The 55,657-nt window shown below is 54.6% G+C and carries 57 protein-coding genes and 3 pseudogenes (2 of these 60 cut by a window edge); 30 read left to right on the top strand and 30 right to left on the bottom strand.

Annotated elements, in window-relative coordinates; all coding sequences use genetic code 11:
- Nucleotides 1–104: the beginning of a transcriptional regulator CynR gene (gene cynR / locus EH164_RS13390; protein ID WP_124968574.1), read on the bottom strand. 784 nt of this gene lie to the left of the window's left edge; only the first 104 of its 888 coding nucleotides appear in the window; its start codon is at nucleotides 102–104; its stop codon lies off the left edge, out of view.
- 108 nt (nucleotides 105–212) lie between these two features.
- On the opposite strand from cynR, the gene EH164_RS13395 reads away from it, so the two are divergent.
- On the top strand, nucleotides 213–866 hold the full coding sequence (locus tag EH164_RS13395) for a carbonic anhydrase (RefSeq protein WP_124968575.1): 654 nt from the start codon (nucleotides 213–215) through the stop codon (nucleotides 864–866).
- Nucleotides 867–892: 26 nt separating this feature from the next.
- Complete coding sequence (cynS, locus tag EH164_RS13400) at nucleotides 893–1,363, top strand: cyanase (protein WP_124968576.1); 471 nt, start codon at nucleotides 893–895, stop codon at nucleotides 1,361–1,363.
- Between the two features lie 66 nt (nucleotides 1,364–1,429).
- On the opposite strand, the gene EH164_RS13405 is transcribed toward cynS, so the two are convergent.
- Together EH164_RS13405 and EH164_RS13410 are read right to left on the bottom strand one after the other, a co-directional pair.
- Complete coding sequence (locus tag EH164_RS13405) at nucleotides 1,430–1,906, bottom strand: nuclear transport factor 2 family protein (protein WP_124968577.1); 477 nt, start codon at nucleotides 1,904–1,906, stop codon at nucleotides 1,430–1,432.
- Nucleotides 1,907–1,966: 60 nt separating this feature from the next.
- Complete coding sequence (locus EH164_RS13410; protein WP_124971448.1) at nucleotides 1,967–2,533, bottom strand: TetR/AcrR family transcriptional regulator; 567 nt, start codon at nucleotides 2,531–2,533, stop codon at nucleotides 1,967–1,969.
- A gap of 282 nt (nucleotides 2,534–2,815) precedes the next feature.
- Here EH164_RS13410 and EH164_RS13415 point away from each other — a divergent pair, with 282 nt between their 5' ends.
- Nucleotides 2,816–3,076 (top strand): hypothetical protein, encoded by a 261-nt coding sequence (locus tag EH164_RS13415; protein WP_023481617.1) that lies wholly within the window; start codon nucleotides 2,816–2,818, stop codon nucleotides 3,074–3,076.
- A gap of 158 nt (nucleotides 3,077–3,234) precedes the next feature.
- On the opposite strand, the gene EH164_RS13420 is transcribed toward EH164_RS13415, so the two are convergent.
- From EH164_RS13420 to EH164_RS13430, 3 genes are all read right to left on the bottom strand, one after another.
- Complete coding sequence (locus EH164_RS13420; RefSeq protein WP_124968578.1) at nucleotides 3,235–5,133, bottom strand: methyl-accepting chemotaxis protein; 1,899 nt, start codon at nucleotides 5,131–5,133, stop codon at nucleotides 3,235–3,237.
- 169 nt (nucleotides 5,134–5,302) lie between these two features.
- Nucleotides 5,303–5,824, bottom strand: coding sequence for a GNAT family N-acetyltransferase (locus EH164_RS13425; RefSeq protein WP_124968579.1), 522 nt, complete (start codon nucleotides 5,822–5,824; stop codon nucleotides 5,303–5,305).
- Between the two features lie 114 nt (nucleotides 5,825–5,938).
- Nucleotides 5,939–6,487: a GNAT family N-acetyltransferase gene (locus EH164_RS13430; RefSeq protein WP_124968580.1), complete on the bottom strand. Its 549-nt coding sequence runs from the start codon at nucleotides 6,485–6,487 to the stop codon at nucleotides 5,939–5,941.
- Between the two features lie 97 nt (nucleotides 6,488–6,584).
- Here EH164_RS13430 and EH164_RS13435 point away from each other — a divergent pair, with 97 nt between their 5' ends.
- Nucleotides 6,585–7,490, top strand: a complete 906-nt coding sequence (locus tag EH164_RS13435; protein WP_124968581.1) for a LysR family transcriptional regulator — start codon at nucleotides 6,585–6,587, stop codon at nucleotides 7,488–7,490.
- Between the two features lie 64 nt (nucleotides 7,491–7,554).
- On the opposite strand, the gene EH164_RS13440 is transcribed toward EH164_RS13435, so the two are convergent.
- From EH164_RS13440 to EH164_RS13455, 4 genes are all read right to left on the bottom strand, one after another.
- Entirely contained in the window at nucleotides 7,555–7,977 is a 423-nt protein-coding gene (locus tag EH164_RS13440; RefSeq protein ID WP_241174963.1) for a hypothetical protein, read from the bottom strand.
- 79 nt (nucleotides 7,978–8,056) lie between these two features.
- Nucleotides 8,057–8,920: an HlyD family secretion protein gene (locus tag EH164_RS13445; RefSeq protein ID WP_124968583.1), complete on the bottom strand. Its 864-nt coding sequence runs from the start codon at nucleotides 8,918–8,920 to the stop codon at nucleotides 8,057–8,059.
- On the bottom strand, nucleotides 8,917–9,132 hold the full coding sequence (locus EH164_RS13450) for a DUF1656 domain-containing protein (protein ID WP_124968584.1): 216 nt from the start codon (nucleotides 9,130–9,132) through the stop codon (nucleotides 8,917–8,919). The genes EH164_RS13445 and EH164_RS13450 overlap by 4 nt, the downstream gene beginning before the upstream one ends.
- Complete coding sequence (locus EH164_RS13455; RefSeq protein ID WP_124968585.1) at nucleotides 9,125–11,149, bottom strand: FUSC family protein; 2,025 nt, start codon at nucleotides 11,147–11,149, stop codon at nucleotides 9,125–9,127. The genes EH164_RS13450 and EH164_RS13455 overlap by 8 nt, the downstream gene beginning before the upstream one ends.
- A gap of 77 nt (nucleotides 11,150–11,226) precedes the next feature.
- On the opposite strand from EH164_RS13455, the gene EH164_RS13460 reads away from it, so the two are divergent.
- A complete protein-coding gene (locus EH164_RS13460) occupies nucleotides 11,227–12,033 on the top strand; it encodes a helix-turn-helix domain-containing protein (protein WP_124968586.1) in 807 nt (268 codons plus the stop codon).
- Nucleotides 12,034–12,142: 109 nt separating this feature from the next.
- Here EH164_RS13460 and EH164_RS13465 read toward each other — a convergent pair whose 3' ends face one another.
- Complete coding sequence (locus EH164_RS13465) at nucleotides 12,143–12,436, bottom strand: DUF1330 domain-containing protein (RefSeq protein ID WP_124968587.1); 294 nt, start codon at nucleotides 12,434–12,436, stop codon at nucleotides 12,143–12,145.
- Nucleotides 12,437–12,564: 128 nt separating this feature from the next.
- Here EH164_RS13465 and EH164_RS13470 point away from each other — a divergent pair, with 128 nt between their 5' ends.
- Nucleotides 12,565–13,470, top strand: coding sequence for a LysR family transcriptional regulator (locus tag EH164_RS13470; RefSeq protein WP_124968588.1), 906 nt, complete (start codon nucleotides 12,565–12,567; stop codon nucleotides 13,468–13,470).
- 146 nt (nucleotides 13,471–13,616) lie between these two features.
- Here the strand turns inward: EH164_RS13470 and EH164_RS13475 are convergent, their stop codons facing one another.
- Entirely contained in the window at nucleotides 13,617–14,567 is a 951-nt protein-coding gene (locus EH164_RS13475; RefSeq protein ID WP_124971451.1) for a LysR family transcriptional regulator, read from the bottom strand.
- Between the two features lie 70 nt (nucleotides 14,568–14,637).
- Here EH164_RS13475 and EH164_RS13480 point away from each other — a divergent pair, with 70 nt between their 5' ends.
- The 3 genes from EH164_RS13480 to EH164_RS13490 all read left to right on the top strand — a co-directional run bounded on the left by EH164_RS13480 (nucleotide 14,638) and on the right by EH164_RS13490 (nucleotide 19,672).
- On the top strand, nucleotides 14,638–15,585 hold the full coding sequence (locus EH164_RS13480; protein WP_124968590.1) for an alpha/beta hydrolase: 948 nt from the start codon (nucleotides 14,638–14,640) through the stop codon (nucleotides 15,583–15,585).
- Nucleotides 15,586–15,993: 408 nt separating this feature from the next.
- Complete coding sequence (locus tag EH164_RS13485) at nucleotides 15,994–17,544, top strand: methyl-accepting chemotaxis protein (RefSeq protein WP_124968592.1); 1,551 nt, start codon at nucleotides 15,994–15,996, stop codon at nucleotides 17,542–17,544.
- 469 nt (nucleotides 17,545–18,013) lie between these two features.
- Nucleotides 18,014–19,672 (top strand): methyl-accepting chemotaxis protein, encoded by a 1,659-nt coding sequence (locus tag EH164_RS13490; RefSeq protein ID WP_124968594.1) that lies wholly within the window; start codon nucleotides 18,014–18,016, stop codon nucleotides 19,670–19,672.
- 155 nt (nucleotides 19,673–19,827) lie between these two features.
- Here EH164_RS13490 and EH164_RS13495 read toward each other — a convergent pair whose 3' ends face one another.
- Nucleotides 19,828–20,445 carry a LysE family translocator gene (locus EH164_RS13495; RefSeq protein WP_124968596.1) on the bottom strand — a complete coding sequence of 206 codons (618 nt, stop codon included), beginning with the start codon at nucleotides 20,443–20,445 and terminating at the stop codon, nucleotides 19,828–19,830.
- A gap of 189 nt (nucleotides 20,446–20,634) precedes the next feature.
- Between EH164_RS13495 and EH164_RS13500 the strand changes: the two genes are divergently transcribed.
- From EH164_RS13500 to EH164_RS22775, 4 genes and pseudogenes are all read left to right on the top strand, one after another.
- Nucleotides 20,635–21,075, top strand: a complete 441-nt coding sequence (locus EH164_RS13500) for a GNAT family N-acetyltransferase (protein ID WP_124968598.1) — start codon at nucleotides 20,635–20,637, stop codon at nucleotides 21,073–21,075.
- 243 nt (nucleotides 21,076–21,318) lie between these two features.
- Nucleotides 21,319–21,570 (top strand): hypothetical protein, encoded by a 252-nt coding sequence (locus EH164_RS13505; RefSeq protein ID WP_124968600.1) that lies wholly within the window; start codon nucleotides 21,319–21,321, stop codon nucleotides 21,568–21,570.
- Nucleotides 21,542–21,883, top strand: coding sequence for a low molecular weight protein tyrosine phosphatase family protein (locus EH164_RS13510; protein WP_124971454.1), 342 nt, complete (start codon nucleotides 21,542–21,544; stop codon nucleotides 21,881–21,883). Before EH164_RS13505 ends, EH164_RS13510 begins: the two co-directional genes overlap by 29 nt.
- A gap of 1 nt (nucleotide 21,884) precedes the next feature.
- Nucleotides 21,885–22,168, top strand: a pseudogene (locus EH164_RS22775) (integrase); the annotation flags it as partial.
- A gap of 298 nt (nucleotides 22,169–22,466) precedes the next feature.
- Here EH164_RS22775 and EH164_RS13515 read toward each other — a convergent pair.
- From EH164_RS13515 to EH164_RS13520, 3 genes and pseudogenes are all read right to left on the bottom strand, one after another.
- A complete protein-coding gene (locus tag EH164_RS13515; protein ID WP_124968602.1) occupies nucleotides 22,467–23,156 on the bottom strand; it encodes a hypothetical protein in 690 nt (229 codons plus the stop codon).
- A 263-nt stretch (nucleotides 23,157–23,419) separates the two neighbouring features.
- The gene (locus EH164_RS22595) at nucleotides 23,420–23,584 is read right to left on the bottom strand and encodes a hypothetical protein (protein WP_164483588.1); all 165 of its coding nucleotides are present in this window, start codon (nucleotides 23,582–23,584) and stop codon (nucleotides 23,420–23,422) included.
- A pseudogene (locus tag EH164_RS13520) lies at nucleotides 23,512–24,212 on the bottom strand (DUF4113 domain-containing protein); the annotation flags it as partial. The pseudogene EH164_RS13520 and the gene EH164_RS22595, both read right to left, overlap by 73 nt.
- On the opposite strand from EH164_RS13520, the pseudogene EH164_RS13525 reads away from it, so the two are divergent.
- From EH164_RS13525 to EH164_RS13535, 3 genes and pseudogenes are all read left to right on the top strand, one after another.
- Nucleotides 24,213–24,857, top strand: a pseudogene (locus EH164_RS13525) (tyrosine-type recombinase/integrase); the annotation flags it as partial.
- Nucleotides 24,858–24,998: 141 nt separating this feature from the next.
- Nucleotides 24,999–25,733: a protein kinase family protein gene (locus EH164_RS13530; RefSeq protein ID WP_124968604.1), complete on the top strand. Its 735-nt coding sequence runs from the start codon at nucleotides 24,999–25,001 to the stop codon at nucleotides 25,731–25,733.
- Complete coding sequence (locus EH164_RS13535; protein ID WP_124968606.1) at nucleotides 25,730–26,476, top strand: PP2C family serine/threonine-protein phosphatase; 747 nt, start codon at nucleotides 25,730–25,732, stop codon at nucleotides 26,474–26,476. Before EH164_RS13530 ends, EH164_RS13535 begins: the two co-directional genes overlap by 4 nt.
- A 104-nt stretch (nucleotides 26,477–26,580) precedes the next feature.
- On the opposite strand, the gene icd is transcribed toward EH164_RS13535, so the two are convergent.
- Entirely contained in the window at nucleotides 26,581–27,831 is a 1,251-nt protein-coding gene (gene icd, locus EH164_RS13540; protein WP_023481567.1) for an NADP-dependent isocitrate dehydrogenase, read from the bottom strand.
- 187 nt (nucleotides 27,832–28,018) lie between these two features.
- On the opposite strand from icd, the gene rluE reads away from it, so the two are divergent.
- The 8 genes from rluE to EH164_RS13580 all read left to right on the top strand — a co-directional run bounded on the left by rluE (nucleotide 28,019) and on the right by EH164_RS13580 (nucleotide 35,846).
- The gene (rluE, locus tag EH164_RS13545; RefSeq protein WP_124968608.1) at nucleotides 28,019–28,666 is read left to right on the top strand and encodes a 23S rRNA pseudouridine(2457) synthase RluE; all 648 of its coding nucleotides are present in this window, start codon (nucleotides 28,019–28,021) and stop codon (nucleotides 28,664–28,666) included.
- Nucleotides 28,667–28,683: 17 nt separating this feature from the next.
- Nucleotides 28,684–29,142, top strand: a complete 459-nt coding sequence (locus EH164_RS13550; protein WP_124968610.1) for an NUDIX hydrolase — start codon at nucleotides 28,684–28,686, stop codon at nucleotides 29,140–29,142.
- 55 nt (nucleotides 29,143–29,197) lie between these two features.
- A complete protein-coding gene (mnmA, locus tag EH164_RS13555; protein ID WP_042717548.1) occupies nucleotides 29,198–30,304 on the top strand; it encodes a tRNA 2-thiouridine(34) synthase MnmA in 1,107 nt (368 codons plus the stop codon).
- A 74-nt stretch (nucleotides 30,305–30,378) separates the two neighbouring features.
- Nucleotides 30,379–31,008, top strand: coding sequence for a high frequency lysogenization protein HflD (hflD, locus tag EH164_RS13560; RefSeq protein WP_023481656.1), 630 nt, complete (start codon nucleotides 30,379–30,381; stop codon nucleotides 31,006–31,008).
- Nucleotides 31,009–31,027: 19 nt separating this feature from the next.
- Entirely contained in the window at nucleotides 31,028–32,398 is a 1,371-nt protein-coding gene (purB, locus tag EH164_RS13565; protein ID WP_124968612.1) for an adenylosuccinate lyase, read from the top strand.
- A 135-nt stretch (nucleotides 32,399–32,533) separates the two neighbouring features.
- Nucleotides 32,534–33,208 carry a two-component system response regulator PhoP gene (phoP, locus tag EH164_RS13570; protein WP_023481368.1) on the top strand — a complete coding sequence of 225 codons (675 nt, stop codon included), beginning with the start codon at nucleotides 32,534–32,536 and terminating at the stop codon, nucleotides 33,206–33,208.
- Entirely contained in the window at nucleotides 33,205–34,665 is a 1,461-nt protein-coding gene (gene phoQ, locus EH164_RS13575; protein WP_023481557.1) for a two-component system sensor histidine kinase PhoQ, read from the top strand. The genes phoP and phoQ overlap by 4 nt, the downstream gene beginning before the upstream one ends.
- 59 nt (nucleotides 34,666–34,724) lie before the next feature.
- Nucleotides 34,725–35,846, top strand: coding sequence for a cupin domain-containing protein (locus EH164_RS13580; protein ID WP_042717553.1), 1,122 nt, complete (start codon nucleotides 34,725–34,727; stop codon nucleotides 35,844–35,846).
- Nucleotides 35,847–36,018: 172 nt separating this feature from the next.
- Here EH164_RS13580 and EH164_RS13585 read toward each other — a convergent pair whose 3' ends face one another.
- On the bottom strand, nucleotides 36,019–36,510 hold the full coding sequence (locus EH164_RS13585) for a transposase (RefSeq protein WP_124971457.1): 492 nt from the start codon (nucleotides 36,508–36,510) through the stop codon (nucleotides 36,019–36,021).
- 220 nt (nucleotides 36,511–36,730) lie between these two features.
- Nucleotides 36,731–37,963: a peptidase T gene (gene pepT / locus EH164_RS13590; RefSeq protein WP_124968614.1), complete on the bottom strand. Its 1,233-nt coding sequence runs from the start codon at nucleotides 37,961–37,963 to the stop codon at nucleotides 36,731–36,733.
- A gap of 284 nt (nucleotides 37,964–38,247) precedes the next feature.
- On the opposite strand from pepT, the gene potA reads away from it, so the two are divergent.
- The 5 genes from potA to EH164_RS13615 all read left to right on the top strand — a co-directional run bounded on the left by potA (nucleotide 38,248) and on the right by EH164_RS13615 (nucleotide 42,715).
- Nucleotides 38,248–39,366 (top strand): spermidine/putrescine ABC transporter ATP-binding protein PotA, encoded by a 1,119-nt coding sequence (gene potA, locus EH164_RS13595; RefSeq protein WP_042717563.1) that lies wholly within the window; start codon nucleotides 38,248–38,250, stop codon nucleotides 39,364–39,366.
- Nucleotides 39,350–40,207: a spermidine/putrescine ABC transporter permease PotB gene (gene potB / locus EH164_RS13600; protein ID WP_023481604.1), complete on the top strand. Its 858-nt coding sequence runs from the start codon at nucleotides 39,350–39,352 to the stop codon at nucleotides 40,205–40,207. Before potA ends, potB begins: the two co-directional genes overlap by 17 nt.
- Nucleotides 40,204–40,992 (top strand): spermidine/putrescine ABC transporter permease PotC, encoded by a 789-nt coding sequence (potC, locus tag EH164_RS13605; protein ID WP_023481287.1) that lies wholly within the window; start codon nucleotides 40,204–40,206, stop codon nucleotides 40,990–40,992. Before potB ends, potC begins: the two co-directional genes overlap by 4 nt.
- On the top strand, nucleotides 40,992–42,038 hold the full coding sequence (gene potD, locus EH164_RS13610) for a spermidine/putrescine ABC transporter substrate-binding protein PotD (protein ID WP_124968616.1): 1,047 nt from the start codon (nucleotides 40,992–40,994) through the stop codon (nucleotides 42,036–42,038). The genes potC and potD overlap by 1 nt, the downstream gene beginning before the upstream one ends.
- 125 nt (nucleotides 42,039–42,163) lie before the next feature.
- Complete coding sequence (locus EH164_RS13615; protein WP_124968618.1) at nucleotides 42,164–42,715, top strand: sterol desaturase family protein; 552 nt, start codon at nucleotides 42,164–42,166, stop codon at nucleotides 42,713–42,715.
- On the opposite strand, the gene crtB is transcribed toward EH164_RS13615, so the two are convergent.
- The 11 genes from crtB to lolC form a co-directional block, all read right to left on the bottom strand.
- Nucleotides 42,648–43,580, bottom strand: coding sequence for a 15-cis-phytoene synthase CrtB (gene crtB, locus EH164_RS13620; RefSeq protein ID WP_124968620.1), 933 nt, complete (start codon nucleotides 43,578–43,580; stop codon nucleotides 42,648–42,650). The genes EH164_RS13615 and crtB overlap by 68 nt on opposite strands.
- On the bottom strand, nucleotides 43,577–45,058 hold the full coding sequence (locus tag EH164_RS13625; RefSeq protein WP_124968622.1) for a phytoene desaturase: 1,482 nt from the start codon (nucleotides 45,056–45,058) through the stop codon (nucleotides 43,577–43,579). Before EH164_RS13625 ends, crtB begins: the two co-directional genes overlap by 4 nt.
- Nucleotides 45,051–46,226: a lycopene beta-cyclase CrtY gene (gene crtY, locus EH164_RS13630; protein WP_124968624.1), complete on the bottom strand. Its 1,176-nt coding sequence runs from the start codon at nucleotides 46,224–46,226 to the stop codon at nucleotides 45,051–45,053. The genes EH164_RS13625 and crtY overlap by 8 nt, the downstream gene beginning before the upstream one ends.
- Nucleotides 46,223–47,488: a glycosyltransferase gene (locus EH164_RS13635; protein ID WP_124968626.1), complete on the bottom strand. Its 1,266-nt coding sequence runs from the start codon at nucleotides 47,486–47,488 to the stop codon at nucleotides 46,223–46,225. Before EH164_RS13635 ends, crtY begins: the two co-directional genes overlap by 4 nt.
- Entirely contained in the window at nucleotides 47,485–48,513 is a 1,029-nt protein-coding gene (fni, locus tag EH164_RS13640; protein ID WP_124968628.1) for a type 2 isopentenyl-diphosphate Delta-isomerase, read from the bottom strand. Before fni ends, EH164_RS13635 begins: the two co-directional genes overlap by 4 nt.
- A 3-nt stretch (nucleotides 48,514–48,516) precedes the next feature.
- Nucleotides 48,517–49,434 (bottom strand): polyprenyl synthetase family protein, encoded by a 918-nt coding sequence (locus tag EH164_RS13645; RefSeq protein ID WP_124968630.1) that lies wholly within the window; start codon nucleotides 49,432–49,434, stop codon nucleotides 48,517–48,519.
- Between the two features lie 253 nt (nucleotides 49,435–49,687).
- Entirely contained in the window at nucleotides 49,688–50,509 is an 822-nt protein-coding gene (gene cobB / locus EH164_RS13650; protein ID WP_124968631.1) for a Sir2 family NAD+-dependent deacetylase, read from the bottom strand.
- A 10-nt stretch (nucleotides 50,510–50,519) separates the two neighbouring features.
- Nucleotides 50,520–51,437 carry an N-acetylglucosamine kinase gene (gene nagK, locus EH164_RS13655; RefSeq protein ID WP_124968633.1) on the bottom strand — a complete coding sequence of 306 codons (918 nt, stop codon included), beginning with the start codon at nucleotides 51,435–51,437 and terminating at the stop codon, nucleotides 50,520–50,522.
- Nucleotides 51,438–51,473: 36 nt separating this feature from the next.
- Nucleotides 51,474–52,718: a lipoprotein-releasing ABC transporter permease subunit LolE gene (lolE, locus tag EH164_RS13660; RefSeq protein WP_124968635.1), complete on the bottom strand. Its 1,245-nt coding sequence runs from the start codon at nucleotides 52,716–52,718 to the stop codon at nucleotides 51,474–51,476.
- Complete coding sequence (gene lolD / locus EH164_RS13665) at nucleotides 52,718–53,419, bottom strand: lipoprotein-releasing ABC transporter ATP-binding protein LolD (RefSeq protein ID WP_023481855.1); 702 nt, start codon at nucleotides 53,417–53,419, stop codon at nucleotides 52,718–52,720. The genes lolE and lolD overlap by 1 nt, the downstream gene beginning before the upstream one ends.
- The gene (lolC, locus tag EH164_RS13670) at nucleotides 53,412–54,611 is read right to left on the bottom strand and encodes a lipoprotein-releasing ABC transporter permease subunit LolC (protein ID WP_124968637.1); all 1,200 of its coding nucleotides are present in this window, start codon (nucleotides 54,609–54,611) and stop codon (nucleotides 53,412–53,414) included. The genes lolD and lolC overlap by 8 nt, the downstream gene beginning before the upstream one ends.
- Before the next feature lie 289 nt (nucleotides 54,612–54,900).
- On the opposite strand from lolC, the gene EH164_RS13675 reads away from it, so the two are divergent.
- Nucleotides 54,901–55,657, top strand: the 5' portion of a protein-coding gene (locus EH164_RS13675) for an acyltransferase family protein (RefSeq protein WP_124968639.1). 317 nt of this gene lie beyond the right edge of the window; the window shows 757 of its 1,074 coding nt (coding positions 1–757); it begins with the start codon at nucleotides 54,901–54,903; its stop codon lies off the right edge, out of view.

The following is a 55,657-nucleotide window of genomic DNA, read 5'->3' on the forward strand; positions in this document are numbered from 1 at the left end:
TGCTGCGAAAGTGCAGGCTGAGATACGTGCAGCTCCGCTGCCGCTTTCGTAAAGCTAAGGTGCTCTGCAACTGCAAGAAAATAGTGAATATGCCGGGCGAGCATAACCCCTCCATTAGATTATCTAATAAACTTCATAATAAATGAGACTTTTACCTTATACAAAGCGGAGCTTAATCTTTGTCCCACACCCAGCGACAGTGAGAAAGCACGATGAAAGCGATCATTGACGGTTTTTTGAAATTCCAGCAGGAGGCATTTCCTGAGAGGAGCACGCTATTCAGGGAGCTGGCTACACAGCAGAGCCCGAGGGCGCTGTTTATTTCCTGCTCCGACAGCCGGCTGGTGCCGGAGCTGGTCACTCAGCGCGAGCCAGGCGATCTGTTCGTGATCCGCAACGCCGGCAACATTGTGCCGTCGTATGGCCCGGAGCCAGGCGGTGTTACCGCCTCCGTGGAGTACGCCGTTTCCGCCCTCAGGGTCGCCGACATTGTGATCTGCGGTCACTCCGACTGCGGCGCAATGACGGCGATTGCCACCTGTCAATGTCTGGATCATATGCCCGCCGTCGCCAGCTGGCTGCGATACGCTGATTCAGCGAAGGTGGTGAATGAGTCGAGGCAGCATGCGGATCGGCCGACGAAAGTCGCGGCGATGGTGCGTGAAAATGTGACTGCGCAGCTTGCCAATATTCAGACGCACCCCTCTGTCCGCCTGGCGCTTGAAGAGGGCCGCGTCACGCTGCATGGCTGGGTATATGACATCGGCAGCGGACGCATTGACGCCTTCAATGGCCGGGAATTCGTCTCCCTTGCGGAGAACCCGGATGTGCATGCTGTTTCCCAACATACCAGGCGTGTTGCCTGACATACCTATCAACAGGAGATGAAATAATGATCCAGACTCAAGTTACCCAGAGTGCCCGCCAGGTGCTTACTGAAACCATCATTCTGGCGAAGGCGCGCAAAAACCTCTCCTATGCGGAGATCGTTGACGGCACGGAACTCTCTGAAGCCTTTGTTGTTGCCGCGTTGCTCGGCCAGCACCCTCTTCCGGAGAGTGCTGCGCGCGTGGTGGGCGAGAAGCTCGATCTTAATGCGGATGAGATCGCGTTGTTACAGACGGTGCCGATTCGCGGAAGCTTTAGGGGCGAAGTGCCTGGCGATCCGACCCTCTACCGTTTCTATGAAATGATGTCGGTCTACGGGCCGACTCTTAAGGCTTTGGTTCATGAGAAATTTGGCGATGGTGTGATCAGCGCGATCAACTTCAAGCTGGATATCAAAAAAGTCGACGATCCGGATGGCGGCCATCGCGCCGTGATCACCCTCGATGGTAAGTATCTTCCTACCAAACCTTTCTGACCCTCCAGGCCTGCGGCTTCTGCCAGCCGATAACGGACGGGCATCCGGTAAGGGATGCCCGGACACTTACAGCCCCAGCTCGGATAATCCCGGATGATCGTCCGGACGACGTCCCAGCGGCCAGTGGAACTTGCGCTCGCTCTCTTTGATCGGCATGTCATTAATACAGGCGTAGCGATGATGCATCAGCCCGTCTTCACCAAACTCCCAGTTCTCATTGCCATAGGAGCGGAACCAGTTACCGGAGTCATCACACCACTCATAGGCGTAGCGAACAGCGATGCGGTCACCGTCAAATGCCCACAGCTCCTTGATCAGACGGTACTCCAGCTCTTTTTTCCACTTACGCTCAAGAAACGCCTTCGCCTCTTCACGGTTATTGGCAAACTCCGCCCGGTTGCGCCATTTGGTATCCAGAGAGTAAGCAAGCGACACTTTTTCGGCGTCGCGGCTGTTCCAGCCATCTTCAGCAAGCCTTACTTTTTCAAGCGCTGACTCACGGGTGAACGGCGGCAGTGGCGGACGGATAGGTGAATCGGACATGGTGGAGCCTCCAGCATAAGTGGACAGGTGAGTGTTTGATTTTTGGAACCACGATCCCGGCTACGGGATCTGCTTTAGTAATAGCTGAGCGACATCTCTTGCCTCATCGGCGGCGCGGTAATCGCCCATGACGCGCGACAGGGTGATGGCACCTTCAATGAGTATCAGTAACTGCCTCGCCAGCGGTAATGGCTGATCCGTATTTAACTGCCCGGTAAGCTCAAGCAGGTAGTCGAGCAGTTTCTGTTTGTGCAGCCTGGCGATTTGACGAACCGGATCGTCCGGGTTCCCCACTTCTCCTGCGGTGTTGATAAACGCGCAGCCACGATAACCTTCCGACTCGAACCAGCTTTTAAGCACGGTAAAGATATTCAGGATGCGCTCGCGCGGCGTCTCCGCTTTGTCGCACTCACGCCTGAACCACGCCATCCAGCGCACATCACGCGCATTAAGCGCCGCGGCAGCCACCTCATCCTTGTTGGTGAAATGGTGATAAATACTTTTGCGCGCCACGCCGGACGTCTTCACCAGCAAATTCATCCCGGTGGCATGAATACCGTTCTGATAGATAAGCTCTTCAGCGGTTGCGAGAATTTTCTCGCGTGTATTGGGTATGTTTTTGTTCATGGGCTGATGGTAGAACGATCGTTCTACTTTGGTCAAGCGAAAACGCACAGGCTTTTTGCCGATGGTGAGAAGGGAGGTCACGACAGAACTGAGCGCAGAGCGAACATTCACGTAACCTTGCTGCGTCACCGTGCGTACGTTCACAAAACTGCTGAAAACAGCATGAATAATAACTGAATGAAATGATTAGTTATGTTATTTCACAATAAATAGCGCGCATAATAGAGCGTGTATGTATTAATTTAGAATTAAGCCTGCTCCAGTAAATGTAAGGGATACAAAATGAAAGCTTATGTATTTTATTACAATGAATCAGATGCCAGAGTCTTTACTAAAGAGAGTGTAAATCAGGAAGCTGCTGCTCTTCTTAAAAGAAAAGGCTATAAAAAACATCATTTCGAGGTCGATGCTGCAAGCGCTAAAGAGGCTATTGCAAAACTGAAAAAAAACGATGATGACTATCTGAAGGAGTTGAAAGATTATTCTGATGATCTACTTTTTGTCGGCCTTACAGGGCTGACAACATTTTTTAAGGTTTTATGAAAAAGCTTTTCATATGCCAAAGTATTAGAGTTATTTAACTATTTATTAAAAACAGCAGCGCAAAGGGATATTTGCAACCAGGGTAATGCGATGCAGGCATTTAAACGATAGACGCAAGAGAAAAAAAGCCGACCCAACAGAGTCGGCTTTTTTGTCGATCAGAGCTTAAAGCTGCCAACCACGTTTTCGAGCTGGACGGTCTGCTCTTCCATCGATTGCGCGGCGGCTGCAACCTCTTCCACCAGCGCCGCATTCTGCTGCGTGGCGCTGTCGAGCTGGTTGATGGCGATATTGATCTGGGCAATCCCGCGACTCTGTTCATCGCTGGAAGAGCTGATTTCAGAGATCAGCACGCCCACGCTTTCCACTTTCTCCATCAGGCCATCCATTGTTGCCCCGGCCAGACGAACCTGCCCGCTACCCTGCTCAATGCTGCTCACCGACTCTTCAATCAGTTTTTTGATCTCCTGAGCCGAGCGGGCGCTGCGCTGCGCCAGGGAACGAACTTCACCGGCCACCACCGCGAACCCTCGGCCGTGCTCGCCCGCCCTTGCTGCTTCTACAGCGGCGTTAAGCGCCAGGATATTGGTCTGGAAGGCGATACCATCAATCACACTGATGATATCCACCACTTTAGCGGAGGAGTCATTGATGTTATTCATCGTGGAGACAACTTTGTTGACCACGCTGGCCCCCTGTTTTGCCGCCGCCGAAACCTCTTCCGCCAGTTTGTTGGCCTGCAACGCGTTCTCTGCGTTAAGGCGCACGGTGCTGGTCAACTCTTCCATCGACGCTGCCGTTTCCACGATCGAGGCCGATTGATCTTCGGTGCGCGAAGAGAGGTTCAGGTTACCACTGGCAATCTGGCGCGAAGCGGATGAGATCGCCAGCGTGCTACTGCCTACCTGCTGCATCAGCTCATTCAGGAAGGTAATAAACTTATTGAAGTTGTTGATAATGGCGTTAAATTCCGGGCTCTTGCTCTGCGCAAGACGCTGCGTTAAATCCGCGCCGCCGCTGGAAAGTGCTTCAATATTACGGTTGAGCAACGTCACGTTATGGAAAATATTGCGCACAATAATCATCATGATCACGACGATAAGTAGTCCGATAATCGCCTGGACGATGGTGAGTTTGGTCATAATCGCGTCGGAGATACTTACCAGCTGGCTGCTCGGAATATCCACCGCCATAAACCACGGGCTGCCGCTAATGGGCAGAACGAACAGGGAATGCGCGCCGTCTTCACCGTCATAGCTTCCGCGCACTTCCGTTGTTTTACCCTGCCCTAACAGGCTCATTAACGGCGCTGCCGCCGGAATACCGAGATCGCGGACGTTTGAGAGCGCGGGTTTATCCTGCACGGAAGAGCCGTTGCCGACGATTTTGCCGTCCGCCTCAACAATCAGGACGCTGCCATTGACCGCTTTGCCCATATCAACCGCCAGCTGGTTAAAGAAGCCCAGCGTCACGTCGATGGTCGCCACGCCCCAGACTTTGCCATCTTTCCAGATCGCCATGGCACAGTTAGTACGGGGCTGTGGGCTGGCCGCATCCTGGTAGGCTTTCGCCCACGCACACTCTCCTTTTGGCGCATTCATGCCGTCTTTATACCAGGGTTGCTCCCAATATTTTGCCGATTCCGGCTGGTTCCAGACAGTGTTGACTTGCAGGTTGCCGCCGCTGTCGCGGGCATAGAAAGTACTGAATTTGTCCCGCGCCGGATCGCGCTGCCCAGGCAGAGGCCAAATCCCACCGCCGAATACGTTGAGATCACCATACTGGTTAACCAGATGCGGTAATAATGTGTCGATTTGCTCGCTTTGCAGACCGACAACCAGTTCAGTGATTGAGCGCTGCTGAGCCTTAACCCGGTTCATCTGCTCTTTAATGGCGTTACTTTGTAGTTGAACCGTTGCCTGAATATTTTTGGTTTCGGTTTCAATAATCTGGGGGGAGACGAAAAGTTTGATAACAATATAGGTAACGATCAATAAGATAACGAAAAAGCTTACAAGCATCAGGCCTATTCGGCCCTGGGTATTTTTCCATGTCATATTAGCGGCACTCGTTGGGGTTGTTATTCGATCTAATATCGACATTTCGTTGAAATGCTTTAACTCACCCTGCGCCACTATTTCATTTCGAAGCACATTTAATTTGAAAAACTATTTTTTGAGAAAAAAACGTTATGTCGATCACGTTCTATAAATGCGCCTTAAGAATTTACTTACGTACAAGCAGCCGTACCTGTTTACCGCGATAACTGACATAATTTTGTAACTCGAAGCCAAAACGCTCGGCTAAATAATTCGAGCGTTTATTCTCTTCAGCAATAATGCAGCAGACAGGAGAAGCGAAGGTGTTGTCGGCCCATAATAAAATTGCCGCCAGCGCTTCAGAGGCATAGCCTTTGCCACGCACTTCCGGAATCAGTGTCCATCCCGCTTCGGGGTATTCCAGCTTCGGCGTGGTATCGCGATGCGCATCCTGAAAGCCAAAGGCACCGGCATACTGGTTCGTTGCTTTTTCAAACACGGCCCAGTAGCCATAACCTAATGCCTGCCAGTGCCCGATATAACGTAATAAGCGCGCCCAGACCGCCTCTGCCGTCGGGATCTCGCCACCGCTTATTTTTGCCATCTCCGGGGTCGACCAGCACGCCTTGAGCGCCGGAAAATCATCGAGGGTAAACTGCTTTAAAATCAGGCGTTCTGTTTCAATGCGCGGTGCTTGCTGGAGAGCCATTATTGCCTCTTATCCGGGTTTTATCGTTTGGCTACGTTATCACCAAAGACGAAACACCCACAATGAATTAACATATCAGCAACAACACCCGCTTTTGATCTCCAGCCGACTGCATCAGTACACAGAATGTCCGGATTTTTCAGTCATCTCCGGCAGTGTGCTCTCCCCCTGTCCGAGGGTGCGTTGCATCATGACGGTATCGAGCCAGCGCCCGTGCTTAAATCCTACCGATTTGAGCGTGCCGGTCAGCGTGAAGCCCGCCGAGCGATGAAGAGCCAGTGAAGCCGCGTTTTCGCTGTTCCCCACCACGGCCACGAGCTGGCGAAAACCGCTCGCTTCGGCCCATGCCAGCGCACGGGAGAGCAGTTTTTTGCCGATGCCCTGCCCCTGACAATTAGCATCGATATAGACCGAATCTTCGAGGGTAAACCGGTAGGCATGCCTTTCGCGGTAGCGCGCCAGATAGCAGTAACCGCGCACGTTGCCATCCACAATAGCGACAAACCAGGGCAGCCCTGCTGCCTGCAACCTCTTCAGGCGGAATGCCATCTCTGCTTCGTCGGGCGGTTGGGTTTCAAACGTGGCGCAGCCGTGTAATACGTGGTATGCATAAATTTGTTGTATAGCCGGGATATGTCGTTCTTCTGCCTCAATTATTTCCATCAGTACGGCTCCTTATTGCGTCTGTACCGAGACTATCCCCTCACGATTATTTCAGACAGGCTGCCGGGCTTATTCACGGCATAAGGAAAACTTTGGCATGACAAACCTCAACCTCGACCATCTGGCCACCTTCAGACTGGTCATCAGCCGGGGCAGCTTCTCCAGAGCGGCGGAGGAGCTTGGCCTGTCGCAGCCCGCTGTCAGCCTGCAAATAAGACAGCTCGAGCAAGCGCTGCAGGTGCGGCTTATTGAGCGAACCGGCCGGGGAATCAAGCCCACTGCGGCTGGCATAACGCTTTGCGAGCACTGCCAGAAAATAGAGGCCGTGGTAACAACCGCGGTGGAAGCGATCTCGCTACATTCAGATGAGATCACCGGCACCGTGACCGTCGGCACAGGCGCAACGGCCTGCATCCATCTTTTGCCGCCGATATTGCAGCAGTTGCGCCAGACGCATCCGCTGCTGAAAGTGAATGTACGCACCGGCAACACCTCAGAGATTGTGCGCAGCGTGGAGGAGAACCGGATCGATATCGGCCTGGTGACTCTCCCCGCCGCGGGCAAAAGCGTGAGCGTTAATCCACTCTACAGGGATGAGTTTGTGGTCATCATGGAGGAGGATTTATCCGCGCGATCGATGAAAGCGCTTTCTCCTGACGATCTCTTATCGCTGCCGCTGATTATTTTTGAATCTGGAAGCGGAACGCGCGCGCTGATTGATGAGTGGTTCCGGCACGCAGGCCAGCTTGCCAGCCCGGTGATGGAGCTCGGCAGTATTGAAGCAATTAAAAGGATGGTGCGATCGGGGCTGGGTTACAGCATCGTTCCCCGCATTTCCGTTGCCCGCACTGAAGAGTGTGAGGGACTCAGCGTATACCCGCTGACGCCGCCGCTTCAGCGGACACTTGGAACCGTTATGCGTGAAGACAGGATCGTCAGCAGGGGGATGAACGAAGTGCTGAAAAAGCTCGATGAAACCCTGCTTAAAGAGGAGAGCAGATAAACATCTGGCTGATTAACGCGCCCTTGTCCGCTTGCTGGCATACGGCAGAGATAATGAGGGGATTTTACGAGGAGACTATGACTGGCGAATGCACCGCGTTGAAAATAAAACAGCCCTCGTACTGATCTTTGGCTGTCACGGTTTCACGCTCAAAGGCATGGTGCCATGCGATGCAGGTATCCGGTATTTCTGCCGCGGTAAGCAGAGTGCAGGCAGAATCACCGCACAGAGACTCTGCGGAGTGTGGGTCGGTAATGTGAAAACGAAAGGGGGAAAGATCATTGTGTAAGGCGCTGCCACTGCGGGCAAGCTGAGCCACAGAGTGGCTTTGCCCGGGAAAAACCTCTTCGAAATATTCTCGTATAGATTTCAGCTCTAACGCTGCCCGCTCACGGCACCCCTCTCGTTTTATATGCAGGTTGTGCAGCATGATCAGCATCCGCTGCCGGGGATAGGCTGAGGTTAAGGCAATTAACTTTTCAGCCATGGCTGCGTCACGCCAGGCAAACAGCGTACCCGCTGATTTGGCGTCGTTCTTCAGCCCGCATCGAGCATGCAAACGCCATTTAAGGCGCGATGGCGACGCTGGCGGATAACCCGGCCACTAACACTACGCCCTCTGGGATCCTGTCTAACTTGATACGCACCGGTACCCGCTGCGCAAGCCGCACCCAGTTAAAGGTCGGGTTAACCTCCGGCAGCCCCAGCCCGCCGGTTTCGTCATTGCTGTCGCCGATCCCGCGCCCAATACTCTCCACGTGTCCGCTAATCATCGCGTCATACCCCATCAGCGAAACCTGCGCACGATTGCCAACCTGGATATGTCGCAGCCGGGTCTCTTCAAAATAACCGACCACCCAGAAACTGTGCGCATCGACAATGGCGACTTTTGTCTCCCCCGCCGTGGCATAGTCGCCAGGACGGAGCCGCAGATGCGTGACATAACCTGCCACCGGCGAGCGAACGGTGGCATGGGATAGATTCAGCTGCGCCAGCTCCAACGCAGCCAGCGCGCCCTGATAATTAGCCACCGCGACACTTGCCGCACTGCGTGTTTGCTGAATATCCTCGCCGGAAATGACCTCTTTGATCTGCGCACGTCGGCGCGCCGCATCCTGGCGCATCAGCATCTCATGACGTTTTGCCTCAACGTCAGCCTGCGCGCTGAGCACACTCAGCTTCAGCCAGTGCGGATCGATAACATAGAGCGTATCGCCCCGGTTAACCCACTGATTATCGCGCACCATCACACTGCTTACCGGCCCGGAGACATCCGGCGCAATCTGCACCACATCTGCACGTACCCGCCCGTCGCGCGTCCATGGCGTCTGTGCGTAATGTTTCCATAGGATAAACGCCACAAGCGTCGCCACCGCGACAGCACTGAGCGTCAGCGCGTAGCGACCCAGCAAAGAGAGTAAAGATTTCATACGTGTAACCCCAGGGTGGTCAGGCCCTGCAACAGCAGGAAAAAGGTAACGATATAGCTTGAAAGATCGAGCAACGGGCGAAACGGCAAGCGGCGATAAAGCCTGCTGCACGAGAGAAGCGGCACAATGAGTAACGTGCAGACCAGCGCGATAAGCGCAGTTACCAACAATCCGGGGATAAAAACGCCCCCGATATTGATGTCATTAATCATTGGCGGACTCCTCGTCCTGCGCCCGTAACGCGCAGTGCAGATCAACCAGCTTGTCGACAAACTGGCGCGATGGCTCATCTGTTGCAGGCAAGCAGCGGCCTGCGATCGCGACGATGCGCTCACGCAAGGCTTCGGTTTCAGTTGTGCGGGTAAGGCGATAAAGCACTTCGTTGATCTCACCCCTCACGGGCGAATCGCCGCAGCGCAGGTGACGGACAGAAAGACCGATGCGCAGAAAGTGAAACAGATGATCGAGCGCCCGTGCCGATGACGCCCCGCTGCGCGGCAGGCGCGGGATCAACAGCGCGGCCCGATCAATCATCAGGTTGGTCCAGTGCGTCTCATCACTGGTCATCACCCCGCTCACGCTGCGGCGAATATCGCGCTGGCAGAGCTTCAGCAAACGACTTATCGCGGCGTCTGCCTGCACGGTTTGCAGCAGGCTCATGCTGATAAATGCAAAGCCGGTCGCTATAAAGAGCGCGATTGCGGTATTCGCCGCGACAGCGAAATCAGCGCTGTAGTGCGCCCCCAGTTCGCATAACACCGGCAGCGTCAGCGTGATGCCCATTGCCATAAAGGTGGTAGGTGGCCGCGCCTGCAGTGACCCGGCCAGCAGATAGACCGGCGCAAACACCGCAACCAGCACGGCGAAATCACTGATTTGGGGAAGCAGGAGAAAGCTATAGACCAGGCTTATCAAAACGCCCCAGACGGAGCCGATAATGTATTTCACAAGATGGGGTGCTGGCGTGTCGAAACTGCCAAACAGCGTGCAGCACACCCCAAGAATCGAGACCGCCGTACCGCCCTCCGGCCAGGCCGAGTAAATCCATACCAGACAGCCGATCAGGATGATGGCAAAAGCGCCCAGCGCCGTGCGGGCGGCCGTAAGCGGATCGCGATGAAAAACATACCCTTTCAGCGCGTGGTTTTCTGTTGGCGCAGGCACTGGCCTGGCGTGATGGATGGCGGTAGAAAGATGCTCACACTCGTGTATAAGGGTTATCGACTCCGTGGTATAGCGGATCATATTCACCACCAGCGCGTCCTCAAACGACTTTATCTGCGCCGCGCGCCTCTGCGCCAACCGGGCGCTGCGTTTTCGTAGCGCCTCTGCCGTGCTTTTACGCTGCCCGGCAGCGTCGCAGATAAGCCAGGCCTGAACGTCATCCAGCAGCAACTGAATATCGGCTGGCATATCGGCAATCATCTGCACGCGATCGCGTAATTCACCGTTAACGATGACCAGCCGCGCCAGCCTGTCATGCAGGGCTTTCCTTGCCTGGCGCACCGGCACCGAAAGGGCAAAATCATAGGGAATATGGTGGCTGATGCCCTGCAGAAATTGCAGGCCCAGCGCCAGATGCAGCGGCCCTGACTGCGCATCGGGCTTGCCTGACAAGGTGTCGGCGATACGCTGGCGCGCCGAGTGCAGGGTCTGCGCTAATGTCGTGTTGAACAGCCCGGAGATCCGGCGCGGAAAAACGTATCGGTGGATCAGCGCGGCGCAAAGAATGCCGATGGTGATCTCCTGCACCCGAATGATGGCGATGTTAAACACCGAGCCAGGATCGGAGACGGCAGGGAAACCAATCAGGCTTGCAGTGTAGCCGGCCAGCACAAAGGCATAGGCTCGGGGCGTGCGTTCCAGCAGGGATAAACAGAGGCAGAAGGTGATCCAGCCGGTCAGCATCACGCTAAATACAATTGGCATGTTCACAAACGTCGGCACGATCAAGATCGTCGCCCCTGCCCCCACAACGGTGCCTGCCAGGCGATAGAGGCTGCGGCTTAGCGACGCGCCGACTGACGTTTGCGAAACAATATAGACGGTGATGATCGCCCAGGAGGGTCGCTCAAGGCCAATCGACAGGGCAACGTAATAAGCCAGCATCGCCGCGGCAAAGCTCCTGACGGAATAGAGCATGGCATGGGCATCGCTCAGCAGCGTCGATGGAAGCCTGCGGCTTATCAGATTCACGGGACGTATGTGACGAAATGTTATTTTGCTCATACCGGAGATTATTTCCGGTTTGCGCACGTCACTAAATACCCTATTCTGTCAAAAAATACCTAAATGTTGCCAATGTGATGACAAGCCGACTTGCCCATACTTTGTTTGATCCAGACAGCACCTCCGGCCCGGCGGTTGCACGCCATATCGACTTCGTTGAATACGCAGCAGAAGTGCCGGTTCATACGCATCGCAAGGGGCAACTGATCATTGCCTTGTACGGCGCGGTGATTTGCCAGGCGGAAAATGATCTCTGGATCGTGCCGCCAGATTGCGCGATGTGGATCCCCGGCGGGATCGCGCATAGTGCCAAAGCCACCTGGAATGCGCATCTCAACTATCTGTTTATTGAACCGGGTGCCGCCGCGCTGCCAGAGAGATGCTGCACGCTGGCGATTTCACCACTGATTAAAGCGCTGGTGGAGCGCTTAACCCATGAAGAGGCGGATTGCGCAGTACAGAGCCATGCTGGCAGGCTGACCCGCGTGACGCTTGATGAGCTCGCCACCATGCCGCAGCAGAAACTGAGCCTGCCGGTGTCATCGCATCCCAAAATCCGCGCCATGGCCGATGTGCTGGTCAGTCATCCGGAAGATCGGAGCACCTTTAAAAGCTGGGCAAAGCGGCTGGCGCTCAGCGAGCGCTCTTTAGCCCGTTTGATGCTGCGCGAAACGGGCCTGACCTTCGGGCGATGGCGTCAACAACTGCATCTGATCGTTGCCCTGCGGGAGCTGGCAAGCGGAGTTTCGGTACAAAACGTGGCAGCTAACCTCGGCTATGAGTCGGTTAACGCCTTTATCACCATGTTCAAGAAAAGCATGGGCAGCACGCCAGCGCACTATTTTGCCGTACGGAAAACGGGACTCAATAACAGAGCGGTTTAACGTTAAAATCTCTGCTCCATAGCTGGATGATGCTTTACAGGGCACTCCTTGTCCCTGTTGCAACGTTACGATTCAGGCACGCGCAAGAAGCGGACACGCTAATGCATATTTAGAGGCTGCTGCCTTCAACCAGAACAAACGTGCCGGTCGCCGCACCTGCGCGGAGCGTTTTTGCCGCCTGATACGCAGGGCTCTCATAGAAGCGCTTAGCCTCGTCAAAGGAAGCAAACTCAAAAATGACATGCCGTTGATGCGACTCGCCCTCAAGGTTTTCATACTGCCCGGACCAGGCAACGATCTTTGGCGCGAAGGGCTGCATGGCCTCCCCCGCTGCCCGGGCATATTCGGCATAGGCGTCGGGGTCTTTGACGGTCACATGACCAATTAAATAACCTTTATTCATTTCTGTTTACTCCTCATTTGCCTTCAGAAAACGTGATGCGAAATACACGCTGTGAAAGTACTCTATTGAGTTTTAATACCTGCATAAACAGCGCCAGAAAATACGCACTGTTACCCTGAGGATGAACAATGAAGAATCTTGAGCCGCTGGTTATTTTTGCTCGCGTGGCAGAACTGAAGAGCTTTACCCAGGCAGCGGAAAGTCTGGGGATCCAGAAAGGGCGGGCGTCTATGGTGGTGCGCGAACTTGAGCAGGAACTGGGCGCTACGCTTCTTCACCGCACAACACGAAGCGTGCAGCTGACGGAAGACGGGCGGGCTTTTTATGCCCGCGCGCGGGATCTTCTCGCTGAAGCCGACGATCTGCGCTCAATGTTCACTACATCCGGCATGCCGCTAAAGGGGAAATTGCGCGTCGATATGCCTGCGATCCTGGCGCAAAGCGTGGTGATCCCTGCCCTGCCCCAGTTTCTGGAAGCACACCCTGAACTGGAGATAGAGCTTTCAAGCACCGACCGCCGCGTCGATCTGGTTCAGGAGGGGTTCGACTGCGTGGTGCGGCTGGGCCCCATTGTCGATGAAACGCTTATCGCCAGGCCATTGGGCCATTTGCGCATGATAAATGCCGCCAGCCCGCGCTATCTCAGCCGCTTCGGTAGACCAGAGACTCTCGAGGATCTTCTCAATCAAAGGCACAGGATGGTGCACTACATCCGCAATTTTGGTTCCAGACCTGACGGATGGGAGTATCCGTCGGACGAGGGTTATAAGTCGCTGATGCTGCCCGGTGCAGTCACGGTTAACAGCGTTCCGGCTTATCATGATGCGGGACTGGCGGGCCTTGGATTGATTCAGGGTGGCTACCCTTCACTGTTAACGCATATCCAGCGCGGCGCGCTAATAGAGATCCTGCCTGATCTGCGCCCTGAGCCAATCACCGCCTCTTTTGTTGTCGCACACCGGCGCAATTTATCGCCGCGTGTCAGAGCGTTTATGCAGTGGACGGAGGAAGTTTTAAGGCCTTATTTTGCGTGATGATGCTTTTTGGGAATTTAATCCGGGTGCGGAGCTGTTCAAATAGCAGCGCGTGCACGGGCGATGGTTTTAAAAACCAGGTGCCGGGATGGGCAGGAATGAAAACGTCCCCTTCTGGCACCGTAGGGCTGCTGAAAACTATAGCGTCATGTGCTGCTGCTTAATCTGTTACTCAGGGAAGATTTAAAGCTATCAATAAAAGCCCGCACCCTGACAGGAAGATGGCGGCGGTTAGGGTAGATAGCATGGATTGCGACCTCTTCGCCTTGCGTGTCGGGCAGCACCTGCACCAGGCGTCCTTCCTGAATATCCTTCTCAACCATAAATGTTGGTAGAAATCCGATACCCAGCCCGGCTATAGCCGCTGTGCGAATGGCATCCCCGCTGTCAAACCTGACGTGATTGCGGCCGTTCACTGTTATCTGCCCCTGCGCCTTATCAATAAGAGCCCATGCGGTGGAAGCCGCGCCGAGACCATAAACGAGTCGACGATGATTTTTAATCTCAGCGAGCGATGCCGGCACGCCTGCCTGACGGAGATATTCAGGTGAAGCCCAAAGTTGGGGCCTTGTTCTGTCGATCACCTGGGTGATGTATTGATAACTGGTGGTTGCGTTGCCTACGCGTATTGCAAGATCGAATCCCTCCTCTACGAGGTCGACAACCCGATCGCTGAAGCTGATTTCAATACTTATATCTGGCGAGGCCCGCAAAAATTCACTGATAAAGGGCAGAACGATCATTTTGCCGTAGCCTTCTGACACGGTCAGTCTGAGGATGCCTTTTGGTAGCGGCAGGTTCTGACGAATACTGGATTCAGCTTCGTCTAAATCCTCCAGGATCTGGCTGCAACGATGATAAAATTCGTGCCCCTCTGTCGTAAGCGACAAACGGCGGGTTGTACGCTGAAAAAGCCGCGTCTCAAGATAAGCTTCTAAACGCGCAATGGCTTTGCCCGCGGCAGAGCGCGTCATCCCCATTGCCTTACCGCCAGCAACAAAACTGCCCGCCTCTGCCACAGCAACAAAGATACGTAATGCGTTAATTTCCAGAGCTGAGCCAGCACTCTCTGGCGACGCGATTTTCCTGCCCGTCATTGGGGAACCTATTTCGCCAATCATTTAAATATACTCATATTGTAGAATTTCAATCAGTGAGGATTCAATAATGTTGTCGAAAAACGCTCAACAAAATCTGGATGGCTGGATAAGTGCAGCAGGCCCGGTTGTCGAGAAGCTATACGGTACGTCAGAAGCCAGCTGGCCTGAGGTCCGCGCCCGCTATATGCGGGGGCTCGAAAAAATCTTCCCTGCGATCGAAGGGGTCACCTACACGACAAGCGCGTTAGGCAATACGCCCACGATGATCAGTGAGGGAGATGAACATACCGGCAACAGAGTGGTGCTTTACATTCATGGCGGCGGCTATGTCCACGGTGGTGTCGAAGCATACCGCGGCCTTACTGGACGTATCGCTAAGGCATTAAAAGCCCGGGTGTACACGCCAGATTACCGGCAGGCGCCTGAATTCCCCTTTCCAACGCCAATAGATGATGTGTTTTCAGCTTATCGTGCCCTTCTCGATAGCGGCGTCCAGCCGGAAAATCTTGTGCTGACAGGTGATTCAGCCGGTGGCGCGATGGTGGTGACGATAATGCGCAAGGCCCGTGACGCGGGTATTCCGCTCCCGGCCGCGGGAGTGGCTATCTCGCCCTGGGCTAATCTTACCCATAGCGGTTCATCTGCGACGACCCGTGACGGGATTGATCCCCTTTGTAGGGTCGACTTTCTTAACCGGCTGGCAAGATGCTTTCTTGCAGAAGAGCTTGCCACACACCCTGATGCCTCCCCGGTTTATGCGAATGTCCAGGGGCTTGCGCCCATCCTCATCCAGATAGGTGAGAATGAGGTTATGCTGAGCGATGCTATCAAGCTGGCTGCAAATTTAGGCGAAGCGCGCGTACGAACAACACTCGAAGTGTGGCCTGGGATGTTTCATGTATGGCACCTTCTGGCCGGTACTCTGCCGGAAGCCGACCAGGCGTTAAATAACGCGATTTATTTTCTGGAACAGGCTTTAATAAAAGAGCAGGAATCAGCGAACTTATATCCATGAAGAAAGCCACTCTTTATCAGTAAATAACCACAACGCCGTGGTCTGAGTCACTAAGCCCTTATTACGGGCAGATAGTCTCATTCTTATAGCGCGTCAGGGAAAGGTAATATGGGGAAATCCTGTGTGTAAGACACAGGATTTCTGCCTGATTTTGCTGGCTGACACAGTTCTGCACTGCCCTGCTTGCGCCACACCACCAATGCAAACGATATATCCTGCTTCACCGCTGGCGTTTGTAGTGAGCTATTTCCTTAAAATCAGGCGTATAGGAAAAAACCAGAATGGATATATTCTTCGTTGTCCATAGTTCGACGAGTTTTAGTTAAAGACAGATTAATCGATGCCGATAACTTATCTGTTTTAGAACTCATGGAGCTGCTCTGTCTTTCTCTGTAGAACGAGGTTGAAATGTTCAGAAATTTACCGATTAAAAAGAAGTTCTCTTTTGCCTTTGGTGCCGTTTTAATTTTGCTGCTATTACTCTGCGCCACTTTCTACAATAACTTTTCCAGAATTGTCAGTACCAACGAATGGAATATACATAGCTGGCGCGTCATTGATAAAAGCCGAGCCTTAACCCAAAGTCTGGTAAATATGGAAACCGGTCTACGCGGTTATGCGATTAACGGCAAAGAGGAAATGCTGGCTCCGTGGAGCTCAGGCAAAGAGGAGTTCGTTAAAGTTTTGCAGGAAACGAAAAGCTTAACTTCTGATAACCCTACTCAGCAGGATCGCCTGAATAATTTGCTGCAGCAGGAGCAAGAGTGGGGAAATAAATTTGTTACTGAGTTACTGAATAATCGTCGTGCACTCAATGCCGGGTCAATGACACAGGCCGATTTCACCGCCGCCTTCGAAGCTAACACAGGCAAGCCGCAGATGGATCAAATGCGCGCAACCATTGATGAAATCGTCAAAGATGAAAAAAATCTGCTCGGCGAGCGCCAGGGTTCTGTCGACTCCGTTGAAACGCAGACCCGGCTGGCGTTGTTTATCGGCGCGCTGTTAGGTGTACTTATCGCTTCAGGTTTGGGCTATGCCCTTGCCCGTTCCATCACTCTTCCGCTTGGGGAAGCGGTAAACGCAGCGAAGGCGATTGCCTCCGGCGATCTCTCCACCCGCCTGGTTGCACGTTCAAAAGATGAAGCCGGGGTTCTGATCGTCACCCTGACCGCCATGCAGGAGCAGCTCAAAAAAGTGGTCTCTGATATCCAGACCGCCGCAACCTCTATCGACAGCGCCTCGAAAGAAGTGGCGATGGGCAATACCGATCTCTCTTCACGAACGGAACAGCAGGCCGCCTCGCTGGAGGAAACCTCGGCCAGCATGGAGCAACTGACGGCGACAGTAAGGCAAAATGCCTCTAACGCGCAAAACGCCAGCAGCCTTGCGTCTGATGCGTCCGACGTCGCGCAGCAGGGAGGCAAAGTTGTGGATAAAGTGGTCACCACCATGGCGGCAATTTTTGACAGCTCGAAAAGCGTCGGCGATATCATCAGCACCATTGAAAGCATCGCTTTCCAGACCAATATCCTGGCGCTTAATGCTGCGGTGGAAGCAGCCCGTGCCGGTGAGCAAGGCCGTGGATTTGCCGTGGTAGCAAGCGAAGTGCGCGCACTTGCCCAGCGCAGCGCGACGGCGGCAAAAGAGATTAAGGCACTGATTGAAGCCTCAAATAGCCGCATATCGGAAGGCACCGACCTGGTCGCGCAAGCGGGCAAAACCATGACCGGGGTAGTCACGGCAATCAACAACGTCTCTGCAATCATGGCCGAAATCTACACCGCCTCCGGCGAGCAGGTGAACGGTATCGAGCATGTCAGCATTGCTATCACCCAAATGGATGAAGTGACCCAACAAAACGCCGCACTGGTTCAACAGGCCGCCGCTGCTGCCGCATCGCTGGAAGATCAGGCTGCGCATCTGAACCGCTCGGCTGCGGTTTTCAAACTTGCCTGATAAAAGTGGCCCCGATGGCCGCATTCGACCCGCTGCTGCTGGGTAAAGCCAGCAGCCAGCCGCTACCATTGAGACTAACTGTAGCGATAGCAACCGCGGGCGCATCCACCGGCCTGGCTGCCGGACGAAGTGTTTACCTTGCGCGCATTTTGTCTCCGGGCTGAACGGGATTATTGCCCAGCTTAATAACCATGAAAGCCGTCTGGTTAAATTTTATCGCGGCTATGTTCAGTTTATTTTATTTAAAAATTCGCATATATATCAGCCGCTTTCGCAATAGTAATTATTTAAGTTATTTAACATGAAAGAGAATAATGAAATTAATTTCGGTGAAAAAAAGCTGGCTAGCATAAATTCACGAACTATCCATTTTTTCAAAAAAAATATATTTGTTAAATATCGTTAAAGCCTTTAAAAGCGGCGTCGATAACCCCTTTTTGCTTCATTTACTAATAACACCAGGGTTCTTATGACTATCACACAGCGTTTGTCGCTGGCATTTTCTTTGCTCGCTCTGTCACTTTTCGCGGTTGTTGCCGTCTCTCTTTCGGTGATTTCGGGCTTCCAGTCGCGCTTTGAGTACATACAGGTCAATGCCATACCCAGCATCAAGGATTTGAATAAATCAATCAGCACCACCAGCCAGCTGGGCATCGCGTTTTATCGTCACCAGACGGCGTTGGACAGTGCTGGCCAGGCTGCGGCTGAAGAGAGAATAAACAACCTGCTGAACAAGCTGAAATCGCTCACGGATTATTATATGGCAAATGATATTTCCAACGATGAAGATAAAGCGATGACTGAGCAGGCATACCGTAATATCGAAGCCGTTCGTGCGGCGTTACCCGCTTTTTTAGCTGCCTCAAGAAATCACGACAATGCGTTATCTTTGTCTCTTCTGAAAAGTGAAGATGGTCTGGGCGCCGCATCCCGTAAAATGGAAGCCGATTTCACTAACCAGATTGAATTAAATATAAAAATTGGCGACGCTCTGCGAGAACAAAATAAGAGCATTTATTCACAAACGTGGTGGATGATGACCAGCGCCGCAGCGGTGGTGATTCTTCTGCTTGGTCTGTTTTCCATCAATATTATTCAGGGCATCAAGCGCAGCCTTAACAGCATAAAGAGCACGATGACAGAGGTCAGTAACAATCTCGACCTGACTCAGACTGCTACTGTCTACAGAAACGATGAAATAGGCCAGACCGCATCGGCCTTTAACGGCCTGCTGGAGAAAGTTTCGACAACGCTGTTATCGGTGAACCATGCTGCACAATCGGTCAGCACCGGCTCAGCCCAGATAGCCGCAGGCAACGAAGACCTCTCATCACGAACCGAAGAGCAGGCAGCGTCTCTGGAGCAGACCTCTGCCAGTATGGCTACCCTGAGTGAAACCGTTCGCCAGAATGCCGATGGCGCAGTTCAGGCAAGCGAACTGGCGAATAACGCTAACAATTTATCAAGCATGAATGCGGGCGCAGTCAGCCAGATGCTGGAAACGATGTCAGAAATTCGCGGAAGCTCAGAAAAAATCTCCGATATCACCGGCCTGATTGAAGGTATCGCCTTCCAGACCAACATCCTGGCGCTTAACGCTGCGGTAGAGGCTGCGCGTGCAGGCGAGCATGGCAGAGGGTTTGCGGTGGTTGCTTCTGAAGTGCGCAGCCTGGCACAACGTTCCTCTTCTGCTGCGCGCGAAATAAAAGATCTCATTTCTCTTTCTGTTTCCCAGGTTGAGCAGGGTCTTAATCAGGCAGCGAATGTGGGAAGTAACACAGAAAATGTGAGCAATGCGGTGCGGCAGGTCGCGGATTTAGTTAACGAAATCGCGGCTGCAACCAATGAACAGAGTAAAGGCATTGAGCAGGTTCACCTGGCGATCGGGCAAATGGATGAAGTGACCCAGCAAAACGCCTCACTGGTTGAAGAAGCCTCTTCGGCATCGAAATCCTTGCAGGAGCAGGCTGAAACCTTGTCGAGCCTGGTCTCTACTTTTACGCTCAGCGAAAACGCAGGGTATCTCGGAAAAGCAGCAATTACGCCGATCGCCAGAACACAACAGCTGCAAACAAAACCCGCATCGGGCAGCAGTGCAGTCACTAATACAGACTGGGAAAGTTTCTGATTTTTGACTTTTACACAGGATTATTAATTACTAAAAAGCGCTGCTCTGGCAGCGCTTTTATCCTTCAGTACGATCTATCTGTTTGTTCTTCACCATACGTACGATGCTTATTCTCCCCGCGCTCTGAAGCTACCCAGTTGCCCCGGCTTACCGACCTACTTCAGCAGCAGTCGTATTCCAAGCAACGCCATAATGCCTCCGCTTAGTTTATCTATAAACTTACGGTATTTAATGTAAGCCTGGCGTGGCCCGTGAGTTGATAATAAACATGCGACGACTGCATACCAGAGCACATCAATAACAAATGCCATTGTTGGCAGGATGATGTACATAACAGGCTGAATATTTTTGCTAAGCACTGCGGAAAAAATACTGGCAAATACCAGTGCCGTATGGGGATTGCTGATCTGCGTAAATACGCCAGTCATAAATGCTTTTGAGGCGCTAACTTCCTCTGTTTCGGTCAAATCATTAAAACGATTTGAAGGACGACGAAACATTTTCAAAGCCAGCCATAAAAGATAGCAACCGCCTGCAAGCTTCAGCCCTGTGTAGAGTGACGGGATCAACATCAGCAGGGTGTGAAGACCCGCTAACGCGATGACAGCAAAAATAAACGCACCAAAACCCATACCTGCAGCAACAGATAAAGCGGCCTGTCTCGAACTGGACATGGCCGTTCGGGCAACGAGAAGAAAGCTCACACCCGGGCTCATTGCGCCGAACAGGATAGCTATACCAATAGCAGAAAGCGCGATCACATCACTTGTCATTCATCTTCCCCATCAGTAAACAGTTTCAGGCAGCTCCGCCCTCCATGAACCGCATCCGGTTAACAACATAACACAATGCTAACAATGTCTGCCCTTGCCATAGTCCATGTACTCGTCTCAGAAATTTTGTTGAATTGATTAGTCAAATCTGAATATCTTTATCGAAATCAAAATAAAGAAGCGATCACAATGATTTCAATCAGGACAGCGGAACTCAAAGACATTCCATCGTTAAAACGGCTTTTCCTGCAGTTGGGCTATAAGACAGAGAGCGCGAGCTTAGAACAACGTCTCCGTGACCAGCATGACACGCTGTGTACTTTAGTCGCCGAATCAGAGGAAGAAGTTTGTGGCGTTATTGTCATAAACTTCATCATGCCTGTTCATGAAAATAACTTATGGGCATTAATTTCAGCGCTGGTAATAGATGAGTCGTCACGAGGACAAGGCGTAGGGCAGCAACTCCTTATCGCCTCTGAACGCATCGCGGCTATCAAGAAATGTTCTCAGATTGAACTATCAAGCAGTGAAAAAAGGGTTAAAGCACACAAATTTTATGAAAACAACGGATATAAGGAAGTAAGAAAACGCTTCGTAAAGCTTCTCACCGATCCGCCGCCGCTTGATTAATATCCCGGTGTAAGCGATTCGATCTAGCCCGTACCCACGAGGGGCGGGGTTACCAGCCAGCTGATGACGCTTTTGAGAGTTTAATAAGGAAGCAGAGCGATGGTTTTAAAAACCCGTGGTGCCCGAAATGGTTTAGTGGCGATAACCGGTATGCAATATTTACCCGCAAGCTGTTAGAATCCCCCGGATTGTTCTCCCCGTATTATCGCGGCTGCTGACCCCGATCAATCTGAGAGAGAAACAATGGAAACAACACGTAACCGAGGCTGGCGCAAAGCGCAGAAACAACGTAACCGATCTCGCGATGCTCATACGGCTTCATTAACTTTTCGTGGCGAAAAAAACTGGAAGATGCTCTACACGCGGTCAGATAAATTACTGCGTGCGGCACAACTGGGATTTGAGTATCCGCGTATTACTAACCAGCAGCTTGCTATGCAAGGCCTGGAAGAGTACCAGCTCATTGATGAATGTATTTTTTATATGCAGCCGTAATCAATGGCGAAGCCCTACGGCGGAACAGGTGTTCCGCCGTCATCCATCCCTTAATGTGCGCTCTGCGGGCACAAGCCGAAATGCTAAAAAGAGAGTCTCTTACGAATTGCTTCAATGGGCCGATGTTATTTGTGTTATGGAACAAAAGCATAAAAACCGTTTAGTGGCTGAATTTGGTCGGGTCATCGCATTTAAACCTCTGCATGTCCTCGATATCCCCGATGATTATCTCTTTATGGATCCCCAGCTGATCGCAATATTTGAAGATATCGTACCGGCAACGCTGGGGCTGACCGATCAGTCGGTAATGTGAAACATCACAGTACGACACTCATCGAACCGATCGCATGACTGATAACCAGGCAATATGGTCAATCCGGATCTCTTTCAAAAATGCGCGAGATAAAAGTAGTCTTAATTGGGATAAAGGGACGGCCCCTACTTTTCATGAGCAGCGTTCTTTATCAGAACGGCATATAGAGAACAGGGAGTAGATATGAAAAAAACCCTGGGGTATAAGACGCAGAAAATGACGGACAGATACAATGATTACCGCGTGAAAGATTGGGTAATAGTGAGCGCACAAATAGGGTCGTGAAGAGGGAGTTTTGGGGAAAGTACTTCCTAGCTAAACAAAGGATTTTCAATCAGTCATGTAATCTGCAAAAATCATGGATTGATGAAATTTTTCGTACGATTCACTCACTATGGGAGTGTTTTCATTCAATAACGTTCTTTTGATGTTCAAGATATATCAAAAGGTTTCAATCCAAAATTAATGCGTTCAAACGGCGGCCCTGAAGGAATAGCCCGTGTGGCTTCAAAATAAAAAGGCTTATTTAGCACGCATCAAAAAAAGGCGCTGTAAAACCAACCACTGAATAAGCCCAATCTAATCAACTCCCAAAGGTTTTTCTTTTTTTACGATCAAGTTGTGATAGTAATTTTATTACTGTCGGCTCTGCCCAAATCTCAAATTCTTCAAATGAATCAAAAACTAATCCATCAATATATCCTGATGATGATGTCGCCACCAATGATACAGGCCCATCATACTTTTCTTCTGAAGATCTTTTTGAACTGAATAGCCATTTCAGATACTCAAGGAACTCCTCAAGACCAAGCCCAACCTCAGCGTTACAAATTTCAGTTGCAAGGTTCTCGCCGCCAAATACCATTGGTTCTTCAGGTTCATCTAATAAATTCGATTCGACAAGTACGCTCTTTCTACAAACACTATCTTGATAAACAGTATACCTTGTTTCTATTCTTCCGTTCTGTCTTTCGCCCCACATAATGAAATGACAACTTCTATGAGAATTATTCATTGCTTTATTTTCTAAAAGCCTGTGACATAGATCATAAACTCGGCCTTTTTCTTTCTCCGTCTTAATTCCTTTTTTTTGGGATTTGAATTCAATTAATAGGAAATTTTTTAAAGCACCAAAAATTGCATCCGCATTAGCCTTATTATCCTGTCCAGACAGCTCAACTGTTATATCAGTTAATTCTTTTTTTTCGCATTCTCTTTTGAACTGATTCGCGAAGCGTGTTGTAATAGATGGTTCCATTCCAAATTCTGTCATATATACTCCTTAATTATGGCGCAGTATCCATTAGGTTACAATATAAGTATGCACAATCGAAATCTGTATGCTAGATTCAATACCTTACATGATCTATTTGCAACAAATTTATTCACAAACGGTCATGTTAGCCATTGGTTACCTGTGTCATAAAGCTACTTTTAATCCGGGTTACTAACATGGGGTGTCAGGGGGCGCAGGTTCAAATCCTTTCGTGCCGACCAAAATTCCTCAATTAAACCAGCCTCTTACGGCTGGTTTTTTTATACCTGAAAATTTTCAAAGGTAAAACTAAGGTAGAATGAAGGTAAAACCCCTGTCATGGTCTCCCTCATTTCAGCGGCGATTTCATTAGCTAAAACACCCGCAGCACATCCGTCAGTCGGGTAGTCCAGCGCGGCGACAGCATTTCCCTTTTCATCTGCCATTTCTTCTCGATCCCCTGCCCTGCAAAAAACAGCGTGCCCCGGCCGTTCCGCTGATTAACAGAGTCCAGGATATCCATCAGCGCCGTGGCGTTTGCCCGCGGTGCGGTGTCGTCAAAGAGGTTCAGCTGCGCAACGCCCTGGCTGAAACAGTCCCCTAGGAGAATCCCGCCTTTCTGGTACCGGTGAGCATCTTTCCAGACCGCATCAAGGCAGTGCAAGCTGCAGCCACAATATTGCGCGTGTCCTGCGTTGGGGTTAACAGTTTTGTTCCGGCATGCTTGCCGTAATAGGGTTCATCTAGCGCAAAAGGCGAGGTTTTAACGAAGGCAGGCACATACCGGCAGAATTGATGTTCGCCGCGCAACTCGCGCACCGTTCTTTCCATCACTACGCTAAAGTGTTTGCGGATAAAGCGTATATCAGCATCTGCCAGCTGCAGCGCCGTTTTTATTCCCATGGCCTCAAGCTTCTTGCTGATCCGCGACCAGATTCCCCATACTTCAATGCATGGCAGCAGCGCCATCAGCTTACGCTGGCGATTAACGTTCGATAAATCCACGACATCGCCTGTTGACTTCCATCTCTTCGCCGCGTTGTTCGCCAGCTTGGCCAGCGTTTTCGTGGGGGCGTATTTAAAGAAGCTCAACATTATGGAGAGGTTCCTCCAGGATACAACCCTACCATTGCGACAAAGCAGCCGCGCCGTCGTATTACCCGCCAACGCCTCAATTTAGAAGAGTGGCAGAAGATATTCGAAATAGCTGACAGCAACTATCAATATATGGGTAACGCGATGCTTTTGGCCCTTGTGACTGGTCAGCGACTAGGTGATATTTGAAACATGAAATTTAGCGATATATGGGATGACTATCTGCCCATCATTCAAGAAAAAACCGGGAGCAAGATAGGAATGTCCTTATCGTTAAGATTAAACGCGATTGACTAGAGTCTAAGGGAAGTAGTAGCGCTCTGTCGCGATTACGTAGTAAGTCCTTACCTGATTCATTCTTTTCGCGCTACATCACAGGCTGAACGTGGCGCTCAGGTGAAATCAAACACGATAACAATGAATTTCAGTAAGGCGAGGGATAAGACAGTAACAGAATGGGGGAATGGAACACCAGCCACTTCCCATGAACAACGCTCTTTAGCTGAGCGTCTTTATGATTCCCAACACATTGATACTCAAAAACTATTAGGGCATAAATTTCCAGATCATACGGCGCGCTATCATGATGACCTCGGGAAAGAATGGGCTAAAATTGCTCTATGAAATTTACCTTAAGAGCAAATAACCAAAAGTCATGAGCAAATATATGTTGATTAACCTCAATTAAATGAAAATTTATCAAGATTAAAACTAGCGAAATAGGTATTTTAGTATCAAAAATAAATTTTTATTTTGGAGGTTCCAATGATTCCACACTGCAGTTACTTCATTGATCCGGGTAAAGAACTCGGAGAAGGAAGCTTTGGCGATGTTGATAGAGTGAAGATTAGAAATTCAAAAAAAGAGGATTGTGGTGACTTCGCAAGAAAAATTTTGAAAAATCATCACGGAGATCCTTTACTTGAAGCAAGGTTTCGAAGAGAAGTAATTTCTCAAGATGCTTGTTTAAACATTAATGTAGTCCAAATATTTATGTGTAATCTTATATCACCACCATTGTGGTATGTAATGGAATTAGGTGAGTGTTCTTTACAAGACGAAATTAAAGCTGGCACACTTCAGCAAGACGAGAAGATAAAAATTGCGCAAATGATTGCTAAAGGTGTGGCTCATATCCATAAAAAAGGTTTTTTACATAGAGATATAAAACCTCAAAATATTTTAAAATGCGCAAGCGGGATGTATAAAATCTCCGACTTCGGTTTAGCTAGACATATGGATCCTGACGAAGCAAGCCAGATTCTAACCCAAATAGGTCATTTCCCACGAACTCCACGCTACTTTGACCACAACGTAGTTCTAGAAGGTTACTCGAAACAATCAGATATCTTTTCTATAGGTATAGTGCTTGAAGAGTTAAATATTGCTGGATTTGATGATATTATCACTAAATGTACGGATAGAAGGTTGCCAAAAAGATATCTAAATGCAGATCAACTTTTAAATGACATTCACAAACATATGGAGCAAAACAAATGATTGACATTGTTTCAGCCTCCTTCTTCACTTCGTCTAAAGAGTTCAAAAGGACTAATCAGGATACTATACTGCCACCCTTAAAGCTAAAAGACGGGTACCTTTTTGCTATTGCGGATGGATTAGGCGGGTATACAGGCGGTAAAGAAGCTTCAGAACGAGTAATATCTTTCATACGTGAAAACTCTTCTAATTTGATTCAGAATAACTTTGACAATCTTTTTTTAGATCTCAAAGAGGATATTAAAGAACTAAGTGAAAATGATAATAAACTTATCAATGCAGCAACCACGCTTACACTTTGCTATATTACAGACAAATATTTACGAATTGGACATGTTGGCGATTGTAGGCTTTACATAAAAGAAAATAATAAATTAAAGCAGTTAACCAAAGACCATACTCAGCATCAAATGCTTATTGATGATGGTTATTTTAACTCTAGGCAGCTTAAGAACGCAAAAGGCAAAAATTTGCTGACCACAGCAATATCAAAAACAATCGAGTTAAGCTATAACCTGTTGCAAATACCGTTAGAAGAATTAACCAATGAAAATGGACAGTTCATACTTTTTCTAATGTCTGACGGAGCCCATCATTTTTGGGAAACAAGGCCACGATTTTCCTCCAACACCTTGTCTGAACCTTCAAGATTCTGTTCAAGTCTGAAAAAGCGTATTGAAAACGGCCCCCCGATAGACGATTACTCGTTAATCGCTTTAAAGGTTGAGTCTCAGCAAATATGATAAAGATTCGTTTTTTTTGATAACTTTTTTTGATAACCCTTCAAATCCTAATAATAAGAACGGGAACCATTCGGTCCCCGTTCTCATACAACCCGCAGCGCGGATTACATGTTCGCGATAATCGCGTCGCCAAACTCTGAACATTTCAGCAGCTTAGCACCATCCATCAGACGTTCGAAATCGTAGGTCACGGTTTTGGCAGCGATTGCGCCTTCCATACCTTTAACGATCAGGTCTGCGGCTTCGAACCACTCCATATGACGCAGCATCATTTCTGCGGACAGAATGATGGAGCCCGGGTTCACTTTATCCTGGCCTGCGTATTTCGGTGCGGTGCCGTGGGTGGCTTCGAACAGTGCGCACTCGTCGCCGATGTTCGCGCCAGGTGCGATACCGATACCGCCAACCTGTGCAGCCAGAGCGTCGGAGATGTAGTCGCCGTTCAGGTTCATACAGGCGATAACGTCATACTCTGCCGGACGCAGCAGGATCTGCTGCAGGAACGCATCGGCGATCACATCTTTAATGATGATCTCTTTGCCGGTTTTCGGGTTCTTGATTTTCTGCCACGGGCCGCCGTCGATCAGCTCACCGCCAAACTCTTGCTGAGCCAGCTGGTAACCCCAATCTTTGAACGCACCTTCGGTGAACTTCATGATGTTGCCTTTGTGCACCAGCGTCACGGAGTCACGGTCGTTGGTGATGGCATATTCGATCGCTGCACGAACCAGGCGTTTGGTGCCCTCTTCGGAGCACGGCTTGATGCCGATACCGCAATGTTCCGGGAAGCGAATTTTCTTCACGCCCATCTCTTCGCGCAGGAATTTGATCACTTTTTCCGCGTCGGCAGAGTCAGCTTTCCACTCGATGCCAGCGTAGATATCTTCGGAGTTCTCACGGAAGATGACCATGTCGGTCAGTTCAGGCTGTTTCACCGGGCTCGGGGTGCCCTGGTAGTAGCGCACCGGGCGCAGGCAGACGTAGAGATCCAGCTCCTGGCGCAGGGCAACGTTCAGAGAACGGATACCGCCGCCAACCGGGGTGGTCAGAGGGCCTTTGATCGCTACGCGGTAATCACGAATCAGATCCAGTGTTTCAGGCGGCAGCCAGACATCCTGGCCATAAACCTGGGTCGATTTCTCGCCCGTGTAAATCTCCATCCAGGAAATTTTACGCTCACCTTTGTAGGCTTTTTCCACAGCGGCATCGACCACTTTCAGCATTGCCGGGGTCACGTCAACGCCGATACCGTCGCCTTCAATGAACGGGATAATCGGGTTAACAGGAACGTTGAGCTTGCCATTTTGCAGGGTGATCTTACTACCTTCCGCCGGAACAACTACTTTGCTTTCCATTCACCTCTCCTTCGAGCGCTTCTGGTTGTTTTGCTCGCTGACTTCATGCCGGGGCGCTCAGACTGCGTCCGCTCACCTGTTACGTGAATCACACAGAGCAAACCGTTTTTTGTTAATGAATTGTAATGAGCCCGTCAATACTAACCGATAGTTCGACGCCATGAAAGGCAATCATGATTCCGCTATAATGCGGCAATTGATAACCTGTGAAAATACCATGAAGAAAACTTCTTATAGAAATCACAAGCTTGAGCGATTCAGCTCACGACAACCAGGCCGATCGCCTGAAAAAAGCGCGCCAACACGCGTGATTTTGTTTAATAAACCCTACGATGTTTTACCCCAGTTCACCGACGAAGCCGGGCGCAGCACACTTAAAGCGTATATCGACGTTCCCGGCGTCTATGCCGCAGGCCGTCTCGATCGCGACAGCGAAGGGTTACTGGTGTTAACCAACGACGGCGCGCTGCAAGCGCGGTTGACCCAGCCGGGTAAACGCACCGGGAAAATCTACTATGTGCAGGTCGAAGGCGAACCCACCGAAGAGGCGCTTGCACAGTTACGCAATGGCGTGACGCTCAATGATGGCCCCACCTTGCCCGCTGAAGTTGAGCGCGTTGAGGAGCCCGCATGGCTGTGGCCGCGCAACCCGCCGATTCGCGAGCGCAAATCGATCCCGGCCTGCTGGCTGAAAATCACCCTTTATGAGGGGCGCAATCGCCAGGTGCGGCGAATGACTGCCCACGTCGGCTTTCCCACTTTGCGCCTCATCCGCTACGCTATGGGAAACTACACGCTGGAAAACCTCGCTAATGGCGAATGGCGTGACGCTTAACTGCCAGGGAGAAATCGATGTTTAAACCCCATGTCACCGTAGCCTGTGTGGTTCACGCGCAGGGAAAGTTCCTCGTTGTCGAAGAGACGATCCGCGACAAAGTGTTGTGGAACCAGCCTGCCGGTCATCTTGAAGCGGACGAAACATTAGTGCAGGCCGCGAAGCGCGAGCTGTGGGAAGAGACCGGTATCGACGCCGCGCCGCAGCACTTTATCCGCATGCATCAGTGGATTGCGCCCGACAACACGCCCTTTTTGCGCTTCCTGTTTGCCATCGAGCTTAACGAAATGTGCGCCACTGAGCCGCACGACAGCGATATCGACCGCTGCCTGTGGGTCACGGCTGAGGAGATCCTCACTGCCGCAAACCTGCGCTCGCCGCTGGTTGCCGAGAGTATTCGCAGCTACCAGAGCGGCCAGCGTCTGCCGCTGGCGACAATCGGAGAATTTAACTGGCCGTTTACAGGGGATGCCTGAGCGAGCAGTGCGTGCTAGAATACGCCGCCCTGAAGTTCTTCGTTGTGAGTATTCTATGTCTGATAGCCCAAAAAAAGTGATCGTCGGCATGTCCGGCGGTGTCGACTCTTCCGTTTCCGCCTACTTGTTGCAGCAACAAGGTTATAAGGTGGAAGGCCTGTTCATGAAGAACTGGGAAGAGGATGACGGCGAGGAATACTGCACCGCGGCGGCGGATCTGGCCGACGCGCAGGCCGTCTGCGACAAGCTCGGCATTGAGCTTCACACCGTCAATTTTGCCGCAGAGTACTGGGACAACGTCTTTGAGCACTTCCTTGCGGAGTACAAAGCCGGGCGCACGCCGAATCCCGATATTCTCTGCAACAAAGAGATCAAATTTAAAGCCTTCCTTGAGTTCGCCGCCGAAGATCTTGGTGCGGATTATATTGCCACTGGCCACTATGTGCGCCGCGCCGATGTCGACGGCAAAAGCCGCCTGCTGCGCGGTCTCGACGGCAATAAGGATCAGAGCTACTTCCTCTATACGCTGGGCCATGAACAGATCGCCCAGAGCCTCTTCCCGGTCGGCGAACTGGAAAAGCCTCAGGTGCGTAAAATCGCCGAAGAGCTGGGCCTTGCCACCGCGAAGAAGAAAGACTCGACCGGTATCTGCTTTATCGGCGAGCGCAAATTCCGCGAGTTCCTCGGCCGCTATCTGCCTGCACAACCGGGCAAAATCGTCACCGTTGATGGTGAAGCGATCGGCGAACACCAGGGCCTGATGTACCACACACTGGGCCAGCGCAAAGGCTTAGGCATCGGCGGCACCAAAGAGGGCAGCGAAGATCCGTGGTATGTGGTCGACAAAGATGTCGAAAACAATATCCTTATCGTCGCCCAGGGTCACGATCACCCGCGTCTGATGTCTGTCGGGCTGATTGCCCAACAGTTGCACTGGGTCGATCGCGAGCCGGTCAACGGCACGCTGCGCTGTACGGTGAAAACCCGCTACCGCCAGCAGGATATCCCCTGCACCGTCACGGCGCTGGACGACGATCGCATTGAAGTGCGCTTCGACGAGCCGGTAGCCGCCGTCACGCCGGGTCAATCTGCCGTCTTCTATCTTGATGACGTCTGCCTCGGCGGCGGTATTATCGAGCAGCGCCTGCCGCTGCCGGTTTAACTCTGTTTTAGCGATATCGGACTGGCTAACGCCCGCGCAGATGCACTCAGACGCGGGCACAAAAAGGAGTAAGTGTGGCGAAGAACTATTACGACATTACCCTGGCGCTGGCAGGCATCTGTCAGTCAGCACGTCTGGTGCAGGAGCTTGCGCACCAGGGCCACTGTGACGCCGACGCGCTGCACGTTTCCCTTAATAGCGTTATCGATATGAACCCGGACTCCACCCTCGGCGTGTTTGGCGGCAGCGAAGCCAACCTGCGCATTGGCCTCGAGTCGCTGCTTGGCGTGCTCAACGGTAGCAACCGCCAGGGGCTGAACGGGGAAGTGACCCGCTACACCCTGAGCATGATGGTGCTCGAGCGCAAGCTGGCGGCAAAAAAAGCGGCGATGGAGACGCTCGGCAACCGCATTGGCGGCTTGCAGCGCCAGCTTGAACACTTCGATCTGCAATCCGACACCCTGCTGAGTGCGATGGCTGCCATCTATGTTGATGTCATCAGCCCGCTCGGGCCGCGCATTCAGGTCACCGGCTCCCCTGCCATTTTGCAAAGCGCGCAGGTGCAGGCCAAAGTGCGCGCCACCCTGCTGGCAGGCATTCGCGCCGCCGTGCTGTGGCACCAGGTCGGCGGCGGTCGGCTACAGTTAATGTTTTCCCGTAATCGCCTGTCGACACAGGCCAAACACATTCTCGCTCATTGTTAACCTCCCGGAGTTGTGACTTATGGAATTATCCTCACTGACCGCCGTTTCCCCTGTCGATGGACGCTACGGCGATAAAGTCAGCGCGCTGCGCGGGATCTTCAGCGAATTCGGTTTGCTGAAGTTTCGCGTTCAGGTTGAAGTACGCTGGCTGCAAAAACTGGCGGCACACGCGGCGATCAAGGAAGTTCCTGCTTTTGCCGATCACGCAAACGGTTTCCTCGACAAAATCGTTACGGACTTCTCGGTTGAAGATGCGCAGCGCATCAAAACCATTGAGCGCACCACTAACCACGACGTGAAAGCGGTGGAGTACTTTCTGAAAGAGAAAGTGGCCGACGTTCCGGAGCTGCACGCGGTCTCTGAGTTTATCCACTTCGCCTGCACCTCCGAAGATATCAACAACCTCTCCCACGCCCTGATGCTGAAAAGCGCCCGCGATGAGGTGATCCTGCCCTACTGGCGTCAGCTGATTGACGCGGTGAAAGCGCTGGCCGTTGAGTACCGTGATATTCCGCTGCTGTCGCGCACCCATGGTCAACCGGCCACCCCGTCGACCATCGGTAAAGAGATGGCGAACGTCGCTTACCGTATGGAGCGCCAGTACCGCCAGCTGAACCAGGTGGAAATTCTTGGCAAAATCAACGGCGCGGTTGGCAACTATAACGCCCATATCGCCGCCTATCCGGAAGTGGACTGGCACCAGTTCAGCGAAGAGTTTGTCACCTCATTAGGCATTGAGTGGAACCCCTACACCACGCAGATTGAGCCCCATGACTACATCGCCGAGCTGTTTGACTGCATGGCGCGCTTCAACACCATCCTCATCGACTTCGACCGCGACGTCTGGGGTTATATCGCCCTGAACCACTTTAAACAGAAGACCATTGCCGGGGAGATTGGATCCTCGACCATGCCGCATAAAGTGAACCCGATTGATTTCGAAAACTCCGAAGGTAACCTCGGCCTGTCCAACGCCGTGCTGCAACACCTGGCGAGCAAACTGCCGGTCTCGCGCTGGCAGCGCGATCTGACCGACTCGACGGTGCTGCGTAATCTCGGCGTTGGCGTCGGCTATGCGCTGATCGCTTACCAGTCGACTCTGAAAGGCGTCAGCAAACTGGAAGTGAACCGCGACCGCCTGCTGGATGAGCTGGATCACAACTGGGAAGTGCTGGCCGAGCCGATTCAGACGGTGATGCGCCGTTACGGCATTGAGAAGCCGTACGAAAAACTGAAAGAGCTGACCCGCGGTAAGCGCGTTGACGCCGAAGGCATGAAGCAGTTTATCGACAGCCTGGCACTGCCAGAGGAAGAAAAAGTGCGCCTGAAAGCGATGACGCCAGCCAACTATATTGGTCGCGCTATCACCATGGTTGATGAGTTGAAATAACCCCCGCCCGCTCTGCCCGCCCTCTTTCGCCGGAAAGAGGGCATCTTCCTGTTACGGTTGAGTAAATGTTTATCCCTCTTGTAACAAAATCAGCGTTAAACTATTCACTCCAAAAATAGAGGGAGAGGTCTGACGATGCGCGTACTGGTTGTGGAAGATAATGCTCTGCTGCGCCACCACTTAAAAGTGCAGTTGCAGGAGCTGGGACATCAGGTCGACGCCGCTGAAGATGCAAAGGAAGCGGATTACTTTCTGAACGAACACCTGCCGGATATCGCGATTGTCGATCTTGGCCTGCCGGATGAAGATGGCCTGTCGCTGATCCGCCGCTGGCGCAGCCATGAGGTCTCGCTACCGGTGCTGGTGCTTACCGCGCGTGAAGGGTGGCAGGATAAGGTTGAAGTGCTGAGTGCGGGCGCCGATGACTACGTCACTAAACCGTTCCATATCGAAGAGGTGGTGGCGCGCATTCAGGCGCTGATGCGCCGTAACAGCGGCCTCGCTTCACAGCTAATTTCCATGCCGCCATTCCAGGTCGACCTCTCTCGCCGCGAACTCTCGGTTAACGAAGAAGTGGTCAAACTCACCGCCTTTGAATACACCATTATGGAGACGCTGATCCGTAACAGCGGCAAAGTGGTGAGCAAAGATTCGCTGATGCTGCAACTCTATCCCGATGCCGAACTGCGCGAGAGCCATACTATCGACGTGCTGATGGGTCGCCTGCGCAAAAAGATCCAGGCCCAGTATCCCGATGAGGTGATCACCACCGTGCGCGGCCAGGGCTATCTTTTCGAACTGCCAAAATGAAACGCCTGCTGCGGCACCTCTTCCCGCTCTCGCTGCGGGTGCGCTTTTTACTCGCCACCGCCGCGGTGGTGATGGTGCTGTCGCTGGCCTATGGCGTGGTCGCGCTGGTCGGTTACAGCGTCAGCTTCGATAAAACCACCTTCCGGCTGCTGCGCGGCGAGAGCAACCTCTTCTATACGCTGGCGCAGTGGAAAGAGAACAAGCTGGAGATTGACCTGCCGGAAAACCTCGACCTGCAAAGCCCGACCATGACCTTTATCTACGACAAAAACGGCAAGCTGATCTGGTCCCAGCGGAATGTACCGTGGTTGCAAAAGCGCATTGAGCCGGAGTGGCTGAAGAGCGATGGTTTTCACGAAATTGAAGCGGATATTGACTCCACCAGCACGCTGATCAACGACGATCACGCCGCTTCGGAGCAACTCAAAGCGATCCGCGAAGATGACAGCGACTCCGAAATGACCCACTCGGTGGCGGTAAACCTCTACCCTGCCACCGCGCGTATGCCGCAGTTGACCATCGTAGTAGTCGATACCATCCCGATCGAGCTTAAACGCTCCTATATGGTGTGGAACTGGTTTATCTATGTGCTCTCGGCCAACCTGCTGCTGGTGATCCCGCTGCTGTGGCTGGCGGCCTGGTGGAGCCTGCGGCCGATTGAGGATCTGGCGCGCGAGGTGCGCGAACTGGAGGAGCACCACCGCGAACAGCTTAACCCGGAAACCACCCGCGAGTTGACCAGCCTGGTGCAGAACCTCAACCGCTTGCTGAAAAGCGAGCGCGAGCGCTATGACAAATATCGCACCACCTTGACCGATCTCACCCACAGCCTGAAAACGCCGCTGGCGGTGCTGCAAAGCACGTTGCGCTCGCTGCGCAGCGACAAGATGAGCGTCAGCGAGGCCGAACCGGTAATGCTTGAGCAGATCAGCCGCATCTCGCAGCAAATTGGCTACTACCTGCACCGCGCCACCATGCGCGGCAGCAGCATGCTCAGCCGCGAGCTGCATCCGGTCGCTGCGCTGCTTGATAACCTCACTTCCGCGCTGAATAAGGTCTATCAGCGTAAAGGGGTGAATATCACGCTCGATATCTCGCCGGAGGTCGGTTTTGTCGGCGAGCAGAATGACTTTATGGAAGTGATGGGCAACGTGCTGGATAACGCCTGCAAATATTGCCTGGAGTTTGTTGAGGTCTCTGTTAACCAGAGCGATGACATGCTGCACATTGTTGTCGAGGATGATGGTCCCGGCATTCCGCTGGCGAAACGCGAACTGGTGTTCGATCGCGGTCAGCGCGCCGACACGCTGCGTCCGGGCCAGGGCGTCGGGCTTTCGGTGGCGCGGGAGATCGTCGAGCAGTATGGCGGGCAGATCCTCACCGGCGACAGCCTGCTCGGCGGCGCGCGCATGGAAGTGATTTTTGGTCGTCAGCAAACGGGAATAACGGGCGACTGAACCCCCTTAACACAGCTATAATCGATTATTCAGCCCATGATTAATTGCCGGAAATATATATGGAATATCACGTAGAGATAAACTGGCCAGATTTTATTCAACGCTACTGGCAGAAACGTCCGGTGGTGTTGAAACGCGGAATCAAGGATTTCGTCGACCCGATTAGCCCGGACGAACTGGCGGGGCTGGCGATGGAGAATGAAGTCGACAGCCGCCTGGTCAGCCATCTTGATGGTAAATGGCAGGTAAGCCACGGCCCGTTTGAGAGTTACGATCACATGGGCGAAAACAACTGGTCGCTGCTGGTGCAGGCGGTGAACCACTGGCATCAGCCTGCCGCGGCGCTGATGAGCCCCTTTCGCGTGCTGCCGGACTGGCGTACCGACGATCTGATGATCTCCTTCTCGGTACCGGGCGGCGGCGTTGGTCCGCACCTCGATCAGTATGATGTGTTTATTATTCAGGGCACCGGCCGTCGCCGCTGGCGCGTCGGGGATAAAGTGCCGCTGAAGCAGCACTGCCCGCACCCGGATCTGCTGCAGGTCGATCCTTTCGAAGCGATCATCGATGAAGAGATGGAGCCGGGCGATATCCTCTATATTCCGCCAGGATTCCCGCACGAGGGCTATTCGCTGGAGAACTCCCTCAACTACTCGGTCGGTTTCCGCGCACCGAGCGGGCGCGAGCTGATCAGCGGCTTTGCCGATTACGTGCTGCAACGTGAACTGGGCAGCCAGCGCTACAGCGATCCGGACGTGCCGGAGCGCGATCACCCGGCGGATATCCTGCCGCAGGAGCTGGATAAGCTGCGCGAGATGATGCTCGGGCTGATTAATCAGCCGGCACAGTTTAACGAGTGGCTCGGCGAGTTTATCTCCCAGTCGCGTCACGAGCTGGATATCGCGCCGCCAGAGCCACCCTATCAGCCGGATGAGATCTACGATGCGCTGAAACAGGGCGACAAACTTGCGCGTCTCGGTGGCCTGCGCGTGCTGCGCATCGGCGACGATGTGTACGCCAACGGCGAGAAGATCAACTCCCCGCACCGCCCGGCGCTTGAAGCGCTGGCTCGCCATAGCGTTATCTCCGGCGAGATGTTTGGCGATGCGCTGGACGATCCCTCCTTCCTCGCGATGCTTGCCGCGCTGGTAAACAGTGGGTATTGGTTCTTCGAGGATTAATATCCTCTGGCGTCATCGGGCATCATGCCTGATGGCGCTGCGCTTATCAGGCCTACAAAACCGCACGAACCCGTAGGCCGGATAAGGCGTTACGCCGCCATCCGGCAATAACCGACAAAACCATCCCAACCCGTAGGCCGGATAAGGCGATACGTCGCCATCCGGCAATGCATTACCGCCTTTCCCCGGCCTCCATATCGGCTATCTCCCCTGCCCAATTCTCCGGATACACTCCGGCGCGGACATCGCGATGAAAGGTGGAAAAGGGCCAATGCGTGGTGCATTTCACCAACCCATGTTTTACCGGGTTGATATACACATAATCCATATGATGCCGGTAATCCCGCTCATCGCGGATGGTGTGCTCCCAAAAGCGCGGCTGCCAGATCTCTTTTTGCCTGAGCGACTTGCTAAAGGCTTTTTTAAGCTCGCGCCAGCGCCCGGAAAAATCATCATCGTTTTCGGGTAACGTCCAGATGCAGTGCATATGCTCCGGCAGGATAACCCAGGCGTTGATATCAAAAGGCTGGCGGCGTTTTACCGTGAGGGTTGCACGACGCAAAGTATCAATATGGCGGGTAAGAAGATCGCTGCGCCTGTCGCGCAGGTTGACGGTGAAAAACCACGTGCCACCAGGCACATAATGACGACGATAGTCAGACATCTGGAAACTCCTTTTCCATTCGTAATCCCTGTTGCCTGATGGCGCTACGCTTATCAGGCCTACAAAACCAAAAAAACATGCCATCCGGCAATGCGCACCGTGCCCGACATACTGCCTGATGGCGCTACGCTTATCAGGCCTACAAAACCGTGCTAACCCGTAGGCCGGATAAGGCGTTTGCGCCGCCATCCGGCAATGAGTACCGCGCCAGGAATCAACCCTACGCGGTCTCCCTTTCGGCGGTTAACTCTGCGATCCGCACAATCACCTGCACCGCTTTTTCCATGCCGTTCAGGGTGGCAAACTCATGTTTGCCATGATAGTTGTAGCCGCCGGTAAAGATATTCGGGCAGGGCAGGCCCATAAAGGAGAGCTGTGCGCCGTCGGTGCCGCCGCGGATCGGTTTCATCTGCGGTTCGATATCGCAATCGCGCATCGCCTGCTGGGCAATGTCGATAATGTGCGGAAACTCCGCCACCTTCTCGCGCATATTGTAATAACTGTCTTCAATCACCAGTTCGATATAGCAATCCGGGTGCAGCCCTTTGCCCACCTCCTTGGCGATCTCCATCATCTTACGTTTACGCGCTTCAAACGATGAGCGCTCAAAATCGCGGATGATGTAGTGCATCTCGGCGCGATCCACCGTGCCTTTAATGCTGGTGAGATGGTAAAAACCCTCATACCCTTCGGTCTGCTCCGGGCTCTCCTCTTCCGGTATACGCGCATGAATTTTGCTGGCGAGCGTCATAGCATTGACCATCACCCCTTTTGCGGTGCCGGGGTGGACGTTATTGCCCACGATTTTCACCGTCACCGACGCGGCGTTGAAGTTCTCAAACTCCAGCTCGCCAATACCGCTGCCATCCATGGTGTAGGCCCACTTCGCGCCAAAGGCCTCAACATCGAAATACTTCGCCCCTTTGCCCACCTCTTCATCGGGCGTGAACGCCACGCAGATATCGCCGTGGGGAGTGTTTTTTGTCTTCAGCACCGCCAGCGCGGTCATGATCTCTGCCACGCCCGCTTTATCATCCGCGCCGAGCAGGGTTTTGCCGTCGGTGGTGATAAGCGTATGGCCAAGCAGCTGATGCAGCACCGGGAACATCACCGGTGAGAGGATCTCATCGCCAACACCCAGCGCAATATCACCACCACGGTAGTTTTCAAGGATCTGTGGGTTAACGTTTTTGCCGCTGAAGTCGGGCGAGGTGTCGACGTGGGAGATAAAACCAATCGCCGGAACCGGCTTGTCGACGTTGGATGGCAGTTTCGCCATCAGCGTGCCCTTATCGCTTAAGGTCACGTCCACCAGCCCCATCTCTTTAAGCTGGTCTTGAAGTAAATGCAGGAGCTTCCATTGACTATCCGTACTTGGCACCTGCCGCACGCCGGGTTTTGATTGCGTATCCAGCGTTACGTACTGCAAAAAGCGCTCTAATAACTTATCCATAAAGCCCCCTAACAAAATGTCACAACATTATCAGTAAGCGTGAAAAGACAAATATTGCGTCAGGTCACTTTTACCCGGCAAACGAGAATATTTTAAAGGTCGTCGTATTAAACGTAGTTGAGAAAGTGACTGATTGAGCGGCGAAAAGCCATCAACGATTGGCGATTTAACCGCTTTGCCGTAGAATGCCTGGCCTTAAATCGTGCACAACCCTGAAGGTGGTTAATCACAAACCCCGCATCTGATACGCCCTTCGATGCGCAAACACGGGACAGAGTCAAAAATTGAATACACAATCGCGTTCGCGTTCGCCGCTGGTTGAGCTGGCCGGTCTGCGCAAAAGCTTTGATGGCAAAACGGTAATCTCCGATTTCAATCTCACCATTAATAACGGCGAATTTCTTACGCTGCTCGGCCCTTCCGGCTGCGGTAAAACCACGGTTCTGCGCCTGATTGCCGGGCTTGAGAGTGTCGATGTTGGCCATATCCAGTTAGATAACCAGGATATTACCGACGTTCCGGCGGAACATCGCCACGTGAACACCGTTTTTCAAAGTTACGCCCTCTTCCCGCACATGACCGTGTTTGAAAACGTGGCGTTTGGCCTGCGGATGCAAAAGACGCCAGCGGCCGAGATTACTCCGCGCGTCACCGAGGCGCTGCGTATGGTGCAGCTTGACGAGTTCGCCCAGCGTAAACCGCACCAGCTCTCCGGCGGCCAGCAGCAGCGCGTCGCCATCGCCCGCGCGGTGGTCAATAAACCGCGTTTACTGCTGCTGGATGAGTCCCTCTCCGCGCTCGATTACAAGCTGCGTAAGCAGATGCAGAACGAACTGAAAGCGCTACAGCGTAAACTCGGTATCACCTTCGTCTTTGTGACCCACGATCAGGAAGAAGCCCTGACGATGTCCGATCGCATCGTGGTGATGCGCAACGGGCGCATCGAGCAGGACGGCACGCCGCGCGAGATCTACGAAGAGCCGAAAAACCTGTTTGTCGCCAGCTTTATCGGCGAAATCAACATTTTCAACGCCACGGTGATTGAGCGTCTCGACGAGAGCCGCGTGCGTGCCAACGTTGAAGGTCGCGAGTGCAATATTTACGTCAACTTCCCGGTAGAGAGTGGTCAGCAACTCAATGTGTTGCTGCGCCCGGAGGATCTGCGCGTCGAAGAGATCAACGATATCGCCGAGGTTGAAGGGCTGATTGGCTACGTGCGCGAGCGCAACTACAAAGGCATGACGCTGGAGTCGATGGTTGAGCTGGAAAACGGCAAGATGGTGATGGTCAGCGAGTTCTTCAACGAAGACGATCCCGACTTTGACCACTCGCTGGATCAGAAGATGGCCATCAACTGGGTCGAGAGCTGGGAGGTCGTGCTGGCTGATGAAGAGCACAAGTAAATTCCAGAAAGCGGTGATCGCAACCATCGTCGGCTGGCTGGTGCTGTTTGTCTTCCTGCCGAACCTGATGATCATCGCCACCAGCTTCCTGACCCGCGACGACGCCAACTTCGTTAAGCTGGTCTTCACGCTGGATAACTACGCGCGGCTGCTCGATCCGCTCTACTTCGATGTGCTGCTGCACTCGCTGAATATGGCGCTGATTGCCACCTTCGCCTGCCTGCTGCTCGGCTATCCGTTCGCCTGGTTTCTGGCAAAGCTTCCGGCGAACGTGCGCCCGCTGCTGCTCTTTTTGCTGATTGTCCCCTTCTGGACCAACTCGCTGATCCGTATCTATGGGCTGAAGATCTTCCTCAGCACCAAAGGCTACCTCAACGAGTTCCTGCTCTGGCTGGGGGTGATCGATACGCCAATCCGCATCATGTTTACGCCGGGTGCAGTGATTATCGGCCTGGTCTATATCCTGCTGCCGTTTATGGTGATGCCGCTCTACTCCAGCATTGAGAAGCTCGACAAACCGCTGCTGGAAGCGGCGAAAGATCTCGGTGCCAGCAAGCTGCAAACCTTTCTGCGCATTATTATTCCGCTGACCATGCCGGGGATTATCGCCGGTTGCCTGCTGGTGATGCTGCCGGCCATGGGGCTGTTCTATGTCTCGGACTTAATGGGCGGGGCGAAAAACCTGCTGATCGGCAACGTCATCAAGAGCCAGTTCCTCAATATCCGCGACTGGCCGTTCGGCTCCGCGACCAGTATCACTCTGACGCTGGTAATGGGGCTGATGCTGCTGGTTTACTGGCGCGCCGCGCGTCTGCTGAACAAAAAGGTGGAGCTGGAATGATCGGTCGTCTCTTCAGAGGCGGTTTTATGGCCGCCATTTACGCTTACCTCTATATTCCGATCATCATCCTGATCGTGAACTCCTTTAACAGTTCGCGCTTCGGCATCAACTGGCAGGGCTTTTCGACCAAGTGGTACGGCCTGCTGATGAATAACGACAGCTTGTTGCAGGCGGCGCAGCACTCACTGACCATGGCGGTGTTATCCGCCACCTTCGCGACGCTTATCGGCGCGCTGACGGCAGTGGCGCTTTACCGCTACCGCTTTCGCGGCAAGCCATTTGTCAGCGGCATGCTGTTTGTGGTGATGATGTCGCCGGATATCGTAATGGCCATCTCCCTGCTGGTGCTGTTTATGCTGCTCGGCGTGCAGCTCGGCTTTATGTCGCTGCTCTTCTCGCATATCACTTTCTGCCTGCCCTTTGTGGTGGTAACGGTCTTTTCGCGCCTGAAAGGGTTCGATGTGCGGATGCTGGAAGCGGCGAAAGATCTCGGTGCCAGCGAGTTCACCATCCTGCGCAAAATTATCCTGCCGCTGGCGATGCCTGCCGTGGCAGCGGGCTGGCTGCTCAGCTTTACCCTGTCGATGGATGACGTCGTGGTCTCCTCGTTTGTTACCGGGCCGGGGTATGAGATTTTACCGCTGAAAATTTATTCGATGGTCAAAGTGGGCGTCTCGCCGGAAGTGAACGCGCTGGCCACGATTCTGTTAGTGCTGTCGCTGGTGCTGGTGATCGCCAGCCAGCTGATTGCTCGCGATACGACGAAAGCTAAGAGGACATCTTAATGAAAAAATGGTCACGCCACCTGCTCGCCGCAGGCGCGCTCGCCTTCGGTATCAGCGCCGCGCACGCGGATGATAACAAAACGATCTACTTCTATAACTGGACCGAGTATGTGCCGCCAGGCCTGCTGGAGCAGTTCACCAAAGAGACCGGCATCAAAGTGATCTACTCGACCTACGAGTCGAATGAGACGATGTACGCCAAGCTGAAAACCTATAAAGAGGGGGCCTACGATCTGGTGGTGCCGTCCACCTACTTTGTCGACAAAATGCGCAAAGAGGGGATGATTCAGAAGATCGATAAGTCGAAGCTGACCAACTTCCACAACCTCGATCCGCAGATGCTCAACAAGCCCTTCGACCCGAGCAACGACTACTCGATTCCCTACATCTGGGGCGCAACGGCGATTGGCATCAATAGCGACGCGATCGATCCGAAAAGCGTCACCAGCTGGGCCGATTTGTGGAAACCGGAATATAAAAGCAGCCTGCTGCTGACGGATGATGCGCGTGAAGTGTTCCAGATGGCGCTGCGCAAGCTCGGCTACTCCGGTAACACCACCGATCCGAAAGAGATTGAAGCGGCCTATAAAGAGCTGCAAAAACTGATGCCGAACGTCGCCGCCTTCAACTCCGATAACCCGGCTAACCCCTATATGGAGGGGGAAGTGAACCTTGGGATGGTGTGGAATGGTTCCGCCTTCGTCGCGCGCGAAGCGGGCACGCCGCTGGAGGTGGTGTGGCCTAAAGAGGGCGGTATCTTCTGGATGGACAGCCTTGCTATTCCGGCGAACGCGAAAAACGTCGACGGTGCGCTGAAGCTGATTAACTTCCTGCTGCGCCCGGAGATCGCCAAACAGGTGGCGGAAACTATCGGCTACCCGACGCCGAACCTTGCCGCACGTAAGTTGCTGAAGCCAGAAGTGGCTAATGACAAATCCCTCTACCCGGATGCGGAAACCATCAGCAAGGGCGAGTGGCAAAATGACGTTGGCAGCGCCAGCGCGTTGTATGAAGAGTATTATCAGAAGCTAAAAGCCGGTCGTTAAGACCGCAGATCGCCAGCCGGTGCGGCACTTTTCGCACCGGCTGGCGATAAAAAACCCGCCGCTGTCGTTGTGTATCCGCGCGACTGCACTAGAGTCAATGGATGTCCGGTTAATAAGGGATACCGATGCTCGTCTTATGGAACACGCTGATCACGCTTGCCACCGTCGCCGCGATGGAGATTATCGCCACGCTTGCGCATAAATATGTCATGCATGGCTGGGGATGGGGCTGGCACCGCTCGCACCACGAGCCGCGAACCGGCGCGTTTGAAGTCAACGATCTCTATGCCGTGGTTTTCGCCCTGCTGGCAATTGTGCTGATCGCCCTCGGCACCGCCGGTTTCTGGCCGTTGCAGTGGATTGGCGCAGGCATGACGCTGTATGGCGCGCTCTACTTTATGGTGCATGACGGGCTGGTGCATCAGCGCTGGCCGTTTCGCTACGTGCCGCGCCGCGGCTACCTGAAACGCCTCTATATGGCGCACCGCCTGCACCACGCGGTGCGTGGCAAAGCCGACTGTGTGTCGTTTGGTTTTCTCTATGCCCCGCCGGTTGAGGATCTGCAACAGACCCTGCGCCAGCGCAAACGGGCGGAGCATGAGCAGAAGGTCAGCGCGCGCGAGGACGCTGCCACAGGTGAGCAGGACGCGGCGCAGGCCGCGACAGACGGGAAGTAAGCGCCATCCCCGCCCCTTTCGCCAGTAAGCCGAGCTTCTCGGCCTTGCTGGTGCCCTGCCGCTGTTCCCACGCTGCCGCTCCGGCGGCCATCACTTTAATGCCAATCTGCCGGTAGACGCCGTGCGCGGCGGCAATCGCCCACGCCGAGCGCAACGGCAGACCGTGCAACCCGGCTTTTGCCGAGGCGTAATAGGGTTCAGCGGCCATCACCAGCCTGCGTGCCAGCCGTGCGATATGTTGCCGTTTCGCCGGGTCGGCAATCTCTCTGGCCGTCATCCCCTCCTCCGCCAGCCACTGCGCAGGCAGATAACAGCGCCCATTTTCCGCATCTTCAACAATGTCGCGGGCAATATTAGTTAACTGGAACGCCAGCCCTAAATCGCAGGCGCGATCGAGCACCGCCTCATCGCGCACGCCCATGATCCACGCCATCATCAGGCCAACCACGCCCGCGACGTGATAACAGTAGCGCAGCGTATCGTCAAAGGTCTGGTAGTGGGTCTCGCGCACGTCCATCGCGAAACCCTCAAGGTGCGCAAAGGCGAGATGCGCGGGCATTTCATGCTGCGTGACCACCTCCTGGAAAGCGGCAAACGCCGGTTCGCTCATCGCTTCGCCATCGAAGGCACGCTGCGTCTCAACGCGCAGCATCTCAAGGCGCGCCAGCGCGCTCGCCTGCTGTGGCAGCGCAGTGCGAAAGCCAAGCTCCTGCTCATCAATCACATCATCGCAGTAGCGGCACCAGGCATAGAGCATCAGCGCGCTGCGGCGCGTGGCGGGATCAAACAGCTTCGAGGCGGTGGCAAAACTTTTCGAGCCGACGGTAATCGTCTCCGTCGCATGGCTCATTAACGCATCATTCATCCGCAGAGCGCCTCGACCATCAGCCCCGCCGTCGCTTTCGCCGAACCAATCACGCCAGGAATGCCCGCGCCAGGGTGAGTCCCTGCGCCAACGAGGTAGAGGTTGTCGATCTCGCTATCGCGGTTATGGGGTCGGAACCAGGCGCTCTGGCGCAGGATCGGCTCCACGGAGAAGGCGGAACCCAGGTGCGCGCTAAGCTGATCGCGGAAATCGATCGGGGTAAACATGCGCTCGGTGACCAGTTGGTCGCGCAGGCCGGGCATATAGTGCTGCTCGAGGTAGGCAAAGATGCGATCGCGCAGGCGCGGCCCTTCGACGGCCCAGTCGATCTTCGCTGTGCCAAGGTGCGGCACCGGCGCAAGGACGTAGTAGCTGCCGCAGCCGGGCGGTGCCAGCGAGGGATCGGTAACGCAGGGCGCGTGCAGGTAGAGGGAAAAGTCCTCCGCCAGCGCTTCGCCGTGGAAAATCTCTTCAATCAACTCTTTATAGCGCGGCCCGAAGCAGACGGTGTGGTGCGCCAGCTGATCGTGGTGGTGATTGAGACCAAAATAGAGCACAAACAGCGAGTTGCTCATGCGCTTACGCTTCAGCGAAGCGGCGCGTTTCGCCCCGGTCGGATGGTGGCCGAGCAGCTTCTCGTAGGTGTGCACCACATCGGCATTCGACGCCACCGCGGCGGCGGCAATACGGCGGCCATCTTTTAACTCGACGCCGGTAATACGTTTACCCTCTGCCTCGAGCTTGCTCACTTCGGCATTCAGCTCCAGCGTGCCGCCGAGATCTTCAAACAGCTTCACCATTCCCTGCACCAGCGCCCCGGTGCCGCCGCGGGCAAACCAGACGCCCCACTCCCGCTCCAGGGCGTGGATCAGCGTATAGATCGACGAAGTGGCAAAGGGGTTACCGCCCACCAGCAGCGAGTGGAAAGAGAACGCCTGGCGCAGGTGCTCATCTTCAATAAATTTGGAGACCATGCTGTAGACGCTGCGCCACGCCTGCAAGCGCATCAGCTGTGGGCCAGCGCGCAGCATATCGCGGAAGGATAAGAACGGGACGGTGCCGAGCTTCAGGTAACCCTCTTTAAATACCGCTTTTGAGTAGTCGAGAAAACGGCGATAGCCCTCGACGTCGCGCTCGTTAAAGCGGCGGATCTGCGCTTCAAGTCGCGCCTGATCGTTATCGTAATCAAACACCTTCCCCTGCTCCCAGCAGAGGCGATAGAACGGCGTCACCGGCAGCAGATCGACGTAATCCGCCATCTTTTTACCCGCAAGGGTAAAGAGTTCTTCAATGGCGCTGGGATCGGTAATCACCGTTGGCCCGGCGTCAAAGGTAAAGCCTTGATCCTGATAGACATAGGCGCGGCCGCCCGGCTTGTCGCGCTGCTCCAGCAGCACGGTCGGCACGCCCGCCGCCTGCAGGCGAATGGCTAACGCCAGCCCGCCAAATCCGGCCCCGATGACGATGGTTTTATTCATGATTGAAGGCTCGCAGTCCAGGTGTGTGTTTAAGTACGGCGCGCATGGCTTCGCCCACCGGTACCGGCGGTTTTCCTGTCAGGATCCGCGCTTTATCAAAAAAGGTGAGTCTGTCGGCGTAGAACCGGGCGATCAGCGCCGGGTTGAGGCCATAAAAGCGCTGCATCACCTGCCAGCGCGCACTTGCGTCACCCGCCAGAAACAGCATGCGGTTGAGCATGCGGTAGAAGCGCTGCTGACGCCAGACGCGCTCAGCGTAGTGCTTGATCAGGGTAAAGAGTTTGTCGCCCGCAGGCACCGGCTGCTCAGCGATAAGATCCGCCAGCGCCACAGCGTGCGGCAGGGAGTAACCTGTAGTGGCGTGAAACAGCCCGGCGCGCAGGCCGCTACAGGGTTGCGGCGCGCGCGATTGCCAGAAGGCGCGGATATCGCCATCCAGCGTGATGGGCAGGTTGCCCTGCTCTTCACGCACCAGCGTTGTTAGCCTCCAGCCCTGCTGGCGCGCGTAATCCGCAATATGCTGGCGCGCCTCATCGCCGCTGAGAGTGGGCCGGTCAATATAGTGGGTATCTTCGATCAGCACCTCGCGCGCCGAGAGCGGCAAGGTGTAGACAAAACGGTACCCGTCCGCCTGGCTGACGGTGGCATCCATCAAAATCGGCTGCTGAAGCTGGTGCGGCTCGGCAAGCTGCCAGTGCTGGCCGAGGAAGGATTGAAAGCCGGGCGTCAGATGGGCATCCGGCAGATAGCCGCGCCCGTCGATCACCGCCCCGGCGTGCAGCGTTTCGCCGTTTTCAAGGATGACGCTCTGCGGGGTCAGGCTCGCCACCGGCGTATCGGTTAACAGCGCAGCGCCGAGGGTGTCGGTAATTTTCTGCGCGAAGTGCCCGGAGCTGATGCTGAGATAGCCGCCCTCCAGCGTGCGCTGGCGCGCCGGAAAACGCACTTCGTACCCCGGCCAGCGGTGGCTGACCAGCGGAGCTATCCAGCGGTGCTGTGCCTCCGTCAGATCCGCCTGATGGAAAGACCAGGTGTGATTGCCGCCCGGCTGCGCGCCCGCTTCAACCATCAGCAGGCGCAGATCGGGCCGGGCATGGTGCAGACGCCAGGCGATAAGGCCGTTCGCCAGCCCGCCGCCGACGAGGATCAGATCCCAGCGCTCGCTCATAGCGCACCCGCCATCACCGGCTGTCCGGTGTTCAGCGCCTGCTCAACAATCTGCGCGGCGCGCGGCGCACCGCCCGCGTGCTGCAACGGTTGCTGCATCGCAGCAAGCTTGATGGCGTAACTGTTATCTGCCAGCAGCGCGCGCAGGTTTTTCTCCACCCGCGCGCTACTGGCAAAGCGTGACACCCGGCGACCAATCTGGTGGTACTCCACCCGCGCCGCGACGCCGGGCTGATCGAAAGCCAGCGGGATCACCAGAATCGGTGTGGTGCTATTGATGGCGTCCATCACGGTATTCATGCCGCCGTGGGTGACCACCACATCGGCGTCGCGCATCACCGCCGTCTGATCGGCAAAGTCGGTCACTTCCGCCCCGCGGGCGATCAGCTTCTCAACCTGGCGCGCGTTCAGCCCGCCGCAGTGGGCAATCAGTAAGCGGACATTCATGCGCCGACAGGCACGGGCGATGGTGCGAAACAGCCGGTAGCGGTGCCCCTGCAAGGTGCCGAGGGAGGCAAAAATCAGCGGGCGTTCAGCGCCAGAGTGATTATGCGACGTAATCTCCTGCGGCTGGCGCAGCGGCCCGACCGCATGAAACCAGGCGGGAAGCTGGCGCGGGAAATCGAAGCAGGCCAGCGTCTGGCTGACCTGCGCCAGCGGCGAGAGGCACTCATGCATCGCGTTACGCGCAGGCAGCCCAAAGCGGCGCGCATGCCGGGCGATCACCGCATTCTGCCGCGCCATTACCTTGTCATAAACCTGGGTGCTGGCGCGGTAGAGTTTTTTGCGCCGCTCGCCGGGTGCGTAGTGAAAAGGCATCACCGGCAGCGGGATAGTTTCATCCCGGTTAACCGGCAGCGCGCAGGCGACAGAGACAAACGGCAAGCCCAGCGACTCTGCCACCAGCCCACCGGCAGGCTCCATCTGATCGACAATCACCCCGTCGACGCCAAGCTGCGCCAGTACCGCAGGCAGCGCGTGGCAGAGCATATCGGTGGTGCTTGCCAGATCGTTTATCAGGCGAATGATGCCCGGCCCTGCGGGATGGGCCATCAGGCGTAAAGTGCGTTGCAGGCGGGCGGGCGGATGGCTCTTTTCGCCGACCGCGCAAAAGCCGATGCGCGGATCCTGCAATAACTGCTGCGCCCCGGCCTGATTAACAAAGGTGATGCGGTGTCCGCGCGCGATAAGCGCCTGTGCCAGCGCTTCCAGCGCGCGCATATGGCTATAGAGCGGCGGTGAGATCACAGCATAGTGGCTCATGCTTCACGCACCAGCGTCGCCTGGCGTAGCGCCTCCAGGTTAGCGCTGCCGGTGCAGAAACAGGCGACACGAAGTTGATCGATCACCACCTGGAAGTGGGCGGCGACGGTTTCGCATGAGACAGTAGCACTACCGAGCACGGCCGCAGCCTGGCCTACCAGCGAGGCACCCAGCCGCAGCGCTTTCGCCGCGTCGATACCGTTCGCAATGCCGCCAGAGGCGATAAGCGGCATCTCCGGCATCGCCTGTTGCAGGTCGGTCAGCGCCTGCGCGGTCGGAATACCCCAGTTGGCAAAGGCCATTGCCACGGCGCGATGATGAGCCTGCGCGGCGCGCTCGCCCTCCACCGCCGCCCAGCTGGTGCCGCCTGCCCCGGCGACATCAAGCATCGCCACACCGGCCTCACTCAACTGGCGCGCGACATTGACGGATAACCCGGCTCCCACCTCTTTAACTACCACCGGGACGGGAAGTGCCGCCACGGTTTTCTCAATCGCTGCCAGCACGCCGCGCCAGTCGCGATCGCCGCCGCTCTGCAGGGCTTCCTGGAGTGGATTGAGGTGAATAATCAGCGCGTCGGCTTCAATCATCTCCACCGCGCGCCGCGCGTAATCGACGCCCTCAGGCCCGGCAATCTGCGCCGCACCGAGGTTTGAGAGCAGCGCGATATCCGGCGCCAGCTGGCGCAGTTCACGGGTTAAGCCTGAATTCTCTTTGCTCTCCAGCGCCACGCGCTGTGAGCCGACCCCCATCGCCAGACCAAGCTGTTGCGCAGCCTGCGCAAGATGGCGGTTGATCATCGCCGCACGGCTTGCACCGCCGGTCATGGAACTGATCAACAGCGGCGCGCGCAGGGTTTTGCCAAACAGCGTGCAGCCAAGATCGATCTCATCCAGATGCAGCTCCGGCATCGCACAGTGTTCAAAACGCCACTGCTCAAAACCGGTGGTGCGTTTCATGGCGCTGTGTGGGCTGTTAAGGACGATATCGAGGTGATCGTTTTTACGTTTCGCCAGATCCTTCATGTGCTAGCACCCCGGCAGCGTCGTCGCCCGGCTTTCGCCAAACAGCGTCATCTGTTTATCAAACCAGGCGCGCATAAAGCGGCGCGTGGAGACGCCGCGCGGGCAGGCGTTGGCAAGGTGTTCATCGGCGCTACGCAGATGGTCGCTCAGGCGCTGATGCACAACCTCCGCGCCGAGCATCGCCACCAGCGTCGATTTGCCATCATCTTTATTGAGATCTTTCCCGGTGCCATTCAGCCCGTCAGTGAGATCGTCCATCAGCTGGAACGCCTGGCCGAGATCGAGGGCAAAACAGCGCAGCCGCTCGCGCACCTGCGGCGTCGACTCGGCGGCAATCGCCGCCATTTGCAGCGTGGCATCAAACAAGCGGCTGGTTTTTAACTCATTGGTCAACTGGATAGCTTCCGGGCTACGCGCCTTGTCGCCCTCATGCAGATCGAGAAACTGCCCCTGCACCAGCCCCTGTAGTCCCACGGCGGTGGAGAGTTCCGCGACGGATGCCGCTTTGCAGGCGGCCGATAACCCCTGCGCCTCTGCCACCACGCCAAAAGCGCGGCTCAGCAACGCAACGGCGGCCAGAATGGCGACGTTTTCACCATACTGGCGATGAATGGTTGGGCGTCCACGGCGCAGCGCGGCGTTATCCATACAGGGGATATCGTCCAGCATCAGCGAGGCGGCATGCACCATTTCGACGGCACAGGCGAGATCGAGCAGCCCACGCTGGTCAACCTCGCAGCCGAGATCGTGCGCGGCCAGCATCAGCAGCAGCGGGCGCACACGCTTGCCCGCCACCAGGGTGCCTTCGCGCATCGCGCTGTAGATCTGATCCTGCTGCGCACCGGCGGGTAACAGGTGATCGAGGCGTTGTTGCAGCGCGTCGCGTAGGGTCTGCAATTGGGCGTCGTGGTTGAGATTCATCGTGGCTGTCCCTCGTTATCCTTAAAGCGATGGCCGGGTAAATAAGTCAGAGCGTGAGGGCAGCGGTTAGCCTGCTGCGCTCGTCGGAGTGCGTAAAAAACTCCGCGCAGCCTGGGCGCTAATCTCTGCGGTGTCGTATTGGCAAAGCGTAGCGTAGATTGGGACATTTGCTCCGTAACGAGCGAATTCATAAGAATTTTTACATTATTACAACATAGCCGCCCGGTCAACCTTGCGCGACCGGGCGAGGCGCTTATAACCCTTTCAGCAGCTTGTCGACGTAAGCCGGAACAACCTCGCTTGCCAGCCCATACTGCTTCTCTTCAAACTCGCTGCCGACCTGGCTCGGTTCGAGGTTGAGTTCAACAGTATGCGCGCCGTGCAGCTTCGCCTCGTGGACAAACCCGGCGGCGGGGTAGACATGCCCGGAAGTCCCAATGGCGATAAAGAGATCCGCCATCGCCAGCGCGCTGTAGATCTCATCCATGCCGAGCGGCATTTCGCCAAACCACACCACGTGCGGGCGCAGCGGCGCGGGGAACTGGCAGCAGTGGCACTTATCCTCTTCGGTGACATCGCCGGTCCACTCCAGCACCTGCCCGCTCTGCGAACAGCGCACTTTCAGCAGCTCGCCATGCATATGGATAATGTGCTGATTCCCGGCGCGCTCGTGCAGGTTGTCGATATTCTGCGTGATCAGCAAAAAGCGATCGCCCAGCGCCTCTTCCAGCTTCGCCAGCGCCAGATGCGCGGCGTTCGGCGCGATCTCCGGCAGCTGTAACTGGCGGCGGCGATCGTTATAGAAGCGCTGCACCAGCTGCGGATTACGGGCGAAACCTTCCGGCGTCGCCACATCTTCCACATGATGCTCTTCCCATAGCCCGTCCGCAGCGCGGAAGGTTCGGATACCGGATTCAGCGGAGATCCCCGCCCCGGTTAAGACAACAACTCTCGGTTTTTCCATTACGTCATGCACCATTATGTCGCGGAAAAAAATTCGCTGGCGTAAGCGCTCGCGCAGGCGGCGCTTGTTGCGGCGAAAACGGCTGAGACGATGTGAACGTCGCGATTGCATGGGCATCCTCTCAGGAGTGGTCTGCAAGGTGAAGGAAGGCCGCGCCGCGCATACCTCCCGCGTCGCCGTGGCGCGCGCGTTCGATACGGGGAACGTCGCCGGCCGGTAACAGGTGTGGCGCGATGCGATCCGGCAGCAGCCGGGTCAGCGCGCTGAAGTTGGATAATCCGCCGCCAATCACTATCAGATCCGGGTCGATAATCGTCAAAATATTGCCAAGGCAGACCGCCAGCAAATCGACGTAGCGCTCAACGTGCGCCCGCGCGTTTGCCTCGCCCTGCTCCCAGCGCGCGATAATTTCCGGCGCTGTCAGAGTCTGATGATAGAAGTGTTGGTAGAGCCACGCAAAACCGCGACCGGAGAGATAGTTCTCAATACAGCCGATATTGCCGCAGCCGCAGCGCAGAAGGGGAAAATCAAAACCCATCAGGGAGAGTGCATCGACGGGCAGGCGAATATGGCCAAATTCGCCGGTGATAAAGCGCCGCCCGGGGATCGATTTGCCGTTAAATACCAGCCCGCCGCCGACGCCGGTGCCGAGGATCAGCCCCATCACCAGCGGATAGCGGCGAAACTCCTCATCCCAGGCTTCTGAAAGGGTAAAACAGTTGGCATCGTTATCGATACGCACGTCGCGATCGAGCAGATGACTGAGATCGCGGCGCAACGCCTGCCCGCTGGCGGCGGGCAGATTGGCGGCGTAGAGCGTGCCATCGGCGGTTTTCGGGATCCCCGGAATGCCAATGCCGACGCTGCCCTTCACGCCGCTGCGGCGATCGGCTTCCGCCACCAGCGCGGCGATAGCCTGCAGAAAGGCGTCGTAACTTTCGTGGGGCGTGGCAATACGCGTTTCCCACTGCAACCGCCGCCCGGCGTCAAAGAGGCCGAGCGCGATTTTACTGCCGCCAATATCAAACCCGTAGTGCATTGCCACTCCTTCGTTGTGGCGCCGTGACCCGCGGGATTACTGCCCGCTCAGCACCCTTGCCGGATCGATGTTGCTCGCCCGGCGCGCCGGATACCAGCTCGCCAGCAGGCTCAACAGCAACGCCGTCACCAGCACGTACACCACATCCAGCGGATGGAGTTCCGACGGCAGGAAGTCGATAAAGTAGATATCCCCCGACAGGAACTGATGGCCGATAAGCTTCTCAATACCGTTGATAATCGGCGTCAGCTGCAACGAAACAATGACGCCAATTACCGCACCGCAGAGGCTGCCAAACAGCCCCGCCAGCAGACCGTACCAGACGAAAATCGCCCGGATCAAGCCATCTTTCGCCCCCAGCGTACGCAGCACGGCGATATCACCGCTCTTATCTTTCACCGCCATTACCAGCGTTGAGACGATGTTGAAGCAGGCGACGCCAATCACCAGCACCATCGCCAGATACATAATCGCGCGGATCATCTGGATATCGCGGTACATGTAGCCATATTTGCCGATCCAGCTTTTGATATAGACATAGCTGTTAGTTACTTCGCCCGCGTCGCGCACCAGCTTTTGGGCGTTGAACACGTCGTTCACTTTAATGGCGATGCCGGTGACGCTGCTGCCCATATCGAGATAGTTCTGCGCATCCGCCAGCGGGATCATCGCGTAGTTGTGATCGAGCTGGCCGCTCAGTTGCAGAATACCGGTGACGTGCAGGCGCACGCGTTTTGGCTGCAATAATTTATGCGCATCGTCAGAGTTGGGGATCATGATCGAGACCCAATCGCCCTGCTTCACTTTCAGGGCGTCTGCCACCCCTTTGCCGAGGATGATCTGCTGGGAACCTGCGCTAAACCCTTTCCACGCATCGCCCTGCACAAACTTCGGCAGCGCGCTGAGCTGCATCTCCTGCGCCGGATCAACGCCTTTAACCTGAATAGCGCGCAGGTTCGCCCCGCTCTCCACCAGCCCGGTAAAGTTGATATAGGGCGCGGCAGCGGCGATACCCGGCACCTTTTGCACTTTGCCGAGCACCGTTTGCCAGCCATTCCACGGCTGATTCACCGGCTCGATTTCGCCATGCGGCACCACCGCCAGAATGCGGTTGTTCAACTCGCGCTCAAAGCCGTTCATCGCGCTTAAGCCCACAATCAGCACGGCTACACCGAGCGCAATGCCGACGGTGGAGATAACCGAGATCAGCGACACCATGCCGCTACGGCGACGGCCGCGGCTAAAGCGCAGGCCGATTAATAATGACAGCGGGGATGCCATTACTCAGCCCCCATCAGGGTCAGGTCGGTTTTCAGATGGCCGTCGCGCATCTCCAGCTGGCGGTTCATGCGCTTCGCCAGTTGCAGATCGTGGGTGACCACCAGAAAAGCGGTGCCCTGGGCGCGGTTCAGCTCGCCGAGCAGTTCGAAGATGCTGTCGGCGTTACGGGCATCGAGGTTGCCGGTCGGTTCATCCGCCAGCACCAGACGCGGGTTGTTAACCAGCGCGCGGGCAATAGCGACGCGCTGACGCTCACCGCCGGAGAGTTCAGACGGGCGGTGGCTGGCGCGGTGCTCCAGGCCAACGGCGCGCAGCATCTCGCGGGCGCGGGTGTCGATTTCGGCCGGTTTTTTCTTGCCGATCAGCAGCGGCATCGCCACGTTTTCCAGCGCGGTAAAGTCCGGCAGCAGGTGGTGGAACTGGTAGATAAAGCCCAGCTCGCGGTTGCGCAGCTCGGCCTTCGCGGTAGAGGAGAGTTTGCTCATCGGGCGGTCGCCAAAGATGACGTCGCCGGAGGTTGGCGTATCCAGCCCGCCGAGCAGGTGCAGGAGCGTACTTTTCCCGGAGCCGGAGCTGCCGACAATCGCCATCAGCTCCCCTTCCGCCATGCTGAAGCTGACATTGTGCAGCACATCGGTCTGCACGCTGCCTTCCTGATAGCGTTTGCACAGGTTGTCGCATTGCAACAGGATCTTATTCATAACGTAAAGCCTCAGCGGGTTGAGTGGCGGCAGCGCGCCAGGAAGGGTAAAGCGTCGAAAGTAGCGCAATGGCCATCGCCACCAGCGCAATGCCAACCACCTGCAGCGGATCGATCGCCACCGGCAGCGCCGCGCCGTCGAGCAGCGCGCCTATAATCGGCATTAAATTATTTAACTGGCTGGCCAAAAGCGCGCCTAGCCCGGCACCAAGCAGCGCGCCGATAATCCCGGCGCTGGCACCCTGCACCATAAACACCGCCATAATCTGGCGCGGCGTTAAGCCCTGGGTTTGCAGAATGGCAACCTCGCCCTGCTTCTCCATTACCATCAGGCCGAGTGAGGTGATGATGTTAAAGGCGGCGACGGCAACGATCAGGCTCAGCAGCAGCCCCATCATATTCTTCTCCATGCGCACGGCCTGGAAGAGCTCGCCTTTGCGATCGCGCCAGTCATGCCACTGGGTGCCTTCCGGCAGCGTTTGCTGGCTGAGCACATCCACTTTCAGCGGCTCATTGAGCCATAAACGCCAGCCGGTGATATTGCCCGCCGGGTAGCGCATCAGGCGCGAGGCGTCGTCGATATTGACCAGCATCTGGTACTCGTCCACTTCGCTGTTGGCGGCGAAGGTGCCCACCACCGTGAAGAGGCGCTGGCTCGGCAGACGCCCCATCGGGGTGAACTGGCTGGCGGAGGGGACCATCACGCGGATTTGGTCGCCGCGGGTAACGCCCAGCTGGCTGGCCAACTGTTCGCCGAGAATGATGTTGTATTTGCCCGCCTGCAGCTGGTTTTGCTGCACGTTGACTAAAAACGGCGTCAGCGGATCTTTCTGCGCCGGATCGATACCGAGCATCACGCCAACCGCAACGCTGCGCGCGCTTTGTAGCACTACATCGCCGGTGGTCAGCGGCGCAATGCGCGATACGCCCTGCAGTTTGACGCTGCTGGCCGGAAGCTGTTGCGGGTTGAGCGAGCCTTTTTGGGTCGTCAGAGTAGCCTGGGGCATCAGCCCGAGGATGTTGTTTTGCAGTTCGCGCTCGAAGCCGTTCATCACCGATAACACCGTCACCAGCGCCATAACGCCCAGGGTGATGCCAATGGTTGACAGCCAGGAGACAAAGCGGCCAAAGCGGTCCGCCGCGCGTCCACGCATATAGCGTAGACCTATGAAGAGAGTGACAGGCTGATACATGAAATCCGTCTGGTTGCTGTGAGCAGAGTCAGGAGTATATAAGCGAAAGGTGAGAGCGTAAATGCGTGATACCGTAAGAATTCATCGGATTAATGTCAAAAAGCTTCGAGAAATCAAATCGCTACTTTTGCCGGAGCGCGTGTTATGGGCGGGTAAATTACCAGGCTGTCAATTTTTCACCCTCCACTTATTCCGAAAATGAATATATCCAGACTCTTTCCCGTTACATTCAGCGTTTGTATGGCCAGGATCGTTTGCCGGGATTATGGCAATAACAGGCACAGAACGAATGAAACAGAAAACATTATGGATAAACCAGATAAAAGGACTTTGCATTTGCCTGGTGGTGATTTACCACTCGGTTATAACCTTTTATCCACACCTCTCGGTCTTCCAGCATCCCTGGTCAGAAACGCTTTCTAAGTGCTGGATCTACTTCAATCTCTATCTCGCGCCGTTCCGTATGCCAGTGTTCTTTTTTATCTCCGGCTTTCTGATCCGCCGCTATATCGATGATGTGCCATGGAAAGACACCATCGATAAACGGATCTGGAGCATTGTCTATGTGCTGGCGCTGTGGGGCGTATTGCAATGGGTGGGCTTAAGCCACCTTAACGACTGGCTGGCGCCGGAGCGCGATCTCAGCAACTCCTCAAACGCTGCTTACGCCGACAGCTGGCACGGCTTTTTAATCGGTATGCTGACCGCCACCACCAGCCTCTGGTACCTCTACGCGTTAGTGGTCTACTTCACGCTGTGTAAACTGCTCAGCCGCTGGAAAGTGCCGATGCTGGCGTTGATGATTGTGGCAAGCCTGGCGATTAACTACCTGCCGCTGCCGTGGTGGGGAATGAACAGCGTCGTGCGCAATATGATCTTTTACAGCCTCGGTGCCTGGTACGGTATGCAGGTGATGGAGTTTGTTAAAACCGTCTCGCTGCGCCGCTACGCCCTGCTGTTTGCTGTCGCCGTGGTGGTGGCGTTTGGGCTGTGGATGTTTAATATGCCGCTGCCGCTCTGCCTGCTGTCGATTGTCGGTATCATGC

Source organism: Kosakonia sp. CCTCC M2018092, from assembly GCF_003864115.1.
In the GTDB taxonomy this organism is placed as follows: Bacteria; Pseudomonadota; Gammaproteobacteria; order Enterobacterales; family Enterobacteriaceae; genus Kosakonia; species Kosakonia cowanii.

Excerpts from the sequence above, each read along its gene's own strand:
- EH164_RS13395 (WP_124968575.1), top strand. The coding sequence starts at position 213 with ATGAAAGCGATCATTGACGGTTTTTTGAAATTCCAGCAGGAGGCATTT.
- cynS (WP_124968576.1), top strand. The coding sequence starts at position 893 with ATGATCCAGACTCAAGTTACCCAGAGTGCCCGCCAGGTGCTTACTGAA.
- EH164_RS13405 (WP_124968577.1), bottom strand. The coding sequence starts at position 1,906 with ATGTCCGATTCACCTATCCGTCCGCCACTGCCGCCGTTCACCCGTGAG.
- EH164_RS13410 (WP_124971448.1), bottom strand. The coding sequence starts at position 2,533 with ATGAACAAAAACATACCCAATACACGCGAGAAAATTCTCGCAACCGCT.
- EH164_RS13415 (WP_023481617.1), top strand. The coding sequence starts at position 2,816 with ATGAAAGCTTATGTATTTTATTACAATGAATCAGATGCCAGAGTCTTT.
- EH164_RS13420 (WP_124968578.1), bottom strand. The coding sequence starts at position 5,133 with ATGACATGGAAAAATACCCAGGGCCGAATAGGCCTGATGCTTGTAAGC.
- EH164_RS13425 (WP_124968579.1), bottom strand. The coding sequence starts at position 5,824 with ATGGCTCTCCAGCAAGCACCGCGCATTGAAACAGAACGCCTGATTTTA.
- EH164_RS13430 (WP_124968580.1), bottom strand. The coding sequence starts at position 6,487 with ATGGAAATAATTGAGGCAGAAGAACGACATATCCCGGCTATACAACAA.
- EH164_RS13435 (WP_124968581.1), top strand. The coding sequence starts at position 6,585 with ATGACAAACCTCAACCTCGACCATCTGGCCACCTTCAGACTGGTCATC.
- EH164_RS13440 (WP_241174963.1), bottom strand. The coding sequence starts at position 7,977 with ATGGCTGAAAAGTTAATTGCCTTAACCTCAGCCTATCCCCGGCAGCGG.
- EH164_RS13445 (WP_124968583.1), bottom strand. The coding sequence starts at position 8,920 with ATGAAATCTTTACTCTCTTTGCTGGGTCGCTACGCGCTGACGCTCAGT.
- EH164_RS13450 (WP_124968584.1), bottom strand. The coding sequence starts at position 9,132 with ATGATTAATGACATCAATATCGGGGGCGTTTTTATCCCCGGATTGTTG.
- EH164_RS13455 (WP_124968585.1), bottom strand. The coding sequence starts at position 11,149 with ATGAGCAAAATAACATTTCGTCACATACGTCCCGTGAATCTGATAAGC.
- EH164_RS13460 (WP_124968586.1), top strand. The coding sequence starts at position 11,227 with ATGACAAGCCGACTTGCCCATACTTTGTTTGATCCAGACAGCACCTCC.
- EH164_RS13465 (WP_124968587.1), bottom strand. The coding sequence starts at position 12,436 with ATGAATAAAGGTTATTTAATTGGTCATGTGACCGTCAAAGACCCCGAC.
- EH164_RS13470 (WP_124968588.1), top strand. The coding sequence starts at position 12,565 with ATGAAGAATCTTGAGCCGCTGGTTATTTTTGCTCGCGTGGCAGAACTG.
- EH164_RS13475 (WP_124971451.1), bottom strand. The coding sequence starts at position 14,567 with ATGACGGGCAGGAAAATCGCGTCGCCAGAGAGTGCTGGCTCAGCTCTG.
- EH164_RS13480 (WP_124968590.1), top strand. The coding sequence starts at position 14,638 with ATGTTGTCGAAAAACGCTCAACAAAATCTGGATGGCTGGATAAGTGCA.
- EH164_RS13485 (WP_124968592.1), top strand. The coding sequence starts at position 15,994 with ATGTTCAGAAATTTACCGATTAAAAAGAAGTTCTCTTTTGCCTTTGGT.
- EH164_RS13490 (WP_124968594.1), top strand. The coding sequence starts at position 18,014 with ATGACTATCACACAGCGTTTGTCGCTGGCATTTTCTTTGCTCGCTCTG.
- EH164_RS13495 (WP_124968596.1), bottom strand. The coding sequence starts at position 20,445 with ATGACAAGTGATGTGATCGCGCTTTCTGCTATTGGTATAGCTATCCTG.
- EH164_RS13500 (WP_124968598.1), top strand. The coding sequence starts at position 20,635 with ATGATTTCAATCAGGACAGCGGAACTCAAAGACATTCCATCGTTAAAA.
- EH164_RS13505 (WP_124968600.1), top strand. The coding sequence starts at position 21,319 with ATGGAAACAACACGTAACCGAGGCTGGCGCAAAGCGCAGAAACAACGT.
- EH164_RS13510 (WP_124971454.1), top strand. The coding sequence starts at position 21,542 with ATGAATGTATTTTTTATATGCAGCCGTAATCAATGGCGAAGCCCTACG.
- EH164_RS13515 (WP_124968602.1), bottom strand. The coding sequence starts at position 23,156 with ATGACAGAATTTGGAATGGAACCATCTATTACAACACGCTTCGCGAAT.
- EH164_RS22595 (WP_164483588.1), bottom strand. The coding sequence starts at position 23,584 with ATGGCAGATGAAAAGGGAAATGCTGTCGCCGCGCTGGACTACCCGACT.
- EH164_RS13530 (WP_124968604.1), top strand. The coding sequence starts at position 24,999 with ATGATTCCACACTGCAGTTACTTCATTGATCCGGGTAAAGAACTCGGA.
- EH164_RS13535 (WP_124968606.1), top strand. The coding sequence starts at position 25,730 with ATGATTGACATTGTTTCAGCCTCCTTCTTCACTTCGTCTAAAGAGTTC.
- icd (WP_023481567.1), bottom strand. The coding sequence starts at position 27,831 with ATGGAAAGCAAAGTAGTTGTTCCGGCGGAAGGTAGTAAGATCACCCTG.
- rluE (WP_124968608.1), top strand. The coding sequence starts at position 28,019 with ATGCGGCAATTGATAACCTGTGAAAATACCATGAAGAAAACTTCTTAT.
- EH164_RS13550 (WP_124968610.1), top strand. The coding sequence starts at position 28,684 with ATGTTTAAACCCCATGTCACCGTAGCCTGTGTGGTTCACGCGCAGGGA.
- mnmA (WP_042717548.1), top strand. The coding sequence starts at position 29,198 with ATGTCTGATAGCCCAAAAAAAGTGATCGTCGGCATGTCCGGCGGTGTC.
- purB (WP_124968612.1), top strand. The coding sequence starts at position 31,028 with ATGGAATTATCCTCACTGACCGCCGTTTCCCCTGTCGATGGACGCTAC.
- phoP (WP_023481368.1), top strand. The coding sequence starts at position 32,534 with ATGCGCGTACTGGTTGTGGAAGATAATGCTCTGCTGCGCCACCACTTA.
- phoQ (WP_023481557.1), top strand. The coding sequence starts at position 33,205 with ATGAAACGCCTGCTGCGGCACCTCTTCCCGCTCTCGCTGCGGGTGCGC.
- EH164_RS13580 (WP_042717553.1), top strand. The coding sequence starts at position 34,725 with ATGGAATATCACGTAGAGATAAACTGGCCAGATTTTATTCAACGCTAC.
- EH164_RS13585 (WP_124971457.1), bottom strand. The coding sequence starts at position 36,510 with ATGTCTGACTATCGTCGTCATTATGTGCCTGGTGGCACGTGGTTTTTC.
- pepT (WP_124968614.1), bottom strand. The coding sequence starts at position 37,963 with ATGGATAAGTTATTAGAGCGCTTTTTGCAGTACGTAACGCTGGATACG.
- potB (WP_023481604.1), top strand. The coding sequence starts at position 39,350 with ATGAAGAGCACAAGTAAATTCCAGAAAGCGGTGATCGCAACCATCGTC.
- potC (WP_023481287.1), top strand. The coding sequence starts at position 40,204 with ATGATCGGTCGTCTCTTCAGAGGCGGTTTTATGGCCGCCATTTACGCT.
- potD (WP_124968616.1), top strand. The coding sequence starts at position 40,992 with ATGAAAAAATGGTCACGCCACCTGCTCGCCGCAGGCGCGCTCGCCTTC.
- EH164_RS13615 (WP_124968618.1), top strand. The coding sequence starts at position 42,164 with ATGCTCGTCTTATGGAACACGCTGATCACGCTTGCCACCGTCGCCGCG.
- crtB (WP_124968620.1), bottom strand. The coding sequence starts at position 43,580 with ATGAATGATGCGTTAATGAGCCATGCGACGGAGACGATTACCGTCGGC.
- EH164_RS13625 (WP_124968622.1), bottom strand. The coding sequence starts at position 45,058 with ATGAATAAAACCATCGTCATCGGGGCCGGATTTGGCGGGCTGGCGTTA.
- crtY (WP_124968624.1), bottom strand. The coding sequence starts at position 46,226 with ATGAGCGAGCGCTGGGATCTGATCCTCGTCGGCGGCGGGCTGGCGAAC.
- EH164_RS13635 (WP_124968626.1), bottom strand. The coding sequence starts at position 47,488 with ATGAGCCACTATGCTGTGATCTCACCGCCGCTCTATAGCCATATGCGC.
- fni (WP_124968628.1), bottom strand. The coding sequence starts at position 48,513 with ATGAAGGATCTGGCGAAACGTAAAAACGATCACCTCGATATCGTCCTT.
- EH164_RS13645 (WP_124968630.1), bottom strand. The coding sequence starts at position 49,434 with ATGAATCTCAACCACGACGCCCAATTGCAGACCCTACGCGACGCGCTG.
- cobB (WP_124968631.1), bottom strand. The coding sequence starts at position 50,509 with ATGCAATCGCGACGTTCACATCGTCTCAGCCGTTTTCGCCGCAACAAG.
- nagK (WP_124968633.1), bottom strand. The coding sequence starts at position 51,437 with ATGCACTACGGGTTTGATATTGGCGGCAGTAAAATCGCGCTCGGCCTC.
- lolE (WP_124968635.1), bottom strand. The coding sequence starts at position 52,718 with ATGGCATCCCCGCTGTCATTATTAATCGGCCTGCGCTTTAGCCGCGGC.
- lolD (WP_023481855.1), bottom strand. The coding sequence starts at position 53,419 with ATGAATAAGATCCTGTTGCAATGCGACAACCTGTGCAAACGCTATCAG.
- lolC (WP_124968637.1), bottom strand. The coding sequence starts at position 54,611 with ATGTATCAGCCTGTCACTCTCTTCATAGGTCTACGCTATATGCGTGGA.